53 protein-coding genes, 1 tRNA gene and 1 other RNA gene (1 of these 55 only partly in view) are annotated in these 55,791 nt (G+C 61.1%); 22 read left to right on the forward strand and 33 right to left on the reverse strand.

What is annotated here, in order from left to right; all coding sequences use genetic code 11:
• From H4I99_RS09770 to H4I99_RS09795, 6 genes are all read left to right on the forward strand, one after another.
• On the forward strand, positions 1 to 861 hold an 861-nt coding region (locus H4I99_RS09770; RefSeq protein ID WP_244625020.1), incomplete at its 5' end, for a methyl-accepting chemotaxis protein.
• 209 nt (positions 862 to 1,070) lie between these two features.
• Entirely contained in the window at positions 1,071 to 2,885 is a 1,815-nt protein-coding gene (locus H4I99_RS09775) for a methyl-accepting chemotaxis protein (protein WP_163902566.1), read from the forward strand.
• Positions 2,886 to 2,887: 2 nt separating this feature from the next.
• Positions 2,888 to 3,370 carry a chemotaxis protein CheW gene (locus tag H4I99_RS09780; RefSeq protein WP_163902567.1) on the forward strand — a complete coding sequence of 161 codons (483 nt, stop codon included), beginning with the start codon at positions 2,888 to 2,890 and terminating at the stop codon, positions 3,368 to 3,370.
• A 20-nt stretch (positions 3,371 to 3,390) separates the two neighbouring features.
• Positions 3,391 to 4,245, forward strand: a complete 855-nt coding sequence (locus tag H4I99_RS09785) for a CheR family methyltransferase (protein WP_163902569.1) — start codon at positions 3,391 to 3,393, stop codon at positions 4,243 to 4,245.
• Between the two features lie 6 nt (positions 4,246 to 4,251).
• The gene (locus H4I99_RS09790; protein WP_163902571.1) at positions 4,252 to 5,343 is read left to right on the forward strand and encodes a protein-glutamate methylesterase/protein-glutamine glutaminase; all 1,092 of its coding nucleotides are present in this window, start codon (positions 4,252 to 4,254) and stop codon (positions 5,341 to 5,343) included.
• Positions 5,344 to 5,569: 226 nt separating this feature from the next.
• Positions 5,570 to 6,289 carry an AAA family ATPase gene (locus tag H4I99_RS09795; protein WP_163902573.1) on the forward strand — a complete coding sequence of 240 codons (720 nt, stop codon included), beginning with the start codon at positions 5,570 to 5,572 and terminating at the stop codon, positions 6,287 to 6,289.
• 54 nt (positions 6,290 to 6,343) lie between these two features.
• Here H4I99_RS09795 and H4I99_RS09800 read toward each other — a convergent pair whose 3' ends face one another.
• The 7 genes from H4I99_RS09800 to H4I99_RS09830 all read right to left on the reverse strand — a co-directional run bounded on the left by H4I99_RS09800 (position 6,344) and on the right by H4I99_RS09830 (position 14,067).
• Complete coding sequence (locus H4I99_RS09800) at positions 6,344 to 7,765, reverse strand: phosphomannomutase (RefSeq protein ID WP_163902574.1); 1,422 nt, start codon at positions 7,763 to 7,765, stop codon at positions 6,344 to 6,346.
• 85 nt (positions 7,766 to 7,850) lie between these two features.
• The gene (locus H4I99_RS09805) at positions 7,851 to 9,161 is read right to left on the reverse strand and encodes an FtsX-like permease family protein (protein ID WP_163902576.1); all 1,311 of its coding nucleotides are present in this window, start codon (positions 9,159 to 9,161) and stop codon (positions 7,851 to 7,853) included.
• Positions 9,158 to 9,847, reverse strand: a complete 690-nt coding sequence (locus tag H4I99_RS09810; protein ID WP_163902578.1) for an ABC transporter ATP-binding protein — start codon at positions 9,845 to 9,847, stop codon at positions 9,158 to 9,160. The genes H4I99_RS09805 and H4I99_RS09810 overlap by 4 nt, the downstream gene beginning before the upstream one ends.
• A gap of 4 nt (positions 9,848 to 9,851) precedes the next feature.
• Complete coding sequence (locus tag H4I99_RS09815; RefSeq protein WP_163902580.1) at positions 9,852 to 10,322, reverse strand: hypothetical protein; 471 nt, start codon at positions 10,320 to 10,322, stop codon at positions 9,852 to 9,854.
• A 92-nt stretch (positions 10,323 to 10,414) separates the two neighbouring features.
• A complete protein-coding gene (locus H4I99_RS09820; RefSeq protein WP_163902581.1) occupies positions 10,415 to 12,169 on the reverse strand; it encodes an alkaline phosphatase in 1,755 nt (584 codons plus the stop codon).
• A gap of 154 nt (positions 12,170 to 12,323) precedes the next feature.
• Positions 12,324 to 12,848 carry a GNAT family N-acetyltransferase gene (locus H4I99_RS09825; protein ID WP_163902583.1) on the reverse strand — a complete coding sequence of 175 codons (525 nt, stop codon included), beginning with the start codon at positions 12,846 to 12,848 and terminating at the stop codon, positions 12,324 to 12,326.
• Between the two features lie 469 nt (positions 12,849 to 13,317).
• Entirely contained in the window at positions 13,318 to 14,067 is a 750-nt protein-coding gene (locus H4I99_RS09830) for an SDR family NAD(P)-dependent oxidoreductase (protein ID WP_163902585.1), read from the reverse strand.
• Positions 14,068 to 14,261: 194 nt separating this feature from the next.
• Here H4I99_RS09830 and H4I99_RS09835 point away from each other — a divergent pair, with 194 nt between their 5' ends.
• Positions 14,262 to 15,782, forward strand: coding sequence for an alkaline phosphatase family protein (locus H4I99_RS09835; protein WP_163902587.1), 1,521 nt, complete (start codon positions 14,262 to 14,264; stop codon positions 15,780 to 15,782).
• A gap of 80 nt (positions 15,783 to 15,862) precedes the next feature.
• Positions 15,863 to 16,489 carry a ribonuclease D gene (locus tag H4I99_RS09840; protein WP_163902589.1) on the forward strand — a complete coding sequence of 209 codons (627 nt, stop codon included), beginning with the start codon at positions 15,863 to 15,865 and terminating at the stop codon, positions 16,487 to 16,489.
• A gap of 56 nt (positions 16,490 to 16,545) precedes the next feature.
• Here H4I99_RS09840 and H4I99_RS09845 read toward each other — a convergent pair whose 3' ends face one another.
• On the reverse strand, positions 16,546 to 16,902 hold the full coding sequence (locus H4I99_RS09845) for a DUF6665 family protein (RefSeq protein WP_163902591.1): 357 nt from the start codon (positions 16,900 to 16,902) through the stop codon (positions 16,546 to 16,548).
• 222 nt (positions 16,903 to 17,124) lie between these two features.
• Here H4I99_RS09845 and H4I99_RS09850 point away from each other — a divergent pair, with 222 nt between their 5' ends.
• Positions 17,125 to 17,439 carry a hypothetical protein gene (locus H4I99_RS09850; protein ID WP_186663288.1) on the forward strand — a complete coding sequence of 105 codons (315 nt, stop codon included), beginning with the start codon at positions 17,125 to 17,127 and terminating at the stop codon, positions 17,437 to 17,439.
• 28 nt (positions 17,440 to 17,467) lie between these two features.
• Here the strand turns inward: H4I99_RS09850 and H4I99_RS09855 are convergent, their stop codons facing one another.
• Positions 17,468 to 18,874 (reverse strand): nicotinate phosphoribosyltransferase, encoded by a 1,407-nt coding sequence (locus tag H4I99_RS09855; RefSeq protein ID WP_163902594.1) that lies wholly within the window; start codon positions 18,872 to 18,874, stop codon positions 17,468 to 17,470.
• Positions 18,875 to 19,154: 280 nt separating this feature from the next.
• On the opposite strand from H4I99_RS09855, the gene H4I99_RS09860 reads away from it, so the two are divergent.
• Complete coding sequence (locus H4I99_RS09860) at positions 19,155 to 20,867, forward strand: hypothetical protein (RefSeq protein WP_163902596.1); 1,713 nt, start codon at positions 19,155 to 19,157, stop codon at positions 20,865 to 20,867.
• An 83-nt stretch (positions 20,868 to 20,950) separates the two neighbouring features.
• Here H4I99_RS09860 and rpsA read toward each other — a convergent pair whose 3' ends face one another.
• The 3 genes from rpsA to aroA all read right to left on the reverse strand — a co-directional run bounded on the left by rpsA (position 20,951) and on the right by aroA (position 24,818).
• On the reverse strand, positions 20,951 to 22,654 hold the full coding sequence (rpsA, locus tag H4I99_RS09865) for a 30S ribosomal protein S1 (RefSeq protein WP_163902598.1): 1,704 nt from the start codon (positions 22,652 to 22,654) through the stop codon (positions 20,951 to 20,953).
• A gap of 161 nt (positions 22,655 to 22,815) precedes the next feature.
• Entirely contained in the window at positions 22,816 to 23,454 is a 639-nt protein-coding gene (gene cmk, locus H4I99_RS09870) for a (d)CMP kinase (RefSeq protein WP_163902600.1), read from the reverse strand.
• On the reverse strand, positions 23,451 to 24,818 hold the full coding sequence (aroA, locus tag H4I99_RS09875) for a 3-phosphoshikimate 1-carboxyvinyltransferase (RefSeq protein ID WP_163902602.1): 1,368 nt from the start codon (positions 24,816 to 24,818) through the stop codon (positions 23,451 to 23,453). The genes cmk and aroA overlap by 4 nt, the downstream gene beginning before the upstream one ends.
• A gap of 274 nt (positions 24,819 to 25,092) precedes the next feature.
• Here aroA and H4I99_RS09880 point away from each other — a divergent pair, with 274 nt between their 5' ends.
• The 3 genes from H4I99_RS09880 to H4I99_RS09890 all read left to right on the forward strand — a co-directional run bounded on the left by H4I99_RS09880 (position 25,093) and on the right by H4I99_RS09890 (position 27,042).
• Entirely contained in the window at positions 25,093 to 25,479 is a 387-nt protein-coding gene (locus H4I99_RS09880) for a TIGR02300 family protein (protein WP_163902604.1), read from the forward strand.
• Between the two features lie 153 nt (positions 25,480 to 25,632).
• Positions 25,633 to 25,708: transfer RNA gene (locus tag H4I99_RS09885), tRNA-Ala, on the forward strand.
• Positions 25,709 to 25,878: 170 nt separating this feature from the next.
• Positions 25,879 to 27,042, forward strand: coding sequence for a TMEM43 family protein (locus H4I99_RS09890; RefSeq protein ID WP_163902606.1), 1,164 nt, complete (start codon positions 25,879 to 25,881; stop codon positions 27,040 to 27,042).
• A gap of 24 nt (positions 27,043 to 27,066) precedes the next feature.
• On the opposite strand, the gene H4I99_RS09895 is transcribed toward H4I99_RS09890, so the two are convergent.
• Positions 27,067 to 27,261 carry a hypothetical protein gene (locus tag H4I99_RS09895; protein ID WP_163902608.1) on the reverse strand — a complete coding sequence of 65 codons (195 nt, stop codon included), beginning with the start codon at positions 27,259 to 27,261 and terminating at the stop codon, positions 27,067 to 27,069.
• 155 nt (positions 27,262 to 27,416) lie between these two features.
• Between H4I99_RS09895 and H4I99_RS09900 the strand changes: the two genes are divergently transcribed.
• Positions 27,417 to 28,208 (forward strand): YdcF family protein, encoded by a 792-nt coding sequence (locus H4I99_RS09900; protein ID WP_163902610.1) that lies wholly within the window; start codon positions 27,417 to 27,419, stop codon positions 28,206 to 28,208.
• Between the two features lie 16 nt (positions 28,209 to 28,224).
• Here the strand turns inward: H4I99_RS09900 and H4I99_RS09905 are convergent, their stop codons facing one another.
• On the reverse strand, positions 28,225 to 28,698 hold the full coding sequence (locus H4I99_RS09905; protein ID WP_163902612.1) for a hypothetical protein: 474 nt from the start codon (positions 28,696 to 28,698) through the stop codon (positions 28,225 to 28,227).
• Between the two features lie 110 nt (positions 28,699 to 28,808).
• Between H4I99_RS09905 and H4I99_RS09910 the strand changes: the two genes are divergently transcribed.
• Positions 28,809 to 29,447, forward strand: a complete 639-nt coding sequence (locus H4I99_RS09910) for a trimeric intracellular cation channel family protein (RefSeq protein ID WP_163902614.1) — start codon at positions 28,809 to 28,811, stop codon at positions 29,445 to 29,447.
• An 80-nt stretch (positions 29,448 to 29,527) separates the two neighbouring features.
• Here H4I99_RS09910 and irrA read toward each other — a convergent pair whose 3' ends face one another.
• Positions 29,528 to 29,944, reverse strand: a complete 417-nt coding sequence (irrA, locus tag H4I99_RS09915; protein ID WP_163902616.1) for an iron response transcriptional regulator IrrA — start codon at positions 29,942 to 29,944, stop codon at positions 29,528 to 29,530.
• A 315-nt stretch (positions 29,945 to 30,259) separates the two neighbouring features.
• Here irrA and fabA point away from each other — a divergent pair, with 315 nt between their 5' ends.
• The 3 genes from fabA to fabI are packed head-to-tail and all read left to right on the forward strand — an operon-like array spanning position 30,260 to position 32,852.
• Positions 30,260 to 30,775: a 3-hydroxyacyl-[acyl-carrier-protein] dehydratase FabA gene (fabA, locus tag H4I99_RS09920; protein WP_163902618.1), complete on the forward strand. Its 516-nt coding sequence runs from the start codon at positions 30,260 to 30,262 to the stop codon at positions 30,773 to 30,775.
• Positions 30,776 to 30,817: 42 nt separating this feature from the next.
• Positions 30,818 to 32,041, forward strand: coding sequence for a beta-ketoacyl-ACP synthase I (fabB, locus tag H4I99_RS09925; protein WP_163902620.1), 1,224 nt, complete (start codon positions 30,818 to 30,820; stop codon positions 32,039 to 32,041).
• Positions 32,042 to 32,045: 4 nt separating this feature from the next.
• Positions 32,046 to 32,852, forward strand: a complete 807-nt coding sequence (gene fabI, locus H4I99_RS09930; protein ID WP_163902622.1) for an enoyl-ACP reductase FabI — start codon at positions 32,046 to 32,048, stop codon at positions 32,850 to 32,852.
• 129 nt (positions 32,853 to 32,981) lie between these two features.
• Here the strand turns inward: fabI and H4I99_RS09935 are convergent, their stop codons facing one another.
• The 11 genes from H4I99_RS09935 to rimP form a co-directional block, all read right to left on the reverse strand.
• Entirely contained in the window at positions 32,982 to 33,242 is a 261-nt protein-coding gene (locus H4I99_RS09935) for a LuxR C-terminal-related transcriptional regulator (protein WP_163902624.1), read from the reverse strand.
• A gap of 250 nt (positions 33,243 to 33,492) precedes the next feature.
• On the reverse strand, positions 33,493 to 34,521 hold the full coding sequence (locus tag H4I99_RS09940) for an AraC family transcriptional regulator (protein WP_163902626.1): 1,029 nt from the start codon (positions 34,519 to 34,521) through the stop codon (positions 33,493 to 33,495).
• Positions 34,522 to 34,684: 163 nt separating this feature from the next.
• Positions 34,685 to 35,701 carry a class I SAM-dependent methyltransferase gene (locus tag H4I99_RS09945; protein ID WP_163902628.1) on the reverse strand — a complete coding sequence of 339 codons (1,017 nt, stop codon included), beginning with the start codon at positions 35,699 to 35,701 and terminating at the stop codon, positions 34,685 to 34,687.
• Between the two features lie 73 nt (positions 35,702 to 35,774).
• Complete coding sequence (pnp, locus tag H4I99_RS09950; RefSeq protein WP_163902630.1) at positions 35,775 to 37,922, reverse strand: polyribonucleotide nucleotidyltransferase; 2,148 nt, start codon at positions 37,920 to 37,922, stop codon at positions 35,775 to 35,777.
• A gap of 360 nt (positions 37,923 to 38,282) precedes the next feature.
• Positions 38,283 to 38,552 (reverse strand): 30S ribosomal protein S15, encoded by a 270-nt coding sequence (gene rpsO, locus H4I99_RS09955; protein WP_163902632.1) that lies wholly within the window; start codon positions 38,550 to 38,552, stop codon positions 38,283 to 38,285.
• A 155-nt stretch (positions 38,553 to 38,707) separates the two neighbouring features.
• The gene (gene truB / locus H4I99_RS09960; protein WP_163902634.1) at positions 38,708 to 39,637 is read right to left on the reverse strand and encodes a tRNA pseudouridine(55) synthase TruB; all 930 of its coding nucleotides are present in this window, start codon (positions 39,635 to 39,637) and stop codon (positions 38,708 to 38,710) included.
• Positions 39,638 to 39,644: 7 nt separating this feature from the next.
• A complete protein-coding gene (gene rbfA / locus H4I99_RS09965) occupies positions 39,645 to 40,061 on the reverse strand; it encodes a 30S ribosome-binding factor RbfA (RefSeq protein ID WP_163902635.1) in 417 nt (138 codons plus the stop codon).
• Between the two features lie 72 nt (positions 40,062 to 40,133).
• Entirely contained in the window at positions 40,134 to 42,866 is a 2,733-nt protein-coding gene (infB, locus tag H4I99_RS09970) for a translation initiation factor IF-2 (protein ID WP_163902637.1), read from the reverse strand.
• Positions 42,867 to 42,965: 99 nt separating this feature from the next.
• Positions 42,966 to 43,658 carry an RNA-binding protein gene (locus H4I99_RS09975; protein ID WP_163902639.1) on the reverse strand — a complete coding sequence of 231 codons (693 nt, stop codon included), beginning with the start codon at positions 43,656 to 43,658 and terminating at the stop codon, positions 42,966 to 42,968.
• Entirely contained in the window at positions 43,655 to 45,262 is a 1,608-nt protein-coding gene (gene nusA / locus H4I99_RS09980) for a transcription termination factor NusA (RefSeq protein WP_163902640.1), read from the reverse strand. Before nusA ends, H4I99_RS09975 begins: the two co-directional genes overlap by 4 nt.
• A 59-nt stretch (positions 45,263 to 45,321) precedes the next feature.
• Positions 45,322 to 45,921 (reverse strand): ribosome maturation factor RimP, encoded by a 600-nt coding sequence (gene rimP, locus H4I99_RS09985; RefSeq protein ID WP_163905994.1) that lies wholly within the window; start codon positions 45,919 to 45,921, stop codon positions 45,322 to 45,324.
• A gap of 262 nt (positions 45,922 to 46,183) precedes the next feature.
• Here rimP and H4I99_RS09990 point away from each other — a divergent pair, with 262 nt between their 5' ends.
• Entirely contained in the window at positions 46,184 to 47,812 is a 1,629-nt protein-coding gene (locus H4I99_RS09990; RefSeq protein ID WP_163902642.1) for an MFS transporter, read from the forward strand.
• 10 nt (positions 47,813 to 47,822) lie between these two features.
• On the opposite strand, the gene H4I99_RS09995 is transcribed toward H4I99_RS09990, so the two are convergent.
• Together H4I99_RS09995 and recR are read right to left on the reverse strand one after the other, a co-directional pair.
• Entirely contained in the window at positions 47,823 to 49,043 is a 1,221-nt protein-coding gene (locus tag H4I99_RS09995; protein WP_244625050.1) for a lytic murein transglycosylase, read from the reverse strand.
• A 217-nt stretch (positions 49,044 to 49,260) separates the two neighbouring features.
• Positions 49,261 to 49,866, reverse strand: a complete 606-nt coding sequence (gene recR, locus H4I99_RS10000) for a recombination mediator RecR (RefSeq protein WP_163902646.1) — start codon at positions 49,864 to 49,866, stop codon at positions 49,261 to 49,263.
• Between the two features lie 56 nt (positions 49,867 to 49,922).
• Between recR and H4I99_RS10005 the strand changes: the two genes are divergently transcribed.
• Entirely contained in the window at positions 49,923 to 50,534 is a 612-nt protein-coding gene (locus H4I99_RS10005) for an MOSC domain-containing protein (protein WP_163902648.1), read from the forward strand.
• A 94-nt stretch (positions 50,535 to 50,628) separates the two neighbouring features.
• On the opposite strand, the gene H4I99_RS10010 is transcribed toward H4I99_RS10005, so the two are convergent.
• The 3 genes from H4I99_RS10010 to ffs all read right to left on the reverse strand — a co-directional run bounded on the left by H4I99_RS10010 (position 50,629) and on the right by ffs (position 53,048).
• Positions 50,629 to 50,952, reverse strand: a complete 324-nt coding sequence (locus H4I99_RS10010; RefSeq protein ID WP_099056087.1) for a YbaB/EbfC family nucleoid-associated protein — start codon at positions 50,950 to 50,952, stop codon at positions 50,629 to 50,631.
• A gap of 26 nt (positions 50,953 to 50,978) precedes the next feature.
• Positions 50,979 to 52,859, reverse strand: a complete 1,881-nt coding sequence (locus H4I99_RS10015) for a DNA polymerase III subunit gamma/tau (protein WP_163902650.1) — start codon at positions 52,857 to 52,859, stop codon at positions 50,979 to 50,981.
• Positions 52,860 to 52,951: 92 nt separating this feature from the next.
• Positions 52,952 to 53,048: signal recognition particle sRNA small type (gene ffs / locus H4I99_RS10020), an RNA gene on the reverse strand.
• Between the two features lie 90 nt (positions 53,049 to 53,138).
• Here ffs and H4I99_RS10025 point away from each other — a divergent pair.
• Positions 53,139 to 53,549 (forward strand): HIT domain-containing protein, encoded by a 411-nt coding sequence (locus tag H4I99_RS10025; RefSeq protein ID WP_163902652.1) that lies wholly within the window; start codon positions 53,139 to 53,141, stop codon positions 53,547 to 53,549.
• Entirely contained in the window at positions 53,546 to 54,505 is a 960-nt protein-coding gene (nudC, locus tag H4I99_RS10030; RefSeq protein WP_163902654.1) for an NAD(+) diphosphatase, read from the forward strand. The genes H4I99_RS10025 and nudC overlap by 4 nt, the downstream gene beginning before the upstream one ends.
• Positions 54,506 to 54,514: 9 nt before the next feature.
• Here the strand turns inward: nudC and H4I99_RS10035 are convergent, their stop codons facing one another.
• A complete protein-coding gene (locus H4I99_RS10035; protein ID WP_163902656.1) occupies positions 54,515 to 55,372 on the reverse strand; it encodes a prephenate dehydratase in 858 nt (285 codons plus the stop codon).
• Positions 55,373 to 55,388: 16 nt separating this feature from the next.
• Positions 55,389 to 55,791 carry the 3' portion of a 3-deoxy-manno-octulosonate cytidylyltransferase gene (locus H4I99_RS10040; RefSeq protein WP_163902658.1) on the reverse strand. Its footprint extends 353 nt past the window's final position, so only the last 403 of its 756 coding nucleotides appear in the window; the start codon falls outside the window, past its right edge — the gene reads right to left on this strand; the stop codon is at positions 55,389 to 55,391.

The following is a 55,791-nucleotide window of genomic DNA, read 5'->3' on the forward strand; positions in this document are numbered from 1 at the left end:
TCGGAGCAGCTTTCGCAGGGTGCGACGGAACAGGCGGCTTCTGCTGAAGAGGCCTCTGCTTCGATGGAGCAGATGGCTGCCAATATCAAGCAGAACGCGGACAACGCCGCCCAGACGGAAAAGATCGCCCGCCAGTCTGCCAAGGATGCGGAAGTCAGCGGTGAAGCCGTGAACCGTGCAGTGGCCGCCATGCGCACGATTGCCGAAAAGATCTCGATCGTTCAGGAAATCGCTCGTCAGACGGACCTTCTGGCTCTGAACGCCGCCGTCGAGGCCGCTCGCGCCGGCGAACATGGCAAGGGCTTTGCGGTTGTTGCCTCGGAAGTTCGCAAGCTTGCCGAACGTTCGCAGTCTGCCGCCGCCGAGATCAGCGCGATGTCGGGCGAGACGGTACAGTCTGCCCAGGATGCGGGCGAGATGTTGAACCGTCTGGTTCCGGATATCCGCAAGACTGCGGAACTGGTTGCCGAGATTTCGGCCGCCTGCCGCGAACAGGATATCGGCGCATCGCAGATCAACGAAGCGATCCAGCAGCTCGACAAGGTGACGCAGCAGAACGCGGGAGCGTCGGAAGAAATGTCGGCAACCTCGGAAGAGCTTGCAGCCCAGGCCGAGGAACTGCAGACCTCAATCGCCTTCTTCAAGGTTGAAAATGTGGTTTCGCGCATTGACCAGCGACCGGTAGCCCAGCGTGCGCCGGTTTCGGCTCCTGCAGCCCGCGCTCCCCAGCGCAAGCCGCAGAAGGCAGCTCCCGCAGGCATGAACGTCGCTGCCCAGCAGGCTCGCGCCAAGGGCTTCGCCCTCGATCTGACCATGGGTGGACCGGATGCCGGCGACGCAGATTTCCGGGAAAGCGCATAAGCTTTCCCGCAGTTAGAAAGTCGGACGCTCTCGTTTTGGGAGCGTCCGCACGAGGCCCGCGTGTGAATGCGCTGGTGTCGATGATCGCCGGGAGTCGGCGAATGCAGGCGTGAATGTTTCGCCCTCCTGCCTTCGTTGTCGGCTGTCAACCAACATCACGAAACAGGGCATGCTTTCGGTGTGCCCATTTACGAACACGGGGTAGGGATATGCGATTTACAATTAAACTGAAACTGGCTCTTGCCTTCGGCTTCATGGTGCTGATGCTACTTGTGGCCTCGTCCTACGGCATCATCAGCCTTTCCGCTTCCAAGCAGAATATGGACGATGTAATCGAGGGTACGGTGGTGCGCCTCGACAAGATCCAGCAGCTGAACGCGATCTCGCTGACCATTGTTCGTGCGCAGAAGAACATGATTCTGGCGACGACGCCCGATGAAGTAAAGAAATACGTCAATATGAGCCTGGAAGAACAGGCGACCTTCAATCAGATGTTTGAGGAAATGGCCGCCACGGCAAGCGCTGCTACGCGGGACTATTGGCAGCAATTGCGCATCGCCATCGAAGCCTTCGAAGCCAGCGACAAGCGCATTCACCAGCTCGTAAGCCTCGGCAATACGACGGAAGCTGCACGCATGTCTTCCAATGAAGGTCGCGATGCCGCGAATGCCTTGACCAAGAAGCTCGATGAAGGCGTGCAGATGAACCGCGATCGCCTTGAGGATGCCAAGGCTGAAGCCGATGCCGAATATCAATCGACACGTACGTTGCTGATATCCTTGTCTGTCTTCGCCGTCATCGTGGCCACCATCACGGCATTCTGGATAGCGCTCGGCATCAGCGCCGGCCTGCGCAAGATCACGCATGTGGCCGAGGCCGTTGCCATCGGCGATCTCGACCAGAGCGTGGAGATCAAGACCAACGATGAGATCAAGGATCTGGTTGATACCATCAACCGCATGACCGGCAATCTGAAGGAAATGGCGACTGTCGCCGACCAGATTTCCAATGGCGACCTGACCGTCACGCCGAAGCCGCAGTCTGAAAAGGACACGCTGGGTCTTGCGTTGTTGCGCATGGTCGAGCGTCTTCGCGGTGTCGTGGCCGACGCGCTTTCCGCGTCTGACAACGTATCGTCCGGTAGCCAGGAGCTTTCGGCAAGTTCGGAGCAGCTTTCGCAGGGTGCGACGGAACAGGCGGCTTCTGCTGAAGAGGCCTCTGCTTCGATGGAGCAGATGGCTGCCAATATCAAGCAGAACGCGGACAACGCCGCCCAGACGGAAAAGATCGCCCGCCAGTCTGCCAAGGATGCGGAAGTCAGCGGTGAAGCCGTGAACCGTGCAGTGGCCGCCATGCGCACGATTGCCGAAAAGATCTCGATCGTTCAGGAAATCGCTCGTCAGACGGACCTTCTGGCTCTGAACGCCGCCGTCGAGGCCGCTCGCGCCGGCGAACATGGCAAGGGCTTTGCGGTTGTTGCCTCGGAAGTTCGCAAGCTTGCCGAACGTTCGCAGTCTGCCGCCGCCGAGATCAGCGCGATGTCGGGCGAGACGGTACAGTCTGCCCAGGATGCGGGCGAGATGTTGAACCGTCTGGTTCCGGATATCCGCAAGACTGCGGAACTGGTTGCCGAGATTTCGGCCGCCTGCCGCGAACAGGATATCGGCGCATCGCAGATCAACGAAGCGATCCAGCAGCTCGACAAGGTGACGCAGCAGAACGCCGGAGCGTCGGAAGAAATGTCGGCAACCTCGGAAGAGCTTGCAGCCCAGGCCGAGGAACTGCAGACCTCAATCGCCTTCTTCAAGGTTGATGGCGCTTCGGCTCGCGCTGCTCAAAAATCCACAGCTCCGCGTACCGCTATCCCCGCTGCTCGTCCGGTGGCTCCGCGTGCGCCGCAGAAGCCGACCTTCCATGGCGGAATGAACGTTGCCGCCCAGCAGGCCAAGGCCAAGGGCTTCGCCCTCGACCTGACCATGGGTGGACCGGATGCCGGCGACGCAGATTTCCGGGAAAGTGCTTGAACATGGCGCCGATCCAGTCCGAATCCCAGTTCGTAACTTTTGCGCTCGGCGAGGAAATCTTCGCCGTGCCTGTGGAAGTGGTGCGTGAGATCCTCGACCACGAAGAGGTCTTCAAGATACCGAACGGTCCCGACTACCTGATGGGCCTTCGCGATGTTCGGGGCCAAGGCGTTCCGACCATCGATCTACGGTTGAAACTCGGCCTGCCGAGAACCGTGCCGACACCGAACACCCGTGTACTCGTGCTCGACATTCCCTTCGAGGATCGTTCGCTTACGCTGGGCATGGTCGCCGATCGTGTTTTCGAAGTCACGCCTTTCCGGCGTGACCAGATCGAACATGCGCCGGAAATCGGCATTGCCTGGAATTCCGATTATATCGCCGGCGTTGTCCGTCGTGCCGAAGGCTTCGTCGTCATCATCGACCTGACGCGGCTTCTTTCGAGCAATGACACGGCGCTCCTGTCGTCCAGGCGTGCGGCGTAACGAGATCGGAGGCGTAAGCTTTGGCACTGGCGAGTTATAGCGAACCGTCGAGCGACGATCACATCAGCAAGCGTAATTTCGATCGTCTCGCACGCTTCATCTACGAGTATAGCGGCATCAAGATGCCGGCAACCAAACGCACCATGCTCGAAGGCCGTCTGCGCCGGCGGCTAAGGGCAACGGGCATTTCCAGCTTCGACGAGTACTGCGACTACATCTTCAATCACGACGGTCTTCAGTATGAGAGCGTCTATCTGATCGATGCAGTCACCACCAACAAGACGGATTTCTTTCGGGAGCCCAATCACTTCCAGTACCTACGGGACCGCCTGCTGCCTGCCCTGCATGCGGCAGGGACCAGCCGTCTGCGAGTATGGAGTTCGGCATGTTCGACCGGTGCAGAACCTTACACCCTGGCCATGGTTCTGGAAGACTTCCAGAGCCGTGCCGGATCGCTGGACTACACTATCCTTGCGACCGACCTCAGCACGGACGTTTTGGCGACGGCGATCGCTGGCGTCTATAATGCCGATATGGTCGATCCGGTGCCGACGGCGCTGCGTCAGCGCTTCGTTATGGAGCATGTGCAAAAGGGGCGGCGTGAGGTGCGCATTCACCCGCGTCTGCGTTCGAAGATCGGCTTCGGCCGGCTGAACCTGATGGATCCCAAGTACAGCGTCGGTGATCCGATGCACATCATCTTCTGCCGGAATGTCCTGATCTATTTCGACAAGCCGACGCAGCACAAGGTGGTATCTCGCCTTTGTGACAATCTTATACCGGGTGGACATCTGTTCATCGGCCATTCCGAGACCGTTTCCGGCTTCGACCTGCCACTGAAGCAGGTCGCAAATACTGTATTCCAGCGCGTTTGAGGCAGCATGGGAAAAAAAGTTCGTGTCCTGATCATCGATGATTCCGCCAGCGTCCGGCAGACCCTGACACGAATATTCGAATCCGATCCGGATATCGAGGTGATCGGGGCCGCCTCCGATCCGTTCATGGCTGCCCGCAAGCTTCAGGAGGATGTGCCCGACGTCATCACGCTTGACGTCGAGATGCCGCGCATGGATGGCATAACCTTCCTGCGCAAGCTCATGGCGCAGCATCCGATCCCCGTCGTCATGTGCTCGTCGTTGACGGAGCAGGGGTCGGAAACCCTGCTTCAGGCGCTCGAGGCCGGTGCTGTTGATGTCATTCTGAAGCCCAAGATCGGTGCGGCCGACCATTTGGCGGAAACCGGCATGCGCATCTGCGAAGTGGTAAAGAGCGCCGCCCATGCGCGGGTGCCGGCCACGCGTCGTCGTCTGGGCGCTTCGGCCTCCGCCAGCGGCCCGGCACAGAAGCTGACGGCGGATGCAGTGCTGCCGCCGCCGACCGGCAAGGCAATGGCAAAGACGACCGAAATGGTGGTCTGCATCGGCGCGTCCACCGGGGGAACGGAAGCCTTGCGGGACCTGCTGGAACGCCTGCCGGCCAACGCTCCCGGCATCGTCATCGTACAGCATATGCCGGAAAAGTTCACCGCGGCCTTTGCCCGTCGTCTCGACAGCCTTTGCGAGGTTGCCGTGAAGGAAGCCGTCGACGGCGACCCCGTGCTTCGTGGCCATGTTCTGATCGCGCCCGGCGACAAGCATATGCTGCTGGAACGGCAGGGTGCACGCTACCACGTCTCGGTCAGGACCGGACCGCTGGTGTCTCGTCATCGCCCTTCGGTCGATGTTCTCTTCCGCTCTGCTGCCCGCTCTGCTGGCTCGAACGCCATGGGCGTCATCATGACCGGCATGGGTGACGACGGTGCGCGCGGCATGGAGGAAATGCATCAGGCGGGGGCCTTCAACGTTGCCCAGGACGAGGCGAGCTCCATCGTCTTCGGCATGCCGAAGGAAGCAATTGCTCGAGGCGGTGTAGACCGCGTCGTGCCGCTGGACCAGATCGCCCGCGAGATCCTTGCCGCCGATGGGAGGCGCTAAGATCTGATCCGACCGGAATGAAGCGAGGATCGACAAGATCATGCTTCGAACAGAAACCTTGGAGCGCCGATCTGTTCGTCCGGACCGGCGCGCGCTCCAAAGGCGGGATCTTTGGTGCCTTGTTGTGATTTTGTTAACCATGTTTGGCAAGGATAGGTGAAACGACACCATGCGCCGGTGTCGCCTGCGAGCAATGACCAGCTCATCAGATCTCGGGGTTTCGAGCATGGCTGTGATCACTTTCGCCAATACCAAGGGCGGCGCCGGAAAGACCACGGCGGTTCTCCTGCTGGCCACCGAACTGGAGCGCAAGGGTTACCGCGTCACGATCCTCGATGCCGATCCGCAATACTGGATCCACCGCTGGTTCGAGGCCTCCCGCGGACGCACCACCATCAATGTCATTTCCTATGTCACCATGACCTCGTTGCAGCGTCACGTTGAGGAAGCGCGCTCGCGGTCGGACTTCGTGTTGATCGACCTGCCGGGTGCGCGCAGCCCGCTACTTGCAAAGAGCGTCGGCTTTTCAGACCATGTCATGATCCCTATTCAGGGATGCGCGATGGATGCGCAGGGTGGAGCGCATGTCATCGAACTGCTTCAGTATCTCGAGGAAAAGGGCAATATCTTCATCCCCTTTTCCGTGGTTCTCACCCGTGTGAATTCCATGGTCACCACCCGGGCCATGCAGGTGGTGAAGACACTGCTGGCCGAACGCCGCGTTCACGTTCTCGACACGCCGATCATCGAACGCTCGGCCTTCCGCGATATCTTCGATTGCGGCGGCACGCTCTATTCAGCAGATCCGGGCCGGGTCAGCAATCTGGCCAAGGCCCGCGAAAACGCCAGTGCCTTTGCGAATGAGGTGATCGAATCGCTGGAGACGCGGGTGCGCTTCCAGATCCCCACGCCGGGCGCTGCGGTCTCCATTCGAACCGCAGCTTGAATCAAAAGGATGTCCGGCTAACGATCGCCCAGTGAGCGGCGATCGTCGGGCGGTTCACTGCCAGCCGCCGAGCAGGCCGAGACCCTTTGCGAGAAGGGCTTCCGCCGCATCCTGATCCCTGGCCTCGACATAGCAGCGCATCTCGGGCGCATTGCCCGATGGGCGGAAGTGAATGACGCTGTCGTCGCCGAGCGTCACCCTGAGGCCGTCGATATCGCTGGTCGATTTCACCGTTCCGACGGGGGAGAGGAAGCTCGAGAGATTGTCTTTGCTGCTGCGAAGATGGGCCATCAGCGAGGCGCTGCGTTCGCTTGCATAGTTCTCCAGCCGGTCGGCAACCGCCACGGGCAGGCTGAAGGTCTTGGCGATGGCCGATAGCGTCAGGCCGCTTTCCGCCGCCATGCCGAGGACAGCGAGCGCCGGCAGGAAGCTGTCGCGCGTGGGCAGGGCCTTCAGCACCGTCGATCCGACCAGGAAATCCGAACCCAGCATCAAGCCGCCATTGGCCTCGAAGCCGATGACCTTGCTTTCCCCGGCAGCGAGCGCCTCGTCCATTGCCGCGATCACGAAGGGCGATCCGACGCGCGTGCGCACGACCTTGAAGCCGCCTGCAGCTTCCAGCCCGGAATTGGAGGTTACGGGCGTTGCCACGACACTGGCGCCGAGGAAACGCGCTGCGACGAGACCCAGAAGGTCGCCGCGCAACGGCAGGCCATGTTCGTCGGCAACGAGAGGACGGTCGCCATCGCCATCGGTGGAAATGATCGCATCGAGAGCGAGTCCATCGCTCCATTCGGCCAGCAGACGAATCGTGTCGTCCGAAACCGCTTCCGTGTCGACAGGAATGAACTGCTCGGAACGACCAAGCGGGAAGACGGTCGCGCCGTAATGCTCGAACACCTTGACCATCATGTCGCGGGCAACCGTGCTGTGCTGGTAGATCCCGATGCGCTTGCCCTTCAGCGCGTCGGCCGGGAGGATGGCGATGTTACGCTCGAGGAAGAGACGGGTCGCCTCTGTCTCATGGTCTTCGGCAGTCCCCGCTTCAACGCGATTGGCATCCGCGTCATCGGCAAGAGACGCAGCCGCTTCGGTAATCGCGGTCTCGTCGGTCTTGGCGATCTCGCCGTCCGGCCGATAGAACTTGATGCCGTTACGATCGGCGGGGATATGCGAGCCGGTGATCATGATGCCGGCCGCGCCGATCGACTGGCCGTAGAGCGCCAGCGCCGGTGTCGGGATTGTGCCGCAGTCGATTGGCTTCAGACCGGCACGGATCAGCGCCGCCATGACGGTCGAGGCAATTTCCGGGCTGGATTGGCGAAAGTCCCGCGCGACCACGACCGGGCCGCCGGGAGACGCAAGCCCTCCGGAAAGCAGGAACTGCGCAAAGGCCGTGGAATAGAGGGCGGAAACGCTGCCGACGAGTTCCGAAGAAAGACCGCGCAACCCGCTCGTCCCGAATTTCACTGACATGCCGTATGCTCCCTTGCCTTTGGTTCAGAGCTATATAGAGCGGTCATCGTAACCGCTCAAGCCATGGCGCAAACAGTGTGCCGGCTCAGGACCTGAGAGCCGATGCGGGGGATTGCCGATAGGCGAGCCATGCGGGAAGGGTCGCGAGGAAAGCCCCGAAGGCGAGCATCCAGCCGGCCTGCAAGAGATCGGGTCGCGCGAAGGAGACCGGCAGCACGACGCCGCTCTGGGCGGTAAGAAGATTGGCGATGAAAACGGCGGCGCCGTATCCGATCAGGTAACCGATGCCGATGCCGATCAGAACCAGCAGGAAGAGTTCTGACCAGACAATGCCAAATACCGCGAGGCGTGGGGCACCGAAGGCGCGAAGCGCTCCGATCTGCCGCCGGCGTTGCCCGACGTGCAGGATCGTGACCAGCAGCAAGGCCGCGGCCACCAGCACCTGTGCGCCGACCGAGACGGCCGAGAGCACCAGCTTGGCATCGCCGAGAGTTGCATAAAGACGGGTCAGGACCTCGCCGGGGAAGACGGCGAGCGTCGTTTCCGCTCGGTATTCCTGTCTGAGCTTGTAGGCGTTGCCGATGGTCTTCGGCTTGACCAGAATGGCCGGCAGGCCAGGCATATGCTCATCGAAGGTTTCGGCGAGGGGAGCGTCGGGGTCGATCCCGCCGTGATGATGCTCGTCGCCATCCTCTTCGTCATGATGTTCGGCTTCGGCGCTTGAGGCCCCGCCTACTGCCGGAGTGGCTACGCCTTCAGATACATGCTCGTGGTCATGATCCTCACCCTCGCCGCCGAGACCGTGGATATGCCAGACGGCTTGCACCGGTACGAGGATCGCCCGATCCCAGGGCGTATTCGTTGGCTTCAGCCGCCCGACCACATGATAGGCGAGTTCGGTGTGGGTATGCCCGCCTTCGCCGGCATTGCCGTGCATCGGTTTCACTTCGTCGCCGATGCGCAGCTGGACGGCAGCGCCGATCACGGCCTCGCCTTCCGCGGCGAACATCGCCCCTTCGCTGAACCCCGGAGTGGTGTTGCCGATCAGCGTCGTGGTGGTACCGACGAGCGGATAGCCGTTGAAGCTGTCGCCGAATGCGACAGGCGCTGCCCAGGCGACGCGTGGATCTTCGGAGAGTGCGTGCAATACCTCCCCTGATACGAGCGGAAGCGGGGCTGCCTGCAGGAAGACCGAGGAGAGGACCAGTTGCGTCTCCGAACCGGCCGCACCGACCACGAGGTCGAACTTGTCGGCGGCTCTGGCGCTGCCGAGCCGCAGGGACCGTTCCTGAAGCGTGACAGTGACGCCGAGCGCGGTTGCGAGCGCAACCAGCAGCACCACGACCACGGAGCCCGCCCAAAGACGGCGCAGGTCGGCGAGAATGAACCGGATCATGCGGCGACCTCTGCTACAGCCGTATCGGAGACGACCTTCCCGTTGGCGAGCGCGATCCGTCGGTTCAGACGCTCGACGATCCGCGGATCGTGGGAAACGACGATCAGCGTGCGCCCCTCCGTGGATGCGAGGTCGAGCAGGAGTTCGGCCACCGCATCGCCGCTTTCGGGGTCGAGGCTGGCGGTCGGTTCGTCCGCGACGATCACGCCGGGTTGCCTGAGCAGCGCGCGGGCGACGGCAACGCGCTGCATCTCCCCGCGTGACATGGTTTCCACCGGCTGGTCGGGCCGTGAAAGCCCGACACGGTGGATAAGGTCTGCGGCTCTTGCCGCATGGTCGGTGCCTGCAACTCGCGCCAATCGCGAGGGCAGCAACACGTTGTCGATGGCTGAAAGCCCCGGGAAGAGATGAAAATCCTGCATGACGAGGCCGACATTTTGGGCGCGCCAGCGGTCACGGCCGCCTTCGGAGAGGGCCGCGAGATCGGTGCCGTTCCACTCGATGCGTCCGTTCTGGACTCTCTCGAGCCCGGTGATGAGATTGACCAGCGTACTTTTGCCTGATCCCGAAGCGCCGGTGATGGCAACATGCGAACCGCCGGGGATCGCAAGAGCCTTTATGTCGAGCACGGGAGCGCCGAGGCCAGGATAGGAGACGCTGACGCCTTCGAGGCTGAGGGAGAGCATCGCGTCAGACCGTGCCGTAGGAGGCCTGGCGAATGCGCAGCAGGCTGACGAAGCCCGTTTCGGGATCCGTCCAGGATCCCATTTCCAGACGGCCGGTCACTTCGATCTGGGTGCTCGGCTGCACGAAGGTCTGCTTCTCGTCGAGATAGACGACCACGATATTATCAGGCCAGTCCGCATCGGAGGAGCAGAAGGGGCAAAGCGCCATCGGCACTTCGGTCAAGACGAAGAATGTCGCTTCGGCCTTCAGGGGCGGGGCCATGAAGCCGCGCATGGCGATTTCGCGACCGTTCAGTTCCTTGACCTTGGATGAGAATTCGAGCCCGAGGACACTGACCTTGCCGTAGAGTTCGTCAAAGGTGAGATCGGTGCTTGCCGCAAGGCTTGGCCGGCTTTTGAGGCAGAGCGCGGAAAGCAGCAGACCGCCGATGAAATGGCGGCGGTCGAGAGGAGAGGATAAGAAAGTTTTGGTCATGAAAGGTCTCCCGCGGTTGCGCCTCATGGCGGCCCCCGCATGAAACGGAAATGGCCCGGGCGTTTCGCGCCCGGGCCGGTATTGTCGGAATATTACTGCGTCTGCTTTGCGCCGAGAGCCATGGCATCGGCCAGAACACGGTAGACGTCGCTCTGTTCCATGTATCCACGGAAGCCTTCGGCACCGGGACCGGTCGCCTGCAGCACGACGTCGTCGACGGCGTGAACGCCCGAGTCACCGTCCTTCGGAATATTGCCCTGCACGAAGACGGCGCCGGGAACATCCTTGTAGGCTTCGTTGGCGACATATTCCTTGTTCTCGTTCTGGATGGCCGGAACGAACGGACCGTCAAGCTTCGGACGGAAGGTCTCGTAGTGATCCGGGCCATTGTTGGCGGCGAGGAACAGGCGGCGCGAAACGTCTACGCGGTCCGGATAGCCGTCGCCGTCCTTGTCCTCGTAGTTCGGGAAGCCGGCGTCGTCATAGGTGCCGACCTTCTCGCGCATTTCCGTACCTTCCTTCTCGTCATCGACGGTGCCGATGATCGAGACGCCATGGGTATGGTCGCCGGTGACGATGATCAGGGTATCAGGGTTCTTCTCGGCGAATTCGCGGGCAACGCCCACGGCCTTGTCGAACTCGATGGTGTCGACCACGGCGCGGTCCCAGTCGAGCGGGTGGCTCATCTTGTCGACAGAAGCGCCTTCGACCATCAGGAAGAAGCCGTCCGGGTTCTTGGAAAGTTCGCCAAGCGCTGCCTTGGTCATGTCGACGAGGCCCGGCTGGTTCGGGAACTTTTCGACGGTGCCCTTCTTCAGGAATTCGCGGTCGAGCGTCACGTCCATGTTGCCGGTGTGGAAGAGGCCGAGGATCTTGCCGGTATTGGTTCCGGCAGCGGCGGAAAGCTCGGTCTTGTCGGTCGCGAGCGTATAGCCGGCTTCCTTGAACAGCGCGATATAGTCCTTGTCGTCCTTACGCTTGGAACCCGGGACGTCCTTGGAGAGGAAGTAGGCAGAACCGCCGCCGAGAACGACGTCAGGCTTTAGGCCGTAGAACATGCCGACGATATCGGCCTTGTCGCCGCGGCTGCGGGTATGGGAAACGAGGGCGGCCGGCGTTGCATCTTCGATTTCGGCGGTTGAGACGATGCCGATCGACTTCTTCGTCTGGCGACGAAGGGCTTCTGCCACGGTTTCGACCTTCGGGTCGTCCTGGCTTGCTGGCGTGCGGTCTGCATAGACGCCGAGCGCGTTGACGCGCGACTTGTGGCCGGTCATGTAGGCCGACATCGTGTTGGCGCTGTCGGTTGCGATCGAATGGGTGGAGGAGGTGCCGATGAAGGCGACTGGCGGAACGTCGTCCATGGCGAGACGGCCGTTGGCCTTGCCCTCGGTCATGCCCTTGGACATGATGCGGGCAGCGGTGCGGTGCGCGACGGAAAGACCGTCGGCGATCAGGAAGATCACGTTCTTGGCGACCGGCTTTTCAGCGGTGGCGTAAACATCCCAGTTGACCGACTTCGTCTCGTCGCCGGCAGTGACTTCGACCTTGTAGGCGCCGGCCGGCAGCGAAACGCCACGCAGGATCAGCGCGGAGCCGAGGACCTTGTCTTCCTTGCCCTTTTCTTCGGCCACGAATTCGGCCTCGGCGCCGAGCACCGACTTGTAGTCCTGGCCGTTGACGGTGATCTTGACGTCTTCCGGCTTCACGACGTTCTTCAACTCGACCTTGAAGTCGAACGGTGAACCAGAAAGGATGGTGGCGCGGTCGAGCGGATAGACGGTGGCGGCATTGGCGGCACCGGCGAGCATCGTGGATGCCACGAGGGCTGCAAAGAGCGTGCGCATGGGGTTTCCTCGCAAAAATGTTCAATTGGAAAAGGCAGGCCTGCTATAGTCGCCCCGGATGACACTTGGATGACGTGGCCGGATCCAAGGCTTCGCCTTGCCGTTGCGGTGTCTGCGGGCTGCTGGAATCTTGCCGAACAAACGAGAGGGGCGTTCAGGGCCCGGAATTTCCCATGCGGTTCAAATTCCCCTTGTGAGCAAAGTCGGAAAAGTTCTCGCCCTTGATCATGTGGATCTGTTCATCGCGCGAATGGATGATCCCCAGACGCTCGTAGAATCCTTGAGCCTGCGTGTTGTTGATGTCGACCGAAAGACGCAGGTATCGGGCTCCCTTTTCAAGGCCGCGCGCTGCAGCCGCCTGCAGGAGCCGTTCGCCGATCCCCATGCCGCGAAAGGTCTCCTCGACATAGAGGTCCTGCACATAGATTCCCGGTTCGCCCCGAAAGGTCGAAAAGCTTGCAAAGGTCAGGCACATGCCGGCGAAGCGACCCTCGACCTCCGCAATCAGGCCATCGAAGGCCGGCCGTTCGCCGAAGCCGTGAAGAAGCAGGTCGGCCGGTGTGCTGAGAACCTTGTGCTGGCTGCCGACATGATCGGCAAGTGCCAGAATGCCGGAATGAAGCAGATCGACGTCCTCGCGGTGCGCATCGCGTATGCTGACGGATCCGTGTTCGGGCATGGTCGTTCCTCCGGTGATGATGCGTCGGAACATCCAACAGCCGGGATCATTTTTCAAATGGAAGATTGGAAGGCAGATCCGGAAGAAGCCCAAAATGAAAAGAGCCCGGCGCGGGAGGAGGTGCGCCAGGCTCTTGAACTTGATCGGCAATTGGGAGGAGGAGGAGTATTGCCGATCCTATCTCGCGGCGCTGGGAGGAGGAGTGCGCCGTTTCGATGATTTGAATATAGTCACATCGTTTTGGATGAATAGTCCTGTTGCTGCAATGCACCAATGCGCTTTATGCATAGCTATCTGTTGCAAAGGTGAATCGGAGCGCTTTGGATAGGGTAAGAGAGCCGATTCCTATTCGACGAAAGTCAAAATTGCCGTATCTGGAGGCAATGTTGACTGAAAATGGTCAATCGATTGTCCGAAATGCATGAATTGACCAACGAGCGTTGAGGCAGCCAGAACGGAAAGCGGCGCCTCATTTTTCCCGGTGAACCTGAAAACCCGCCCATGATTGGCTGACGGGCATGATTTCCAGGCTATTGATATTGATATGCGCGGGCTGGGAGGCGATCCAGTGAATGGTGTTGGCGATATCCTCGGGCTGGATCGCCTGCGCGCCGCCATAGAGCGCGTCGTATGCCTCCTGATTTCCACCTGTTCTGACCAGGGTGAACTCGCTTTCGCACAGACCGGGCTCGATCGAGGTGATGCGAACTCCTTTGCCATGCAGGTCGGAACGAAGGCCGAGCGAGAACTGGCGTAGGAAGGCCTTGGTGCCCGCATAGACATTCCCGCCGGAGTAAGGCCAGTGGGCCGCTACCGAAGAAAGGTTGACGATCATGCCGCGACGCTCGATCAGGGTCGGCAGTAGGTGATGGGTGATCGCCAGGAGACCGGTGATGTTGGTATTGATCATCGTCTTCCAGTCGGCGAGCGGAACCTGCGGCGCAGGTGCCGTGCCGAGCGCAAGGCCGGCATTGTTTACGAGCACGTCGATACCCGCGAAGGCCTCTGGCAGGCTGGCCAGCGCGTCGCGCATGCCACCCTCATCGGTGATGTCGAAGGCAAGGCCATGAAATGCACCGTCCAGTTCAGCCGCAAGCTCGTCCAACCGCGCCTGACGTCGACCGGTACCGACGACCTTCCAGCCCTCGGCGACGAAGCGCCGTGCGGTTGCCGCGCCGAAGCCGGCGGTAGCGCCGGTGATCAGGATTGTGCCGCTCATGTCCCGTATCCTCTTGTCGAGATTGCTATCTCTTCAGGTTTTAGGGCGCTGGCCGCCCCAGGCAAGTGGGCGTAGGTTCCTCAAGGGAATGTGACCAGGCTTTTTCATTTGCGTGTTGCCGGATGACGGGAAAATCTGGGTGTCTGGCGCGCCGAATCGAATGCACGCTACTAGAAAATTCCGGAGGGCCGCGCATGAAGCCGAACATACTTTTGATTACGGCCGACCAGTGGCGAGGCGATTGCCTGTCCGCGGTTGGACATCCTGTGGTCAGGACACCGAATATCGATGCGCTGGCGGCCGAAGGCGTGCTTTTCCGTCGCCACTATGCCGGTGCTGCACCCTGTTCGCCGGCCCGCGCCTCGCTCTACACAGGGCTTTACCAGATGAACCATCGGGTCTGTCGCAACGGTTCGCCACTCGATGCCCGTTTCGACAATATTGCGCTTGCCGCCCGGCGGGCAGGGTATGATCCAACGGTCTTCGGCTATACCGATGTTTCGCCAGATCCACGACCGCTCGATCCCAACGACCCGGTGCTGACCTCCTATGAAGGGGTTCTTCCCGGCTTCACCATCGGTCAGATTCTGCTGGAGCACGAGCGCCACTGGCTGGGCTGGCTGCGGACGAAAGGACATATCGATGCCGTCGATCGCAGTGTCCACCGAACCGCTTCGCCGGGTAATAGCCGCGTCGGCAATGATTCGCCCGCATACTCCAAGGATGAGACCCAGACGGCCTTCGTGGCGCAAGCCTTCCTGAACTGGCGTGAGACGCAGGATCGTCCCTGGTTTGCCCATATCTCCTTCCTTCGCCCGCATCCGCCCTTCTGCGTGCCCGAGCCCTACAACAGCATGTTTGCGAGCGGCGACGGGCCGGCCTATGCCCGCGCCGACAGTCGCGCCGAAGAGACGGCGATCCATCCGTTCACGCGCTATGCGATGGGCGGCCTGCAGAAATCGAGTTTCGTCCATGGCGCGACAGGCCCGTTGAGTGAATGGCGGGAGGAGGATTTCGATCGCATCAGGGCGATCTATTTCGGCATGATCGCCGAGGTCGATTCCCAGATCGGGCGCGTTTTCGATGCGCTGCGCGCTCGCGGCGACTGGGAGAATACCATCGTGATCTTCACCTCTGACCACGGCGAGATGATGGGCGATCATTGGGCGCTGGGCAAGGGCGGTTATCACGACGGCAGCTACCATATCCCGCTGGTGATTCGGGACCCTGCCGCAACCGCGTCAGCAGGAAAGCAGATCGAGGCCTTTACCGCCGCAGCTGACATCATGCCGACACTCTGCGAGCGGCTCGGCCTCGTTCCGCGCAATCATCAGGACGGCGCGTCTCTCATGCCGTTCCTGCGTGGTGACCAGCCGGGCCGCTGGCGGGACGCGGCCTTCTTCGAGTTTGATTTCCGCGAGGTGGCAACCGGTGCGGCGGAAAAGCATTTCGATCTGCCGTCGAACCTCTGCAATCTCTCGGTCATCCGTGACCAGTCGTTCAAATATGTGCATTTCGCCGGCCTGCCGCCGCTGCTGTTCGATCTCGAAAGGGATCCGATGGAACTGTACGATGTTGCTGGGGAGCCGGATTATGCCGTAACCCGGCTGCACTATGCGGAGAAGCTGCTGACATTGCGCGCCGCACATCTGGACCAGACGCTTGCCTATACGGAGCTGACGGAGGCCGGCCCCGTCAGCCGGCCGAGACGCTGACGGTTTCGAAAACGGTAGTGCTCCCATCCGCTATGGTTTATAGCCGGACCGACGACATAGCCGTGATCTGGGGAGCATAGATGGCCGCGACGATTCGCTATCACGAGGGTGACATTTCCGCAGCAGACGCCGCCCGTTATACGGGCGCGATCGCGATCGATACCGAGACGCTTGGCCTCGTTCCGAGGCGCGACCGGCTCTGCGTCGTGCAGCTTTCCTCGGGCGACGGCACCGCCGATATCATCCGGATCGCAGCCGGCCAGAAGGAGGCTCCCAACCTCGTCGCGATGCTGGCCGATCCCGCACGTCAGAAGATTTTCCATTATGGCCGCTTCGATATCGCCGTGCTGTTTCACACATTCGGCGTCACCACCACGCCGGTTTTCTGCACCAAGATTGCCTCCCGCCTCAGCCGTACCTACACGGATCGCCATGGCCTGAAGGACAATCTGAAGGAGATGCTGGAAGTCGATATCTCCAAGGCCCAGCAATCCTCGGATTGGGCGGCGGAAACACTCTCCCCGGCGCAGCTCGAATATGCGGCATCCGACGTTCTTTACCTGCATGCCCTGCGCGACAAGCTGACTGCGCGCCTGATACGCGATGGCCGGATGGCCCATGCCGAAGCGTGTTTCGAGTTTCTGCCGACCCGTGCCAAGCTCGATCTGCTCGGCTGGGAAGAAACCGATATCTTTGCGCATAGCTGACGACCTCCTCGGGGCCCTTGCCGGTTCTCTACCTTCACTGAAAGGCGTGTGGCGGATCAGGCGTCGCCGGTTTCGTTCGTCGTGCTTTCCTGCTTCCTGCGCACGCCGACTCGGATAAGAACTTCCCTAGGTATCCCGTAACGACGCACGGCATCCGCCTGACTGCGAAAGCCCGAAATTTCTCTCTGGATGAAGAATGCCCAGACCAGTTCAGCGGCCTCGTCGATGAACTTTTCAAGGGCATCAGCGGGTGCATCCGCCGTCTGCGCTGCCGCAAGAGCCTCGAGTGCCGCCTCGACTTTTCTGCCGATCCGGCCGAGCGCATCGGCCTTTTCAGCCGCAAGCTCATAATCGAGCGCCGACAGGACTCCGGATCCGGTGGATGAGAAAAGAGAGGGCGGACGAAAACTCATGAAAGCCTCAGCGCCATGGTGACCGACCGAAGATGGCGCCTGAAATGTCCGTCGGCAAGAGCGGATTGAAGTTCATCAATCAGGCTTTCTTAATTCCTCGGGCGCATCATGCCTCATACGGGATATCCTCCTGCCGGCCCTCCCGATTGTCGGGTTGGCCGCTGATCAAGCGGTACGAATGCGACCATGATGGAAGCGCCTAAGGTTTCCTCGTCGGGTGTCTTGCGGACCCCGGAAAACCTTGAGAACGAACGATTTTTGCCTGCAACGCCTCCTGTTGCGGCAGACATGCTCAAAAACTGGCTGGAGCAGCCCACGACCGAGACCGCAGTCTTCGCGGAAGGGCGAAGCGCATGGGACGAGCCATTCCCTCCGATACGCGAACAGTCGCAACGGCCGCGCGGAAGCTGGCTTGATGCCGTCGCAGGTTCCTTGTCCGCTTCGCACGAGTCGACCCGGGAAGACATCGTGTCGCTCAACGCCGACGACAACGGCGTCTACACTCTCTTCCGGGATATTATCGTCAAAGAAGCGTAAGGCTCTATCGCGATCTTGCGGACTGCCCCTATCGCCATTGCGCTCCGGCGGTAGCCGCAAGCTTGCGGATCTCGTCGAAGCCGAGTTCGCGTAGCAGCTTCCCGTTTTCCCAGACCGGCTGTAGCAGGTTCTGGCGCGGGCCCAGTTCGCCGAGCGGCACGGCGAACACGTCGCCCTCTTCCAGGACCACGGCCTGCCGGCCGAGTGCGGGCAGCTTTTCCTGCGGATTGCCGGGCCTGCGGCCGATGTCACGCCAAGCGCCGCTTTCGTCCTGCAGCGCGCTTGCGCGCATCGTGAAGGAAAGCGTGTCGCGGCTTACTTTCTGCAGAAGCGACGATCCCATGCCGAAGGAAATGTTTTCGGACGAAAATCCCATGCCCTCGAGGCGGCCGAGGATCATCTGTATATCCTGCAGCGAGACGCCGTCGGACTGGATCACGCGTACGTTGTCGTCCAGAACCTTGAAGCCCTTGCCGTTCAGATGTGTGCCGAAGGCATAGGCAAGCTGCGCAACCACCTGAACCGGCGTATCGATCGGATCGCCGCTGTCGGAGCGAACGACGAGCGTTGCGTTGGCCGCGCGAATCTTCGTCTGCAGCTTCTTGCCGAGCGTGTCGGACACCGCATTATGTAGATCGAAGCTGTCCGCCACGATCGAATAGGCGCCGAACCGGGCGAAGCGGTCGATCATGTTGGAATAGGCGTCCACTTCCCGTTCCTGCCCCCAGGCGGTGACTGTCGTATGCTCGGATGCGGGAACGGAACGGCCGGCCATCAGTGCGCCGTAGTAACGACGTGCATGCAGGACGCCGGCGAGCGAATCGCTGCTGGTGAAGTGCAGAAGATGGGCTGCTCCGCCAAGCCCCGTCTGTTCGAGGCTCGTCGTTCCCCTGGAGCCGAAATCGCTGATGCTGGTCTCGATCAGCTCTTCCGCCCGGTCCGATGTGCGTTCAAGGAAGGGCCAGAGAGCCTGCTTGATCCGCCATGCCATGGTGGCCACGGTGGAGGGATACCAGATGGCCCTCAACAGCGCGGTTTCGATGTAGGAGGAGAGCCACGGCACATTCGGATCCGTGTTGACGACCTGCGCCACGGGCACGTCGCGGCGGACGGCAAAGCCCTCCTGCAACGACTCGATCTTCAGCGGCAGATATCCGCCATGGGTATCGACGATATGCGTCCAGCCGGCACGGTCGAAGGGCTGGCCATGCAGCGTGGCGATCTCTTCCGCTTCATCGATATCGGACCGTGTGATGGCGCGGGAAAGATATTCCTTCAGGAACATCTGCAGCCCGAAGAACATCACGTCGGGTCGGAAGGAGTTTCCGCGGGTGGTTACGTAGGCGCTGATGGCGCGCGTACCGTTGGGATATTGCAGGAAATGCCCGAGCTTGTAGCTGTCGGTGTTCAGGATGGGATTACGGTCATTCGGCATTCGGCACCCATCTTTTGGCCCCAGCATCGCAAACGAGGCGGCCCGGCATTTCGTTTTGCCAAAGATGTACGCGAGCCTTTCGGAGGCGGCAAGACGCGACAATCGCAATTATGGTTATCGAATTGTTTACGTCTCACGGGCATTATCAAACCCAGTAGACTGGCAATCTCCCCTATTCTCGAAGCCCGCCGGCAGGATGGCCTGGCAGGACGGGGCCACCGCATGCGCGGTTTCGAATTGCCGATGTTTCCCGTCAATCTTTGCATGAAGAGGAGTTCCCATGCTGCCTCCGGTTCAGGCAATTTCGAATTCCGGAACGTCCTATCCTGACTCCCGGAAGCCGCAGGAGATATCGGTCGACGTGGCCGCCCGCCCGGCCGCGGTCCAGCAAACCGCGACTCAGGGCCTGGAACAGAACACCGCAATCGCCGGTCGTCTCAACATGCTGCTGCTGTCTGGTCAGGAGCAGGAGCGCACGTCGCAGAACCTTGCGTCTCTGATCGACCTGCTCGGGCGGGCGATGAAGGTCGAGCGTAATGATGGGGAAAGCCTGAGCGGATATGCCACGCGCCTTGTCCAGACGCTTGCCAGCCTGTCACCGGATGATAGGCAGACGGTTCAGCGTCAGCTAGCCCAACTGTTCGGCGGCCTCCAGCTTCGCACGCTGATCGAAGCGTTCCGCAATCCGGCCGGCCCCGAGGCGGCAATGCTGTCGATCTACCTGGAACTCTATCGTAACAAGGATCGCGATCTCGCTGCCCGCCTGGCCGTAACTTCCTATCGCCAGAATTCCGGCGAGCAGAAGCAGGCGACAGGTCCTGTGCCGCCGCAGCCTGTCCCCGCTCCGCCGCAATCGTCGAAACAGTCAGTCCTGCAGGCAGCGAACCAGCCGCTGGCTCCGCCAGAGGAGAGTTTGGCGGAGGATGTCGTGCAGCCGGTAAACAGGGACGCCACGGCGCGACCGCGTCCGGACCGTGATGTTGGCAATGAAGCCGTTCGCAACGGGCTGAAATCCACAGTAGCCGCGGTTGGTACAAACCTCATTCGCAACACTGCCGTCGCCGCACCACAGGGTAATACAGAGACCGACACGGATGATATCCGCACCCTGCAGGATCGTCTTCGCCACAATTTCGATTTCGGAGATGAGCCCGAGACCTTGCCGGCGTCGGCGCGCGCAATTCCGGCACAGGACACGGCTCGCGCAGCAATACCGTCAAGGGAACCGGCGCAGCAGAGCGCCGTTCCACGGACCCCGGACGCAGATCCGGATATCGGGGCCACGCAGAGCGGACTTCAGGATGCCGCCGATGGCGTCGCCGATCAGGCGTTCAACGCTCTGAAGAGCTCGAAGGACGCGGTTATCAGGACGCTGGTCTCGAATTCGGCGGAACTTCTGCCGCAGTCTGTGGAAGAGGGGGACCGCGACGGGCTTTCGACATCCGCGTTGCCGGTCTCGGCCGGCGAGGCGGACGAGGATCGGGCGCCTTTTGATGCGTCGCGTGCCTCAGGCATGGCAAGGGGCGAAGCCGCGCAATCGGCGCTGCATGCGTCCGGTGCCGATGAGCCGGATCAGGCGTCGGCAAGTGCTCCCAATGCTGCGAGAACTACAAACCCGACTGCGACGCCCGCCGAGGTCGATAACGATCATGCGGCCTTGCGCCAGAATATGATGCTTAGGGAGGGTGTGCCTCTGCCTGTCATCAATTACCTGATTGCGCAGGATGATTATGTCGAGGACGAAAAGGAACTCAGGCACCGCTACGAGGATGAAGACGGCGAGCAGGGTGACGACCGCTCCGAGCCGAACGACGAAGGCGGAGAGGATCACGGTGAAGCTGAAGAAGAAACCGCCACGCAGGAAAGCGTTCCGGCCGAGCCTTCGCCCGTGGCGGAAGGCAATCCCGATGGTCCTGTGCCCCTGCTGGCGGCCGATATGGCGGATGGCCTGCCCATCGCCGATCTTTACCATCGTATGGCCAACTGGGCCTGACCAGCAGCCAACATTCCGGCTTGAACAAAAAAGCCCGCCGATCATGCGATCGGCGGGCTTTCTGATGTCTGGGGAACCAGGCCTTATTCGGCGTTGCGGTTCTTCAGGGCTGCGCCCAGGATGTCGCCGAGCGAAGCGCCGGAGTCGGAAGAACCGAACTGTGCGACGGCTTCCTTCTCTTCAGCGATTTCGAGCGCCTTGATCGACAGCATGACCTTGCGGTCCTTCTTGGAGAAGTTCGTCACGCGGGCGTCGAACACCTGACCGACCGAGAAACGCTCCGGACGCTGATCGTCGCGGTCGCGGGCCAGATCGGCGCGGCGGATGAAGGAGGTGATGTCCTCGTGATTGACGAGCTTCACTTCCACGCCGCCGTCGTTAATGGCGATAACTTCGCACGAAACGACAGCATTCTTGCGCAGGTCACCCGAAGCGGCGGCTTCGCCGACCGAGTCACGGCCGAGCTGCTTGATCCCGAGCGAGATGCGTTCCTTCTCGACGTCGACATCGAGAACGACAGCCTTGACCACGTCACCCTTGTTGAACTCTTCGATGACCTGTTCGCCCGGACGGTTCCAGTCGAGGTCGGAGAGGTGGACCATGCCATCGACGTCGCCTTCGAGGCCGATGAACAGGCCGAATTCGGTCTTGTTCTTGACTTCGCCTTCGACTTCGGTGCCGGCCGGGTGGCTATAGGCAAATGCCTGCCACGGGTTTTCGAGGGTCTGCTTGAGACCGAGCGAAATACGACGCTTGGACGGATCGACTTCGAGAACGACAACGTCGACTTCCTGGCTCGTGGACAGGATCTTGCCGGGGTGTACGTTCTTCTTGGTCCAGGACATTTCCGAGATGTGGATCAGGCCTTCGATGCCCGGCTCCAGCTCGACGAACGCACCGTAGTCGGTGATGTTCGTAACGGTACCGGAGATCTTCTTGCCGACCGGGTACTTGGCAGCAATGCCATCCCACGGATCCGACTCGAGCTGCTTCATACCGAGCGAAATACGGTGGGTTTCCTGGTTGATGCGGATGATCTGAACCTTGACCTGCTGGCCGATGGACAGGATTTCCGACGGATGGTTGACGCGGCGCCATGCCATGTCGGTAACGTGCAGCAGGCCGTCGATGCCACCGAGGTCAACGAACGCACCGTAATCGGTGATGTTCTTGACGACGCCGTCAACAACCTGGCCTTCTTCGAGGTTCTGAACGATTTCAGAACGCTGCTCGGCGCGGGACTCTTCGAGAACCGTACGGCGCGAAACGACGATGTTGCCGCGACGCTTGTCCATCTTGAGGATTTCGAAGGGCTGCGGGTTGTGCATCAGCGGGGTGACGTCGCGGATCGGACGGATGTCGACCTGCGAACGCGGCAGGAAGGCAACAGCGCCGTCGAGATCGACGGTGAAGCCACCCTTGACCTGGTTGAAGATGACGCCTTCAACACGCTCGCCGGCTTCGAACTTGGCTTCGAGCTTGATCCAGCTTTCTTCGCGGCGAGCCTTCTCGCGCGACAGAACGGCTTCGCCGAGAGCGTTTTCGATGCGCTCGACATAGACCTCGACTTCGTCGCCGACCTTCAGCGAACCGTCCTTGGCCCGTGCGCCGAATTCCTTGAGCGCGATGCGGCCTTCGACCTTGAGACCGACATCAACAATGGCGACGTCCTTCTCGATGGCCGTGATAATGCCCTTGGTTACATAGCCTTCTGCCAGATCGGTCTTGGCAAACGACTCTTCGAGCATTGCTGCGAAATCATCGCGCGTAGGGGTAGAAACAGACATGAAATCTCCTAAACGCATCCAATCTTGGACGCGGTATGCGCCGGGGGTTCGAGTTGTACATGGCCAGAAAGATCGTCCGCCCTTCTTGAAGGGCTGTCCGGCGCGGGGACGTTCGTTTCGGCTGGTCTTTGCGGAAACCGGCGGGCCGGGCTCCGTATCGATTATTTCTTCAGGGCTGCGTCGATAAAGGCTCGGGCCGCCTGAAACGCCGCCTCTATACTCATTTCCGACGTATCAAGCAAGTGCGCATCGTCGGCGGGCTTCAGCGGGCTGTCGGCGCGGCCCATGTCGCGCTCGTCACGCCTCTTCACATCCGCAAAGACATCGTTGAAATCGGCACTGCCGCCGCCTGAGATTATCTCGTCGTAACGGCGTCTGGCGCGAACCTCCGGCGATGCGGTGACATAGAGCTTCACCGGCGCTTCCGGGCAGACGACGGTGCCGATGTCGCGGCCGTCGAGCACTGTGCCGGGCGTCTTCGCCGCAAATTTGCGCTGCGCCTCGACGAGGGCCCTTCTGACCTTCGGCATCACGGCGATCTTCGAGGCGGCCTCGCCGATCTGGTGTTGCGACAGCACGGAACGGTCGAGACCGGCAAGGTCGATCGCAAGTGCTGTCGCTTCGGCGATCGCCTCGTTATCGAGTGGCTGGCCGGCATCGAGCAGAGCCTTGGCGACGGCGCGGTATGTGAGTCCGGTATCCAGATGATGAAAACCGTAATGCGAAGCGATCTGCCGGGACAGTGTTCCCTTGCCAGCCGCCGCCGGTCCATCGATGGCGACCGTGAAGGAGGTACTCATGCGGCCTTGCCTTCGTGGGTTTCGATCTTTGCGCCGAGCCCGCTCATCAGGTCCATGAACTCGGGAAAGCTGGTCGCGATCATCGTGGCGTCGTCGACGGTCACCGGATGCTCGGAAACCAGACCCATGATGAGGAAGCTCATGGCGATGCGGTGGTCGAGATGGGTGGCGACGGCTTCGCCCGAGGCGTTGCCGAGGCCTTTGCCATCAGGCCGGCCGCGAACGACGAGCGTGGCTTCGCCTTCGTCGCAATCGACGCCGTTGAGTTTCAGTCCGACGGCGACGGCGGAGAGGCGGTCCGATTCTTTTACCCGCAATTCCTCTAGGCCGAGCATGGTGGTCGTTCCCTCGGCAAAGGCGGCGGCGACGGCAAGTACCGGATATTCGTCGATCATCGACGGCGCGCGATCTTCCGGCACGGTGACGCCCTTCAGGCTGGACGAGCGCACGCGCAGGTCCGCGACATCCTCACCACCGGCAAGCCGTGGATTGAGGATTTCGATGTCTGCGCCCATTTCCTGCAGCGTCAGGATGAGGCCAGTGCGCGTCGGGTTCATCAGGACGTTCAGGATGGTGACGTCAGAACCGGGAACGAGCAGGGCGGCAACCAGCGGAAACGCTGTGGACGACGGATCGCCCGGCACGTCGATCACCTGGCCGGTCAGCTTGCCGCGTCCCTCGATGCGGATCGTGCGCACGCCTTCGGCATCCGTTTCGACCGTCAGGTTCGCGCCGAAGCCCTGCAGCATCTTCTCCGTATGGTCACGGGTCATGATCGGTTCTATCACGGTGGTGATGCCGGGCGTATTGAGGCCCGCGAGCAGCACGGCGGACTTTACCTGCGCCGAGGCCATCGGCACGCGATAGGTGATCGGGGCCGGTGTCCTCGGCCCGTGCAGCGTTACCGGCAGGCGGTCGCCGTCTGCCGATTTCACCTGCACGCCCATTTCACGTAGCGGATTGAGCACGCGGCCCATCGGGCGCTTCGTCAAAGAGGCGTCGCCGATGAAGGTGCTGTCGAAATCATAGACGCCGACCAGCCCCATGGTGAGGCGGCAGCCTGTGCCGGCATTGCCGAAATCGAGTGGCGCTTCCGGTGCCAGCAGGCAGCCATTGCCGACACCGTCGATAATCCAGGTGTCGCCGACCTTGACGATCCGGGCGCCCATCGCCTGCATGGCCTTGCCGGTATTGATGACATCCTCACCTTCGAGCAGACCGGTGATGCGGGTCTGGCCGGAGGCGAGGCCGCCGAACATGAAGGAACGATGGGAGATGGACTTGTCGCCGGGAATGCGGATAGTCCCGGACAGGGCGGGCGATTTCCGTGAGGTGGCCGGTTTGGACAGGGCTCCATGCGACATGAACGTGTTTCCTCCGATCAGGCACTCTTGTGCGCGTACCATGCTTCGCCCGGATGTGCCGGTTGTCATGGGCGCCGATTTCCGCGCTCGTTAGCATAAACCGATTTGATGGTCATCCCTCGCCTGCCAAAAAGCCCTGGCGACGTGGCGTGAAGATTGCCTTTGACAGAACGGGTTGCAACGATTAAGGGACCCCGCTAGCAATTTGACCGGTCATGGACCGGATTAACGGCACTTGCCGGCACATTCCTCAAGACATCAAGAGGCTTCGACAGTGGCGAAAGCAGAACTTGGCACCAAGCGGACCGACCCGGATACGGGCAAGAAATTCTACGATCTGAACAAGGATCCGATCGTATCGCCCTATACGGGCAAGAGCTGGCCGCTCTCTTATTTCGAAGAAACCTCCGCAGCCTCCGTCATGGAGAAGGCTGAAGAAGAGGAAGTGGCAGAAGTCGATGCCGAAAACACGGAAGTCGAACTCGTGTCGCTGGAAGATGCTGACGACAATGGCGGCGGCGACGATCTTCCGGATATGGGCGATGACGATGTCGAACTCGACGACGACGATGATGATACCTTCCTCGAAGCCGATGAAGACGACGACGATGACGACATGAGCGACATCATCGGTGTTACCGGCGATGAGGACGAAGTCTGATTTTTCAGACACCTGGACCCGGAAATGCAAAAACTTTCCGGGTCCGCGATTTTTCGGCTTGCCATCTCCGGAAACCGGAAGTAATAAGCCGCCACCCCGCCGGACAGAACGCCCGGCAGGTTCCCGGAACCGGCACTGCCGGACCCATGGTTTGGGGCTATAGCTCAGCTGGGAGAGCGCTTGCATGGCATGCAAGAGGTCAGCGGTTCGATCCCGCTTAGCTCCACCAAATCTTCCTTAGACAGCCAGATATTTATTGTCGCGCAAACGATGCGGTCGTTGTCGAAAACGATTTGCTTAACCCTGTTTCCCGTCCTGATCGCGCCTTAAGGGTTCCCACACCCAATTGCGCTAATCAATCCGTCCAAGGGGCATTGCATCCAGGGGCGGGACGGGAAAATGAGCTTTACGGAAACGACACGGACATCCTGGTTTGCGCGGCTGAAGAACGCGCTGATCGGTTTTCTTATCGGTATCGTCCTCGTGATCGGGTCGATCTGGGCGCTGGTCTGGAATGAGGGCAGGTCGATCAAGACCTATCGCGCGCTCGGCGAGGGCGCGAGCATCGTCGTTTCGGTGGGAGCCGACGAAGTCTCGCCCTCGAACGAAGGCAAACTTGTTCATGTCTCGGGCAAGGTGAAGGCCGGCGGTGTCCCCTCGGACGAAGAGTTTGGCGTTGCTGCTGACGGAGCGCTGGCGATTCGTCGCGAAGTCGAGATGTATCAATGGGTCGAATCAAGCGAATCGACCACGGAGAAGAAGCTCGGCGGCAGCGAGGAAACCGTCACCACCTACAAATATGCCAGGGAATGGCAGCAGGGGCGCGAGAACTCGTCGGATTTCCGTCAGCCCGAAGGGCATGAAAACCCGCAATTGATCGTTGAAAGCCAGAATTTCACCGTCGATACCGCGACCGTGGGCGCCTTCACGGTGTCGGGCGAGGATATCGCCTATCTCGGTATGCAGACCGATCTAAAGGTAACCGAGGAAGAAGCGCGCGGCGCAGCCGATGCTCTCTCCCGGCCGGTGCATGTCGATCGCGGTGGCCTTTATGCGGGAGCAAATGTTTCGACGCCTGCGATCGGCGATATCCGGATCAGCTACACCCGCGCGGATCTCGGCGAGGCGAGCCTTGTTGCAGTGCAGGAGGGCGGTTCGCTGAAGCCTTACACGACGACCAACGGCCGCGAGATCTTCCTGACGGCTTCGGGCAACGTCGACGCGACGCAGATGTTTGCCGATGCCGAGGCGGAAAACTCTCTCATCACCTGGCTGGTGCGTGCCGGTGGCATGATCGGTCTGTTCATCGGATTTTCGTTGATCTTTTCGATCCTCGGCGTCATTGCCGATGTCGTCCCGTTCTTCGGCTCGCTGGTGGGTTTCGGCACCGGGCTAGTGGCTCTGGTGCTGACGGCGCTGATCGGTCCGCTGGTGATCGCAATCGGCTGGTTCGCTTACCGTCCGCTTCTGTCGCTAGGATTGCTGGCGGGTGGCGCCGTTGTTGCCTTCGGCATTATCTGGCGCAGGCGTGGCAAGCCCTCGGCAACTGCATTCGGTCGGTGAAGCTTTCCACAATTGGCGGCATTTTCAGCAGAACAACTCTCCGCGTCCCTTGCCCTCGATCTGGTCGATCTGAAACCAGTCTGCGATACGCTCCACATCGAACATCGCTTCGCCGTCCCGAAGCTGGACCCGCAGTTTGTCACCTGCGAGTCCAAGGGGCTCGCCGATATAGATCCGGTTATTTCCTGCCTCGTCGATAATGTCGATTGCGAAGCGCATGTGGCCTCCAGATTCAGTCTTTCATGTCCGTATCTATGTATATTAGAGCCCTAGGATCATTGCCTTGAGCGAAGCTGTCTTCGTGTGAGGAAGGATGTGGAGCATTGTCGGGAAGGGCGATCGCTTGTATGTCGGGACATTCCTCAGGAGGCCCGATGTTCGTTATTTCCAAGCTGTTCTGGATGCTCGCCCAACCGCTGTCTCTCGCCTTCTTCGCCATTCTCGCAGCCGCTCTTGCCCAATTTTGTCGCCTTCGTCGGGTGGGTCTGGCGCTCAGTCTCGCGGCGGGAATGATTCTTTTCGTGGTGCTCTTCACCACCGCCGGTTCCTACGCACTCCAAGGGCTGGAAGCACGCTTTCCCCGGCCACAGAAGGATCCGGACACGCTTTCCTGCATGATCGTTCTGGGCGGCGCCTTCGAGACGGAGGTGACGACGAGCAGGGGCGGTATCGACCTCAACCAGGCTGCCGATCGGTTCGTGGAGGCCTTGCGGCTTGCCATGGCCTATCCGCAGGCGAAAATCCTCGTTTCGGGTGGAGACGGTTCGCTGAGTGGTGCCTATGAAGGCGATGCCGCTGCATCCCTGCGCTTCTTTTCGGCTTTCGGCATCCCGGCATCCCGGTTGATTGCCGAACGAGATTCGCGCACTACATTCGAGAACGCGGCTTTCAGCCGTAACGTGCTTGAGGCCAATGGGTTGAGCGATTGCCTGCTCATAACCTCGGCCTTCCACATGCCGCGATCGGTCGGCCTGTTTCGCAGGGCGGGGATAGCTGTAATGCCATGGCCAGTTGACTACCGTACCAGCGGTAAGCTCGACCTGACGCTGGATTTTACCCAGCCGACCCTCAACGCACAGCAGACATCGACCGCCGTACGCGAATGGATCGGCCTTGCCGCTTATTACATGACCGGCCGGATCGATACGCTCTATCCCGCGCCTTGATTGAGGGTGGCTGGGGCTATTTCTTGGAAATTGTCAGGAACTTGGTGCCGCGCACCCGCACCGTCATTTGGCAGGGCTCGCTGTCGGTGCGGTCGCAGAAGCGCGGATGCATCTTCAGGATGAAGACCTTGTTGCCGAAGCGCTGGATGAAGTCGTAGCCGTAGATCTGGGCGGTGGCGATCATGAAGTAGCCCCCTTCCTTGACCTGCAGATAGAAATTGTGAGGGCAGCCATCGGCCGTGCAGTCCGGGCCGCGCGTGCCGTCGCAGGTGATATCGCCTTCGTTGACCACGGCATCGATCAGCGTGTCGTTGTTGATGTCGATCCGATCGATGAGATTGGGGCCGTATTCGACTGTTCCGCAGCGCTTCTTGAAGTGCTCCTTCTCGTATATTTCGGGATCGCTGATAAGCTGCTGCTGACTGAAAGAGGCCGAGGGTGCGGCAAGCAGGAGGGCGATTTGCATTGTGGCGAACAACAGGTACTTCACGTCGTTTATCCCGGCGAGATGGAAATGTCGCAGCCACCCTTGCAGAGACTGCTTGTGCGACACTGACGCCTGCGGCGGATTTTTGATCACATCGGATTGGAAGGTTTTTCATGTCGTTGCTAGGATTTCTCGATTACGCGGGCGTTGCAGTCTTTGCGGCGACGGGCGCGCTCTCCGCTTCACGCAAGGAGCTCGATCTAATCGGCTTTCTCTTCCTGGCGCTGGTAACGGGCATTGGCGGTGGCACGATGCGCGATGTTGTACTAGGCAGCCTCCCAGTCTTCTGGGTGATCAACCCGGACTACGTCCTGGTCTGCGCCTCGGTTGGCGTGCTGGTGTTCTTTACCGCCCACATGCTCGAATCGCGCTATCGCCTGCTGGTCTGGCTGGATGCCATCGGCCTTTCAGCCTATTGCGTCATGGGGGCGGCGAAGGGCTACGTGGCGACAGGATCGCCGACGGTCGCGGTCGTCACCGGGACATTGACGGCTGCCTGCGGCGGCATCCTGCGCGATATCATCGCAGGTGAACCGTCGGTTCTCCTGCGGCCGGAAATCTACGTCACGGCGGCACTTGCAGGTGCCACGGTCTTCACTGCCGCGACCGAGTTCGACCTTGGGACGCACACCGCATCGGTCTTCGGTGCGCTAACGGCTTTCGCCATTCGCGGCGGAGCTCTTCGGTTCGGTTGGTCACTGCCCCGTCCCAATTCACGTCCGGGTCGCCCGCCCGATGACGTGATGAAATAGGCGGCTGTTCAGGAGACAAATAAAGTAACGGCTCTGACCTCGGACGGCCAATAGACGTCTTCCATCGGAGAGGGGAAGAATTACCGGCTCTTCGGCCGCAAGCGGATCACCACGTCGACATGAGCGATCTCCATGCCTTCGGGCGGCTCGGGGAGGTTGTCGATCGAGATGTTGTTGACCGGGATGTCGAGAACCTCGTTCTCGCCTTCCACGAAGAAGTGATGATGGTCCGACGTGTTGGTGTCGAAATACGTCTTGGCGCTTTCCACTGCCAGAACACGAATGAGTCCGGCCTCGGTAAACTGGTGAAGCGTGTTGTAGACGGTTGCAAGCGACACCGGTACATTGGCGGCGATCGCTTCTTCATGTAGTTCCTCGACGGTCAGGTGACGGTCGCCCTTGGCGAAAAGAAGACTGGCCAACGCGATACGTTGACGCGTCGGGCGCAAGCCCGAGCGACGCAGTTTCAGTTCCGTACTCACACCGTATTCAGCCATCGTTACCGACGAACTCCGAGTTCTCCGCCTGTCAATCCACTGACGTTGATCAAGGATATAACTTTTAAGGCTCGTCCTTTCAATAGCATCTGCGGCATCGCGGCGTGAGAAACTGCCGCAAAACCAGCCTTTTGCGGCTTTTCTCTCTGGTCGTTGCCGAGGTCATGCTGTATGCGACGGCGGACGGGGCCGGCGGCGTAGGAGAGTTCGACAATTCCGGACGATTGCACCGCGGCTATTGTGGGACTTCAATTTGTCCCTATCTTGCTCTAAGGGTCCGCCATCGTGAAGCTCAGGGAGGAAGAAGAAGAAGAGATGAAACCGAGACAGTCCAGCTATAACTACGAAGAAATCCTTTCCTGCGGCCGTGGCGAACTTTTCGGCCCCGGCAATGCCCAGCTTCCCCTGCCGCCCATGCTGATGGTTCATCGCATCACCGAGATTTCCGAGACGGGCGGTGCCTTCGACAAGGGCTTTATCCGTGCCGAGTACGATGTGCATCCGGACGACTGGTATTTCCCCTGCCATTTCCAGGGCAATCCGATCATGCCCGGCTGCCTCGGTCTTGACGGCATGTGGCAGCTGACCGGTTTCTTCCTTGGCTGGCTTGGTGAAGAAGGTCGCGGAATGGCGCTTTCAACCGGCGAAGTGAAGTTCAAGGGCATGGTTCGCCCGCACACCAAGCTTCTCGAATACGGCATCGACTTCAAGCGGGTTATGCGCGGCCGTCTTGTGCTCGGGACGGCTGATGGCTGGCTGAAAGCCGATGGCGAAACCATTTACCAGGCAACGGACCTTCGCGTGGGTCTGTCGAAGGATAAGACGGCCTGAAAGCAGGCTCTGTCCAATCATGATAACAAGAAGGTCTGAGAGATGAGACGGGTAGTTGTAACGGGTCTTGGCATCGTGTCCTCCATTGGAAGTGATGCTGCTGAAGTCACGGAATCGCTGCGCAACGCGAAATCCGGCATTACCTTTTCGCCGGACTTTGCCGAACACGGCTTCAAGTGCAACGTATGGGGCAAGCCCACTCTCGATCCGACTGAACTTGTCGACCGTCGCGCAATGCGCTTCCTGTCGCAGGGCGGTGCCTGGAACCATGTCGCCATGAAGCAGGCGATTGCCGATGCCGGTCTAGAAGAGGCCGATTATGCGCAGAAGGAGCGCGTCGGCATCATCATGGGTTCGGGCGGTCCGTCCACCCGCACCATCGTTGAGGCAGCCGACATTACACGGCAGAACAAGAGCCCGAAGCGCATCGGCCCGTTCGCCGTGCCGAAGGCCATGTCCTCCACTGCATCGGCAACGCTCGCCACCTGGTTCAAGCTCCACGGCGTGAATTACTCGATCTCGTCGGCTTGCTCTACTTCGGCGCATTGCATCGGCAACGCCGCCGAGATGATCCAGTGGGGCAAACAGGACATGGTATTTGCAGGCGGTCACGAAGATCTCGACTGGTCGATGTCTGACCTCTTCGATGCCATGGGAGCCATGTCCTCGAAGTACAATGATACGCCGGCTTCTGCCTCGCGTGCCTATGACGCGACGCGTGACGGTTTCGTCATTGCCGGCGGCGCAGGCGTTCTCGTTCTGGAAGAGCTGGAGCACGCCAAGGCCCGCGGCGCCAAGATCTACGCCGAAATCACCGGTTACGGCGCGACCTCTGATGGCTACGACATGGTTGCCCCGTCGGGCGAAGGCGCGATCCGCTGCATGCGGCAGGCGCTCGCCACGGTGAAGGGCGAGGTCGACTACATCAATACCCACGGCACCTCGACTCCGGTTGGCGACAGCAAGGAAATTGGCGCCATCCGCGAAGTGTTCGGCGACAAGATCCCGCATATCCAGTCGACCAAGTCTCTGACCGGACACTCCCTGGGTGCTGCCGGCGTGCAGGAATCGATCTATGGCCTGCTGATGATGCAGGAACGCTTCATCGGCGAAAGCGCCCACATCACTGAACTCGATCCGGAATTCGATGGCGTTCCGATCGTCCGCAAGCGTATCGACAATGCAAAGATCGATACCGTTCTTTCGAACTCCTTCGGTTTTGGCGGTACCAACGCCACCCTGGTGTTCCAGCGCTACAATGGATGACAAAATGAGCGGTATCATGCAGGGTAAGCGCGGCCTTATCATGGGGGTCGCGAACAACCATTCGATTGCCTGGGGCATCGCACAGGCGCTCGCCGGCGCTGGCGCCGAACTGGCATTCACCTACCAGGGCGAGGCCCTCGGCAAGCGCGTCAAGCCGCTGGCAGCCGAACTTGGCTCGGATTTCATCCTGCCTTGCGATGTAGAGGATCTGGCTTCCGTCGATGCCGCCATGGCGCAGCTTAAGGAGCGATGGGGCAAGATCGATTTCATCGTTCACGCCATCGGCTTCTCCGACAAGAACGAACTGAAGGGCCTCTACGCCGACACCACGCGCGACAACTTCACGCGCACCATGGTGATCTCGTGCTTCTCCTTCACCGAGATTGCCAAGCGGGCGGCAGATCTGATGGTGGACGGCGGCAGCATGCTGACGCTCACCTATGGCGGCTCGATGCGGGTCATTCCCAACTACAATGTCATGGGTGTGGCCAAGGCGGCTCTCGAGGCTTCCGTCCGCTATCTGGCTGGTGATTACGGTCCGCGTGGCATTCGCGTCAATGCCATCTCGGCAGGCCCTGTTCGCACGTTGGCCGGTGCGGGCATTTCCGATGCGCGCGCCATTCTCTCGTGGAACCAGAAGAATGCGCCCCTGCGTCGTACGCCGACCATCGAGGATATCGGCGGTTCAGCTCTCTACCTGCTTTCGGGCATGTCGAACGGCGTTACGGGTGAAATCCACTACGTAGATGGCGGTTACAACATCACGTCGCTGCCGACGCTTGAAGTGCTTCGCGGCGCTGACAGCGAATAAGGCTATTCCAGCAAAAGCGTGAAGCGCTTTTGCGTCCGGAAATACTCTAGCGGACAAAAGAAAGGCCTGACGCGAGATCTCGCGTCAGGCCTTGAAAACGGAGGGTCCGCCAACCGGGGAGTTCCCGGCCTACTCCGGTTTCGAATGGCTTTCATGCCTGATTGCGCCTGCCAGCATCGCAAGGCTGACCGCATGCATCCGGTTACGGGCACCGAGCTTCTGCTGTGCCGACTGAAGCAGGTCCTCGACCTGAATTTCCGCCAGAACCAGAAGATTGCAGATATCCAGCGGCCGCTTTCCTTCTGCTACCAGCGTCAGACATTGTATTTCGGGTTTGCTGAGGACGGCCCCATCACGGGGCTCGCTCCCGGAGGCAATGAGCTTTGTCATGATGTTTTGAAAACCAGAATGGAATTTTCGACCTGGGCATATGGCAATACTGCTCCGTGCCCGCTCTATTTGCGGGTCATATACTGACAGAATTGGCAAAAGTAATTCGCACTGGCCGCCAAATATTTTACCGGCCAGACAATTTCGAATCGAAGATCTATTCTTGGAATTCGCCTCTTGGGAGTATTTCTTCCGAGTATGCGGATTTTGTCAAGAGGTTGTGTCGAGGGGTCGCGGAAGCCTCTGAGGTTCAAGCGCTCTTTTGTTCCCGCAGGTCCCTTGGGGTGATGCCGAACCAGCGGGTTACCGAACGGGTAAAGGCGCTGGGTGCCGAATAACCCAGACGATAGCAGATTTCCGAAATGGGTAGGTCGCTTGTCGTCAGAAGGTTATGGCTAATGTCGCGGCGAACGTCGTCGCGCAATTCGTTGAGGCTGGTATTGTGGTCTGCCAGCCGACGCTGGAAGGTCCGCTCGGAGAGACCGAAATAAGGGGCGATCTCGCCAAGTGCGAAGGTCTGCTCGGAAATATGCAGGTACAGATATTTGCGCACCTGATCGATGAAATCGTTGTCGAGCAGCGTCGGCTCTGGCCGCATTGCGCGGCATTGCAGGTCCATCAGCTCATGCAGGCGCCTGTCACCCTTGGGATTGCGGGCTTCCAGGAAAGCGTTGCTGAAACGAATGGAATTGAACCGGCACTCGAAACTCACCTTCCGGGCGAGCAACTCCCTGAAAAGATGCGGGTGTTTCGCCCTGGGACGTTCGAGTTCGATTTCGATGATCTCATTCGCCTGTCCCGTGAGATCACGCGCCCGCTGCATCAACAGGCCAAGGGCCATATCGACATACTGGTCGCGTTTCACAATAATGGGAGCGAATGTCCAGGTCAGTCGCGCGCCGCGATCGTCGAACTCAAGCTGGCAGCAACTCGTATGCGTGACATACTGGGTATGTTCCTTGACGAAGTGAACGAAGTCGCGGCCGGTCGGCGCCGACATCACGCCGTAACCGAAGGGGCCGCTCGCGCCGGCGACGAAGTTGCGAACGCAGGTAAGCCCAAAGGCATCGTCATTGGCGAGTAGCGCACAGGCCTCCAGTAGCCTGCACAGGCGATCGATGCTGATCCGGCTGGTCAATGACTGGAAGCTTTCCGGATCGATCTCCAGTGCCCTGCAAATGGGTGCGATATCGATACCGTAGGTCAACGCATGCTTCGCGACCGCAGACGCGACGCCCGCTACCGTAGTCAGTTCGTCGGTTAGACTTTTACTCGACATCGACGGATTGGCGCCTGACGCTAATAGAATGTCGTGTCAGGTTAAGTGACGTCGGTTCGTTTGTCGAGTGAGTGTCATCACGGCGCGTAACGACAACGACCCGGCCTGCAAAATGCTGGCCGGGTCGTTGGAATCGTTCGAGGTCTGAAAGGTCAGGCGCCCGTCAGCGCTTGGCCCAGAGAACCTTGAAACGCGCGTTGCGGCAGGTTTCGCCATGTTCGCGGAAGTTGGCCGCAAGGGTCTGCTCATAGGGCAGGCCGCGATTGGCGACCATCAGCAGCGTACCGCCGCTGCGCAGCGCCTGTGCGGCGGTGGCGATCATTGTCTGACCGAGGCTCGGCTCCGCTGCATGACCCTGATGGAAGGGCGGGTTCATGATGACGAGGTCGTATTTTTCCTTCGGCGGCTCGCGGGTGAGATCCTGCCAGAAGAAGCGGGCTGTGAGATTCGGACGAATGGCAGCGAGGTTCGCCTTGGCGCATTCCAGTGCCGCGTGGTCGGCCTCGAAAAGGTCGATACGTGCGGTCCGGGATGAGCGCTCGGACAGCATCACCGAGAGATAGCCCCAGCCGGCGCCGAAATCGGCTGCGTTTCCGTCAAAGTCGGTGGGCAGGCGCGATGCCAGAAGCTCCGAGCCGTCGTCCACGTGGTCATGGGAGAAGATGCCGGCCACGGTCCTGAAGCGGCCTTCGACCACGACTTCCGCAGGCTTCAGCGAGGCGATGAGTGCGCTCGCGTCGGCGGGAACGTTGAACCACAAAGCCACGCCGTGATATTTCGGCATGTGCTCGACTTCCAGGCCCAGCCCGAAGAGGCGCTTGCGCATCGGCTGCACGCCATCTTCCTTGCCGCCGCCGATGACGATCTGGCCGCCGGGTTTCACGCGGGAAAGTGCTTCAGCGACACGGGCTTCATTCTCGCCGCGATGCTTGCCGAACAGGATGAGCGCACCGTCGAAATCCTCGCCCTCAGCCTGTGGCTTGGGATCGAGGTGAGCTGCCTGCAGTTTCAGGAATTCACCGCGAAAGCCCTGGACGCAACTCAGCGCGGCGGGAAATTCGGCCGGCCTGGCAAAGCCTGCCTCGGCACCCAGAAAAAGGTAGCGAGCGCCTTCCTCCGGCTGTTCGAGGACGCCGGACGCGAAGGGGTGGAAAAGGGTCTTGAGCGATTCCTGGCTCATGGCAATGGTCCTTCAAGCATATAAAAAAGGCGCGGACAGGTATCCGCGCCTTGTTCGGGAGGTGAGGGGCCGCTTATTCTGCGGCTTCGCCCTCGTCCTTCTTCTTCTCGGCGACGATTTCCTTGCCGGTCGCCTGATCGACGGCCTTCATGGAGAGGCGAACCTTACCGCGCTCGTCAAAGCCCATCAGCTTGACCCAGACCTTGTCGCCTTCCTTGACGACGTCCTGCGTCTTGGCCACGCGCTCGGAAGCGAGCTGCGAGATGTGAACCAGACCGTCACGCGAACCGAAGAAGTTGACGAATGCGCCGAAGTCGGCGGTCTTGACGACCGTGCCTTCGTAGATGGCGCCGACTTCCGGCTCGGCCACGATCGAATGGATCCACTTGCGGGCGGCTTCGATTTCCTTACCCGAGGAAGAGGCGATCTTGACGGTGCCGTCGTCCTCGATGTTGATCTTTGCGCCGGTCTTTTCGACGATTTCGCGGATGACCTTGCCGCCGGAGCCGATGACTTCGCGGATCTTGTCGACCGGAATGTTCATCACTTCGATGCGCGGAGCGAATTCGCCGAGCTGGCCGCGGCTCTCGGAAAGGGCATTGGCCATTTCGCCGAGGATGTGCTTGCGACCGCCCTGTGCCTGGCTGAGCGCGACCTTCATTATCTCTTCGGTGATGCCGGCGATCTTGATGTCCATCTGCAGTGAGGTGATGCCGTCGGCAGTACCTGCAACCTTGAAGTCCATGTCGCCGAGGTGGTCTTCGTCGCCGAGGATGTCGGAGAGAACCGCAAAGCGGTCACCTTCGAGGATCAGGCCCATGGCGATACCGGCAACCGGCTTGGCGAGCGGAACGCCTGCATCCATGAGAGCGAGCGAGGTGCCGCAGACAGTTGCCATCGAGGACGAGCCGTTCGACTCTGTGATCTCGGAAACGACACGCAACGTGTAGGGGAACTGCTCGGCCGAAGGCAGCATCGGACGGATAGCGCGCCATGCGAGCTTGCCGTGACCGATTTCGCGGCGGCCCGGAGAGCCCATGCGGCCGGTTTCACCAACCGAGTAGGGCGGGAAGTTGTAATGCAGAAGGAAGCGTTCCTTGTACATGCCGGTCAGGCTGTCGACGTACTGTTCGTCTTCACCGGTGCCGAGCGTCGCAACAACGATCGCCTGGGTTTCGCCGCGGGTGAACAGGGCCGAACCATGGGTGCGCGGCAGAATGCCGACTTCCGATACGATAGCGCGAACGGTTTCCAGATCGCGACCGTCGATACGGCTCTTGGTGTCGAGGATGTTCCAGCGAACGATCTTGGCCTGCAGGTGCTTGAAGACCGAGCCGATTTCTTCTGCCGTGTACTTGGCTTCTTCGCCTTCTGCCGGCGTGAAGTGTGCCTTGACCTTGGCCTTTACGGCATCGACGGCTGCGTAGCGGTCGGCCTTCTGGGTGATCTTGTAGGCGTCGCGCAGTTCGGCTTCGGCGATCTTGAGCATTTCGGCTTCAAGTTCGGAATAATCTTCCGGTTCGAATTCGCGCGGTTCCTTGGCGGCGACTTCGGCGAGCTTTATGATCGCGTCGATGACGGGCTGGAAGCCGCGATGACCGAACATGACGGCGCCGAGCATGACGTCTTCCGGAAGCTCCTTGGCTTCGGATTCAACCATAAGAACGGCGTCCTGCGTACCGGCAACGACAAGGTCGAGCGAGCTCTCATCCATCTCGTCGAGATGCGGGTTCAGCACGTATTCGCCGTTGATGTAGCCGACGCGCGCGCCGCCAACCGGACCCATGAAAGGAACGCCGGAAAGCGTCAGCGCAGCCGAAGTGGCGACCATCGACAGGATGTCCGGGTTGTTTTCGAGGTCATGCTGGATGACCGTGACGACGACCTGCGTGTCGTTCTTGTAGCCTTCCGGGAAGAGCGGGCGGATCGGACGGTCGATCAGGCGGGAAACGAGGGTTTCGTTTTCCGAGGGGCGTCCTTCGCGCTTGAAATAACCGCCCGGGATCTTGCCGGCGGCATAGGTCTTTTCCTGGTAGTTGACGGTCAGCGGAAAGAAATCCTGGCCCGGCTTCGGCGCCTTGGCGGAAACGACGGTGGCGAGAACCACGGTCTCACCGTAGGTGGCGATGACCGCGCCGTCGGCCTGACGGGCGATCTTGCCGGTTTCGAGCTTGAGCGGGCGACCGGCCCACTCGATTTCGACGCTATGAATATCAAACATGTCTTGTCCTTCTTCGACGGACCGCGGGCTTTAATGCTCTGCCCGAAGGGCATGCGCGGCCGTGAGAATGTGACTTATCACGGGCAAGACAGCAGGAAGCTTTCTTATCGGCCGTCTCTCGGAGGAGGGCCATTGCGGGACGTAAAACCTTCCGGCTTCTGGTCCCGGTGCCAGAGTAGACTGGCGAAAGCGTCCGGCAATCCTGCCCCATGACAGGTCATCGGTTGGTTCTGGCAGCGCCGGCCCATCCGGCCCGCCATGCGTTCGGTCCTGCCGGGCGCTTCGCCCTTTGCGGAACCATCGGGAACTCTCCCGAAAAGAAACCGGCGGACCATCCCGAGGAAGGTCCGCCGGAAGCTGTTAGCGGCGAATACCCAGGCTGGAGATCAGCTTGGAGTAACGGCCTTCGTCCTTCTTCTTGAGATAGTCAAGAAGCGAGCGGCGGCTCGACACGAGCGTCAGGAGGCCACGACGGGAGTGGTTGTCCTTCTTGTGGTCCTTGAAATGCCCGGTGAGATTGTTGATGCGCTCGGTCAGGATGGCAACCTGAACTTCCGGCGAACCGGTGTCGCCTTCCTTGGTTGCGTATTCCTTGATGAGGGCAGCCTTGCGCTCTGCGGTAATCGACATCGTATGTCCTTTCTATGGATAGGAGAAAACAGGTCGCCTGATGCCGGGATGTCGTCCAGCATCGGCCGTTAGGAGCAGGCGGCACGCCGCCGTGCTGGGCGTGCCTATAGCTCATTCGGCCCGCAATTGAAAGCGTTCTTTGATTCGCGCCCGATTCACGTGAAAACGCGGCGCGGGCGGAATTCGCCTTCACCGATCTCACCGATCGCCACCAGCTTGCCGCCGGCGGTGGCAAAGGCATCTGCCTCGCTCACCGGCGCGTTGCGGCCCCGCAGCAGGATCGGATTGCCCATGCGCAGCCGGTGCGCCTGGTCTTCTGTGATGGCGATATGGGGAAGTCCCGACAGTGCCTCGCCGGTATCGATCAGGAAGGCATCGAGGGCTGCCAGCCGTTCGTCACGGTCCTCGATCTTCTCGAGCGCCGCAAGTTCGGCAAGCGGAACCATGGTGTCCTCGGCAAAGGGGGCAACGAAGCTGCGACGTAACTCAGAGATATGGCCGTAGCAGCCGAGTTCCCGGCCAAAATCGCGGGCAAGCGAGCGCACATAGGTGCCCTTGCCGCATTCGACCTCAAACCACGCGCGGTCCGCTTCGCACTTGAGCAGCGTCAGGCGGAAGATTTCCACTTCGCGCGAGGGGATTTCGACCGTCTCGCCGTCACGGGCAAGGTCATAGGCCCGCTCGCCGGCGATCTTGATTGCGGAGAACTGTGGCGGAACCTGCGAAATCACGCCGGTATAGCTGGGAAGTAGCGCGCGGATCGCCTCTTCCGTGGGACGGGCGTCGGAGGACTGGGTCACCTCGCCCTCAAGGTCGTCGGTCGAGCGTTCTTCACCCCAGGTGACAGTGAATTCGTAGATCTTGCGGCCGTCCATCACATAAGGAACGGTCTTGGTCGCATCGCCGAGCGCGATCGGCAGCATGCCGGAAGCGAGCGGATCAAGTGTGCCGGCATGTCCGGCCTTTTGGGCATTGAACAGCCATTTGATCTTGGAAACGGCTTCGGTAGAGCCGAAATCCACGGGCTTATCGAGGATCAGCCAGCCGGAGACCGGGCGGCCCTTGGGTTTGCGGGGTTTGGACATTCGAGCCTTATTCTTGTTCGTCGTCGCTGTCGGTGTGGCCGAGGTCACGGCTCACTTCGGGAGAGCGCAAAAGCTCGTCGATCTTCTGGTAGTTGTCGAAGCTCGTATCGTCGCGGAAGCGCACTTCCGGCATGTATTTCATCTGCCGGAGCTGGGGGCCGAGACGGCCCCGGATGTATTTCGCATTATGGTTCAATGCGTCGATGACGGCCTGATGATCGGCAACGCCGAGCGGCGTCACATAGGCGGTCGCGATCTTCAGGTCGGGCGACATGCGCACCTCCGAAATCGAAATCACCGTCTTTTCGATCACCGCATCGCGCACTTCGCCGCGCTGCAGGACCTGGGTAATTGCGGCGCGCACCTGTTCGCCCACGCGCAGCATGCGCTGTGAAGGTGCTGATGATGTGGATCTTGTTGCCATTGTTCTCGCCCCAAACAGATGCGGGCGCCGGACCTTCTATCCGGCGCCCGTCCATCGATCAAGTTTATCCGATCAGAGGGTCCGCGTCACATGCTCGACGCGGAAGCACTCGATCGTATCGCCCGCGCGGATATCTTCGTAATTCTCGAAGGCCATACCGCATTCCTGGCCGACCGGCACTTCGGAAACTTCGTCCTTGAAGCGCTTGAGTGTCTTGAGCTTGCCCTCGTGGATGACGACGTTGTCGCGCACCAGGCGAACGCCGGCGCCACGCTCGACCTTGCCTTCGACGACGCGGCAACCTGCGACCTTGCCGACCTTGGTAATGTTGAACACCTCGAGGATTTCGGCGTTGCCGAGGAAGGTCTCGCGACGTTCCGGCGACAGAAGGCCCGACATTGCGGCCTTAACGTCATCTACCAGATCGTAGATGATGTTGTAGTAGCGGATTTCGATGCCCTGACGCTCTGCAAGCGTACGAGCCTGCGAGTTGGCGCGAACGTTGAAGCCGATGATCGCAGCATTCGAAGCTTCGGCCAACGAGATATCCGATTCCGTAACGCCACCCACGGCGGAGTGAACGATACGGGCGCGAACTTCGTCGGTGCCGAGCTTTTCGAGCGCCCCGGCAATGGCTTCGATGGAGCCCTGCACGTCGCCCTTGATGACCAGCGGAAATTCCTTCACGCCGGACGTCTGCAGCTGGTTCATCATCTGCTCGAGCGAGCCGCGCGAACCCGACTGGCGGGCAGCCGCCTTATCGCGTGCGAGACGCTGGCGGTATTCGGAAATTTCGCGGGCACGGGCTTCGTTCTCGACGACAGCGAACTTATCGCCGGCCGCCGGAGTGCCGGAAAGACCGAGAACCTCGACCGGGGTCGCCGGACCGGCTTCCTTGACGTGGTCGCCCTTGTCGTTGACGAGGGCGCGAACACGGCCCCACTGGTCGCCGGCGACGATGATCTGGCCCGGACGAAGCGTACCCTTCTGCACGAGAACGGTTGCAACGGCGCCGCGACCGCGATCGAGCTCGGCTTCGATGACCGTACCTTCCGCCGTGCGGTTCGGATTGGCCTTGAGATCGAGGATTTCGGCCTGCAGCAGGATGGCCTCGAGCAGTTTGTCGAGGTTGGTCTTGTTCTTCGCCGAAACTTCGACGTCGAGAACTTCACCACCCATGGATTCGACGAAGACTTCATGCTGCAGCAGTTGGGTGCGAACCTTCTGCACGTCAGCGGTCGGCTTGTCGACCTTGTTGATCGCCACGATGATCGGAACCCCGGCCGCCTTGGCGTGATTGATCGACTCGATCGTCTGCGGCATGACACTGTCGTCCGCCGCAACCACGAGGATGGCGATGTCGGTTGCCTGCGCACCGCGGGCACGCATTGCGGTAAATGCAGCGTGGCCGGGCGTGTCGATGAAGGTGATCTTCTGACCGTTATGCTCGACCTGATAGGCGCCGATATGCTGCGTGATGCCGCCGGCTTCACCGGCGACGACGTTGGCGTGGCGGATCGCATCGAGCAGCGAGGTCTTGCCGTGGTCGACGTGACCCATGATGGTCACAACCGGCGGACGCGGCAGCATTTCGCCTTCCTCGTCGGCAACGTTGAAGATGCCTTCCTCGACGTCGGATTCAGAGACGCGCTTCACGGTGTGGCCGAATTCGCCGGCGATGAGCTCTGCAAGGTCGGCGTCAATGACGTCGCCCGGCTTCATCATCTGGCCTTCCTTCATCAGGAACTTAATGACGTCAACGGCGCGTTCGGACATGCGCTGGGACAGTTCCTGAATGGTGATGGTCTCAGGCAGAACGACTTCGCGGGAAATCTTTTCGCGCGGCTCCTGCATCTGGCTACGGCGGAACTTTTCCTGGCGACGGCGCATGGCGGCCATCGAGCGCCCGCGTGCGCCGCCTTCATCATCTTCGCTGACAGTGGTAACGGTCAGCTTGCCGCGGCGACGATCTTCCTCGCCCTTCGGGCGGGCCGGTACCTTTGCAGGAGCCGGAACGGCGATCTTGCCACGGCCGGGCACGCTGCGAGCGCCGCCACGATCGTCTTCCTCGTCTTCACTCTTGCGACCACGGACAAACGACGGCTGAGCCGGAGTCGCCGACGGTGCAGGACGTGCCGGTGCAGCGGCCGCCGGAGTGGCAGGTGCAGCAGCGACCGGCTGCTGGGCAGCAGCGGCCAGCGGTTCTGCAGCCGGTGCCGGAGCCGGTTCGACCGGCTTCGGCTCGGCAGCGCGGCGGGCTGCTTCTTCGGCCTCGGCCTTGAGGCGGGCTTCTTCTTCCAGCTTTCGGCGGGCTTCGTCCGCTGCACGCTGCTTGGCTTCCTCGACTTCGCGCGCCTGCGCTTCCATCAGCGCACGACGGCGGGCTTCCATCTCGCCGGCGGAGAGGTCGTGAAGCACGTTGCCACGCGGACGTTCGGAGGCGCCGCGCGAAGGCTGCTGCGGCCTGGATGACTGTTGCGGGCGCGGCGGCTGATGATGGCTCGGCGTCGGTTGGTGAACGCGCGTCTGCTGCTGGGCTGCCGGTGCGGGTGCCGGACGCGGTGCCTGGGCAACAGGTGCCGGAGCAGGTTCGGGTGCGCGAACCGGAGCGGGCGCGACGGGTGTCACGATCTTCTCGTCCTCAGGACGGGTAGGGCGGCGCTTGCGCGTTTCCACTACCACGGCCTTGGTTCGACCGCGACCCATATCCTGGCGCACGGTCCCCTGAGTCACGCCTGAGGGTTTCAGGGTGAGGGTCTTCTTACCCGATACGCTGAGTGTCTTGTCGTCTTTGTTGTCGGTCATTCCGTTCCGTTCCTTGCACAAGGACGGATGCGGTGCATCAGACCTCGTCGTTCAATTCGTATATTCCGATAAAGCGTCCGGCTGAAGCCGGTGACCGCGTCATTGCTTCGGCATGTCAACGACATCCTTTTTCTGGGACAGGCCGCCATTGCGGTACTGTTCAAGCAGGTTTGCGCGCTTCACTACACCCTCACCCGCCTGCCCTGCAAGCGCTGCGGCATGGATAAACGCATTCTGGCCCATCAGTTCTTCCAATTCCGCCCCGGAAAGCAGGTGGAAGGCGGGAATCTCCGCTTCCGTCCCCATTCCGAGATGCCAGGCCTTACGGGCCTGGTCGATTTTTCTCACTCCATCGGCTGCGGCATTCCCTGAATGGAACACCGCCAGCGCCTCGCCGCTGCGTACCGCAAGCTCCACTTTGGCGGAGCCGGTGATGAACTGCCCGGCCTTTCGCGCCAGGTTCATCATTCCAGCAAGCTGGGACACCAGCAGCCGGTCGACCGTCTCGCCGAGCGTGGCGTCCGCCTTGACGTCCGCTTTCAGGGCGCGGGCGAAAAGCTTCTTCGCCACCGCCTTGTCGATTGCTGCGCGACTGGCCGTCACCCAGCAGCCGCGTCCCGGCAGCTGCCGTTTCAGGTCCGGGACGATCGTGCCGTCCGGAGCCCTCACGAAACGGATGAGCGTGTCGGGGGACCCGCTCTGCCGCGTCACAATGCACATGCGGCCGTTCACATCGAAGCCTTCGAAATCGTCTTCCTCAAGCAGATCGTCCGGCCCGCCGGCATTCGTCATTCGCCCTGTTCCGCGTCTTCGACGGCTTCCTCTTCAACAGCTTCAGCGGCGAGATCTTCTTCGGTGATCCAGCCGGCAGCAAGGCGGGCCTGGACGACCATGTTTTCGGCTTCGGCGCGCGAAACGTCGAACTTGGAGAACAGGCCTTCGAACTTTTTCGTCTCGCCGTCCTTGCGTTCGGTCCAGCCGACGAGATCGTCAGCGGCGCAGCCGGCGAAGTCCTCGATCGTCTTTATGCCGTCTTCGCCGAGCGCTACCATCATCTGCGAGGTCATGCCGTCGATCTGACGCAGTTCGTCGGAAACGCCGAGTTCCTTGCGCTTGGCGTCCATTTCCGCCTCGATCTTGTCGAGGTACTCACGGGCACGCGTCTGGATTTCGCGGGCGGTGTCCTCGTCGAAACCGTCGATCGAAGCGATTTCATCGAGATCGACATAAGCGACTTCCTCGACCTGGGCGAAACCTTCCGAAGCGAGAACCTGGCCGACCATTTCATCGACGTCGAGAGCGTCCATGAACAGGTTGGTACGTTCGTTGAACTCCTTCTGACGACGCTCGGATTCTTCCTGCTCCGTCATGATGTCGATATCCCAGCCGGTCAGCTGCGAGGCGAGGCGGACGTTCTGGCCGCGGCGGCCGATGGCGAGCGAAAGCTGCTCGTCGGGAACCACGACTTCGATGCGTTCTGCGTCCTCGTCGAGAACGACCTTGGCAACTTCTGCCGGCTGCAGGGCGTTAACGATGAAGGAGGCCGGATCCTGGCTCCACGGAATGATGTCGATCTTCTCGCCCTGCAGCTCGCCGACGACGGCCTGAACGCGGGAGCCGCGCATACCGACGCAGGCACCGACCGGATCGATCGAGCTATCGTTCGAGATGACGGCGATCTTGGCGCGCGAACCGGGATCGCGGGCGACCGACTTGATCTGGATAATGCCGTCGTAGATTTCCGGAACTTCCATCGTGAAGAGCTTCACCATGAATTGCGGATGGGTACGTGACAGGAAGATCTGCGGGCCGCGCTGTTCGCGGCGCACATCGTAGACATAGGCGCGGACGCGGTCGCCGTAGCGGAAGGCTTCGCGCGGGATCATCTCGTCGCGACGGATGATGCCTTCGCCGCGGCCGAGATCGACGATCACGTTGCCGTATTCGACGCGCTTGACGGTGCCGTTGACGATTTCGCCGACGCGATCCTTGAATTCGTCGTACTGACGGTCACGTTCGGCTTCGCGCACCTTCTGCACGATGACCTGCTTGGCAGACTGTGCTGCGATGCGGCCGAAGTCCATCGGCGGCAGCGGATCGGCAATGAAGTCGCCGAGCTTGGCGTCGACATTGCGGTCGCGGGCGAGTTCGAGTGCGATCTGGGTCGAATAGTCCTCGACCTTCTCGACCACTTCGAGGAGACGCTGGAGACGGATTTCGCCGGTCTTCGAATTGATGTCGGCGCGGATATTGGTCTCCGTGCCGTAACGCGAGCGGGCAGCCTTCTGGATCGCATCGGCCATTGCGGCGAGAACGATTTCGCGGTCGATGACCTTCTCGCGGGCGACCGCATCCGCGATCTGCAAGAGCTCGAGCCGGTTTGCACTGACTGCCATTGTCTTAGGTCTCCGTCTTCCTGCCGGGGCGCCTGCCCTCGCGGCGGTTGGTCAAGCGTTTAAGCGTCGTTGTCTTCTTCGTTTTCGTTCTGGTTCGCGGCTTCGGCCTTGGCCAGCTTGTCGGCTCTCAGCGCATCGCGGATCAGATCGTCCGTCAGGATCAGCTTGGCTTCCGCCAACGCATTGAACGGCACGGTTACCAGCGGCTGCTCGCCATAGGCGACCTGATCGCGTTCGATTGTGAAGCCTTCTGCGCTGACTTCCGTGATCTTGCCGCGGAACCGCTTGCGGTTGTCGATCAGGATCGAGGTTTCGCACTTCAGCAGATGGCCGATCCAGCGCTCGAAGTCCGACTTGCGCACCATCGGGCGGTCGATACCCGGAGAGGACACCTCAAGATGATAGGCCTTGTCAACCGGATCTTCGACGTCGAGGGCCGGCGAAATCGCCATGGAAACCTCTTCGCAATCCTCGACGGTCATCGTTCCGTCGTTCTTCTCGGCCATGACCTGAAGGGTCAACCCGTTCTGGTTCATCAGCCTGACGCGCACGAGCTTGAAACCCATGGCGACGAGCACCGGCTCGATGATCTCGGCAATACGCCGGTCAAGCCCGGTTTCGGTGATGATACGCGCTTCGCCGGCCTGCGGCATCGGCATGCTTTCGGACAATCGTCTCACTCCTGGATGGTACCGATCGCCAACAAAAAAGAGCGGGTCCTTGCGGTCCCACTCTTCATCTGTCGATCAAGAACTTGAGCGCTATATACGCCTGCTCCGGTGGGATTGCAAGCTTTTGCCGTCAAAGGCTACAAACCGTTACCTGCTTCGTCCGCATACTGATCGGTACGGCCCGGCAGTTTTCCGGAAATGACATCCCCCTGGGCGACCGTACGTTGCCCGCCCAAAAGAGGTTCCCTTCGTGCCCGAGCGCAGATCTTTCCTGTCCCCGCTGTCGCACTCGATCTACCGCAATGTCTGGTTCGCCAGCATAGCCTCCAATCTCGGTGGCCTGATCCAGGGTGTCGGCGCTGCATGGATGATGGCGTCGATCTCAAGTTCGGAAAACATGGTGGCGCTCGTACAGGCATCGACGACGCTGCCGATCATGCTGTTCTCGCTCGTCTCAGGGGCCATTGCCGATAATTACGATCGCCGCCGGGTTATGCTGACGGCCCAGATATTCATGTTCGTCGTTTCGGCAGGGCTTGCGGCCTTCGCCTATATGGGCCTCATCACCCCCTGGCTCCTGCTTGCCTTCACCTTCCTGATCGGCGCCGGCACGGCGCTGAACAACCCGTCCTGGCAGGCTTCCGTCGGCGATATGGTGCCGCGGGACGATCTGCCGGGGGCGGTCGCGCTGAACAGCATGGGCTTCAATATCACCCGTAGCGTCGGCCCCGCCATCGGCGGCATCATTGTGGCCGCCGCCGGTGCGGCGGCGGCTTTCGCCGCCAATACGATGAGTTACTTTGCCCTGATCTTCGTGCTCTTCCGCTGGCGCCCTGACATTCCGAAGTCCACGCTTCCGCGCGAGGAACTCGGCCGCGCGATCGCAGCGGGCCTTCGCTACGTAGCAATGTCGCCCAATCTCGGCAAGGTGCTGTTTCGCGGCTTCATCTTCGGCTTCACGGCGGTCGCAATCCTGGCTCTGCTGCCGATCGTTGCCCGCGATCTCGTGGCTGGCGGTCCTTTGACCTACGGCCTGTTGCTCGGAGCTTTCGGGGCGGGGGCCATCGGCGGGGCATTTTCCAGCGCCCGGCTGCGCGAGATACTGTCGAGCGAGGATATCGTTCGCTGCGCCTTCGCCGGGTTCGCACTAAGTGCCGCTATCATCGGCGCCAGCGGTTCCGCGCTGCTAACGGGACTTGCGCTGCTGCTTGCCGGCGCATGTTGGGTTCTGGCGCTCTCGCTCTTCAACACCGTCGTGCAGCTTTCGACGCCGCGCTGGGTGGTCGGCCGGGCCCTGTCGCTTTACCAGACCGCGACCTTCGGGGGCATGGCGACGGGCAGCTGGATCTGGGGTCTGATGGCGGAAGGGCAGGGCATCTCCACCGCCCTCTTCGCCTCCAGCCTCGTAATGATAGCCGGCGTCGCGATCGGCCTATGGTTGCCGATGCCCGCTTTCGCCTCGCTCGATCTCGATCCCCTGAACCGCTTCAACGAGCCGCCGCTCAGCCTCGACATCCGTCCCCGCAGCGGTCCGATTGTCATCAACATCGATTATGAGATCCACGATGCCGATCTGCGCGAGTTTCTGACGCTGATGGTGGAACGGCGGCGCATCCGCATTCGCGACGGCGCCCGCAACTGGGCGCTGATGCGCGACCTCGAAAATCCCGATATCTGGACGGAAACCTACCACACTCCGACCTGGGTGGATTACGTGCGTCACAACCAGCGGCGCACGAATGCGGACGCGGAAAACAGTGATCGGCTACTGGCGCTCCATCGGGGAGAAGCCAAACCCAGGGTTCACCGGATGATCGAACGGCAGGCGATCCCGCCGGCTGACGACGTCTTTCATCAGGCCCATATCGAACCGCATTGAGGGCGTTCGCTCAGCGCAGTTTCGACTTCAGCGAGGCGTCTGGGAAGCAGGTCGGCGCCATTCCAACCTTGGCCTGCCATTCGCCGAGAGAACGCCGGGTCTTGAAGCCCGGAAGGCCATCGACCGTGCCGACGTCGTAGCCCTTGGCGACGAGCGCTTGCTGCATGGCCAGTACATCGGATCGCAGCATCTTGCCGACATCCCCGAACGGAGCCTTGAAGGCGCCTCCGCCATAAGCGATCCGGTCGGCGAGATTACCGATGAAAAGCGCGTAGAGGTCGGAATTGTTGTATTCCTTGAGCACGTAGAAGTTCGGGCTCACCAGAAATTCAGGCCCGTGGGTTCCTGCCGGCACCAGCATCATGGTCGGGGCGGAAAGCTCTGCTTTCGGAAAGCCCTTGCCGGAGATGCGCTGTATGCCTTGCGAGGACCAGGCGGAAAGCGGCTTTGCCCGGTCCGGCCCCTCCTGCGCGCAGGTGACGCCGTCGGGTATCGAGACCTCGTAGCCCCAACTGCGCCCCGCCTGCCATCCGCTCTTCTTCAGATAGTTGGCAATCGACGCCAGACTGTCCGGCACGGAATTCCAGATGTCGCGATGACCGTCGCCGTCGAAGTCCACCGCATATTTGAGATAGCTCGTCGGCATGAACTGTGGCTGGCCGAGCGCGCCTGCCCATGATCCCATCATCTTCGAAGCTGCGATATCGCCGCCCTCGACGATATGCAGTGCGGAGATCAGTTCGCGACGGAAAAGATCCTTGCGGGTCGACATGAAGGCCTTGGTCGCCAGCACGTCGATGGCCGAATAGGGAAGCTTTGCGCTGCCGAAGCCCGATTCCCGGCCCCAGATCGCGACGATGATCGAACCGGGCACGCCATAGGCTACCTCCACCTTGCGAAGCGTCGCGGCATGGCGTTCCGCAAGGCCGCGGCCGGTGCCGGCCAGCCCCTGCAGGCGCTTTTCGGAGAAATAGGCGCCCGGCGAGGAAAATTCCGCCTGGCTCTGTTTCTGCTCCTTCGGCGGCGCTGTCCCCGGCGGTACGAGATCGGGAAGATCCCACTTGAGCGAAATCCCGCCGGTTGCCTGATCGAACAGCTGGCGGGATATGCCCGTCTTCTGCGCTTCGGGCCAGAGGTCGTTGGTGAGCCACGTGCGGAAGAGCTTTTCCACCTCGGCCTTCGATGGCGCGGCATGAGCGGCCGGCGCGGCGAAGGCAAGAGCAAGCGTCATGATGGTCAGGCGGGCGAGGCGGGAAATGACCTTCTTTGGCCTGTCGGGAATCTTCCCTTCCGTTGGGTAGATCGGCTGAAGGCCGACCTTTCCAGCTTTTTCCAACGCCGCGTATCGTCGGGGGTGCTCCGCTTGTCGATCTCCCCCCTTGAGGGGGAGATGCCCGGCAGGGCAGAGGGGGGTGCTTTCGCCCATCTACGGTTCTCCCTTGAAAGTCTCAGATCGCCGTTCTGGCGCGCAGCGCGGCCGAAAGCGTGCCCTCGTCGAGATAGTCGAGTTCGCCGCCGACCGGAACACCATGGGCGAGCCGGGTGATCCTCACGTCGAGCCCCGACAGGTGGTCGGTGATGTAATGGGCCGTGGTCTGCCCTTCGACGGTGGCGTTGACCGCGATGATGACCTCGCGGACGCCGCCTTTCGCCACGCGGTCGATCAGCCCCTTGATGTTGAGGTCATCGGGGCCGACGCCGTCGAGCGGAGAGAGCGTTCCGCCGAGAACGTGATAGGCCGCGTTCATCGCGCCCGCCCGTTCCAGCGCCCAGAGATCGGAAACGTCCTCGACGACGATGACGACCGATTGGTCGCGCCGGTCGTCGGTGCAGACCGTGCAGGGATCGCTGGTATCGACATTCCCGCAATGGGAGCAGATCTTCACCTTGTCGTAGGCGTCGCCGAGCGCATGCGCCAGCGGGCCCATCAACTGATCCTTCTTCTTGATGAGATGCAGGGCCGCTCGTCTGGCCGAACGGGGCCCTAGCCCCGGCACTTTCGCCAGAAGTTGGATGAGTTTTTCGATTTCGGGACCTGTGACTCGCTTTGCCATGCTGCGTTTCTATCTCATAACCTCTGCCAACGGAATCGTCGAAAGGACCCATGTGCATGAAAGTCCTCGCCGTCTGCCGCGGCGCCGCAGAAACCCTTGCCGGACTGAGATACAAGAGCGGCATCAACAAGACGTCGGTGGGTGGCCCTGTGATGGTCGATGCGCAAGGCATCGTCGGTGATCGCATCTGCAATCGCCGGCATCACGGAGGCATCGACCAGGCCATCTATATCGAGGGATCGCTGACGCTCGACTGGTGGGGGGAGGAACTGGGACGACCCTTGCCGGCGGGAACCTTCGGCGAAAATCTGGTGATCGATGGTCTCGACAATCGCGATGTCGCCGTAGGCGACCGCTTGTACGTCGGCGACATCGCGCTGGAGGTAACCGCACCACGCATTCCCTGTGCCACCTTTGCGGCAAAGATGGGTGACCCGAAATTCGTCCGCCGTTATGCCGCAGCCTTGCGGCCCGGCATCTATTGCCGTGTGATCGCCGGCGGCATGCTGGAGGCAGGAGAACCGGTGACTTACCAGTCTTATGATGGCCCGCACGTGCTCCTGCCCGCGTTGATGGTCGCCATTGCCAATCGCCCGGATGACACGACACGGGAACGGCTGCTCGAAGCGCCGCTAGCCCACCGGTTCAGAGCCATGCTGGAGAGTTGAAGGCGATCCGGGTGAACGAAAGAGGATTTACCCTCTCTATGCACCCGGTTTCAGTTTGTCTGTTCAGGCGATCCCGACGCGGCTTCGGTCGGCCTCAGAACGGCAGCTTCATGCCGGGCGGGATCGGCAGGCCGGCGGTCATTTCCTTGGTCTTTTCCGCCATCACGGCTTCGGCCTTGTCCTTGGCGTCCTTATGGGCGGCAACGATGAGGTCTTCGAGGATCTCGACGTCGTCTTCCTTGAACAGCGACGGATCGATCTTGAGGCCGCGCAGGTCGCCCTTGCCGGTCATCGTGACGGTGACCAGCCCACCGCCGGACTTGCCCTCGACTTCGAGTGCGGCGATATCCGCCTGCATCTTCTCCATCTTGGCCTGCATTTCCTTGACCTTGCCCATCATGCCCATGATGTCGCGCATGTCGAAAACTCCCTTCTCGGAATATGTCAGAATTCGATATCGTCGCCGGGCAGGATATCGCCCTCGGCGGATTCTGCCGCTGCCGGCAAGCTTGGCGTTTCATCCTCGGCAGAGGCTGCTCGGATGCGTACATCGGTGATCTTTGCGCCGGGGAAACGGGCGAGAATGGCTGCAACGTCAGGATCCTGGCGAGCGTCGAGAAATTGCGCCGCGCGGGTCGATGCCTCGCTTTCCGTCAGCGTCGGCTGGCCGGGCTCGCGGCTCAGGATGACCATCCAGCGGATTTCGGTCCATTCCTCAAGCCGGCGCTGCAGGTCACCGACCAGCGACTTCGGAGCCTCGTCCGGCAGATTGATTTCCAGACGACCGGGCTCGAGCCGCACCAGTCGGACATAGGCTCGGATCAGTGCCTTGAGCTTCGGGTCACGATTTTTCGAGCAGAGATCGGCAAGTTCTTCCAGCGAGTTGACCGGCACCTTCGGCACGGGAGCCGCCTCGACCGGCCGTGTCTCGACGCGGGCCATGGTCTGGGGTGCGTTTTCCGGTGCGGGCACGCTCTGCAGGCGGGCCGTCGGCTGCGGGGATATGGCGCGTACCGTCGCGTCGATGCTCTGCTGGCCGACGGCTGCCGTGCGGTAAGCCATGGAGGTGCCGCCTCCGCCATTTCCGCCGCGGGATGCGGCTCCGCCCGGCGCGGCGCCTTCTCCGCCTTCGGAAAGCTCCAGCAGGCGGCGGGCGGCATCTTCGGGCGAGGGCAGGTGTGCCGCATGGGCAAGCCGGATGATGACCATCTCGGCGGCACCCGCCGGCCGTGAGGAATTCTCGGCCTCCGGAATGCCCTTGAGCAGCATCTGCCACATGCGTGACAGCGTGGTGACCGAGATACTGTCGGCAAGGCTTGCACCGCGCACCCGTTCCACTTCGCTGAGCGAAGGGTCTTCGACGGCGGAGGGAATGTATTTCAGGCGGGTCACAAGATGCGTGAAATCGGCAAGGTCCGTCAGCACCACGGTCGGGTTCGCGCCCGCCTCGTACTGGCTGCCGAATTCGGCAAGGGCGGCCGCCACATCGCCACGCACGATCTGGTCGAAGAGGTCAACGACGCGGGCACGGTCCGCAAGGCCCAACATGGCGCGCACGGCATCGGCCCGAACCACGCCGCCGCCATGGGCAATCGCCTGGTCGAGCAGGGACAGGCCGTCGCGGGCCGAGCCTTCGGCCGCGCGTGCGATCATCGCAAGCGCGTCTTCCTCGGCGCTGATGCCTTCCTTCGCCGCGATGGTCGAGAACAGTCCGACGAGATCGCCGGCGCCGATCCGGCGCAGATCGAAGCGCTGGCAGCGGGAAAGCACCGTGATCGGCACCTTGCGGATTTCGGTGGTGGCGAAGATGAACTTCACATGCTCGGGCGGCTCTTCCAGCGTCTTCAACAGGCCGTTGAAGGCCGCGGTCGAAAGCATGTGCACTTCGTCGATGATGTAGACCTTGTAGCGCGCCGAAACGGGGCGGTAGCGCACCTGCTCGATGATCTCACGGATGTCGTCGATACCGGTATGCGAGGCGGCGTCCATCTCGATCACGTCGACATGGCGGCCTTCCATGATCGCCTGGCAATGTTCGCCGGGTATCCTCAGGTCGATCGTCGGCTTGTCGATTTCGGCGGTCTTGTAGTTGAGACCGCGTGCAAGAATGCGGGCCGTCGTCGTCTTGCCCACCCCGCGAACGCCGGTCAGCATGTAGGCCTGTGCAATGCGGCCGGTCTCGAAGGCGTTGGTGAGTGTGCGGACCATCGGCTCTTGGCCGACCATCAGGTCCGTGAAATCCTTGGGGCGATACTTGCGGGCAAGAACGCGGTACCCCGTTGTGGTACCGTCGGCATTCGATGCTTTAGGCTCGAAATCGCTCATTGCCCCTGCCAGCGTCTCTCGAAAACCCGATAGCCGGGCATGAATTGACCGCTTGTTTGCCGGCCAAACGAAGCGGCCAAATGAAACGGAAGGTGGGAGGCTGGCACGATGACCCGTGCCGCGCTCGTTAGGGCTGCTTCCTTCCGGACCTGACCCGGTTGGCGAGTGGCTCGTCCACCACCAACCTCCCGGCTGCACATATCGGCAATTACGCAAGCAAATGCAAGCCAAGCCTGCAAAAAACTGTTATGAATAGCAAAAACGACGGGAGAGACGCCTTTGGAAACATTCGCACTCGATGAAAGGCTGGCGCGCGACAGTTCGCTGGTCATCAAGCTTGGCCTATGTGAACTGCGCCTGATCGAGGACAGGCGCTGGCCTTGGCTGGTTCTGGTCCCTCAGCGACCGGGGATCTCCGAGGTATTCGAGCTCACCCCGCTCGATCAGGCCGTGCTGACATTCGAGCAGAATCTGGTGGCTTCGGGCTTGAAGACGCTGACCCACGCCACCAAGATCAATGTGGCTGCGATCGGCAATGTCGTTCGCCAGCTTCATGTGCATGTCATAGCCCGTTTCGAGGGCGATCCCAACTGGCCAGGCCCGGTCTGGGGCCATGGCGCAGCCGAGGCCTATACCGACGACGAACGCCGCGAGATCAAGAAGAAGCTGCTAGAAGCCATTCACTCATGAAGAATTCGATTTTCCTCAGCCGTGCCCCCCATCTCGAACCGAGCGAACTCACCGCATTTTCCAAGAATGCGCTGGATCGCCGTGCCGAACACCGGGATGAGACCTCGCTTTCCGTGGCGCTCGCCGTGGAAGGTGCCCATATTCTCGCTTTCTCTGATGCCCAGCTGGTGTTGAAGCATGACGGGCAGGTGCTCGATCCGTTGTTTGCGCCTTACGAGCTGTCGGAACTCGATCCCGATTTCGAGCGCGCCATCCTGCTCGGCTTTCAGCCGAACGGTGAGCCGCGTCTTGCGGTGCCGGTGGCCCGCAGCGCCGATGAGCTGGCGACCCGCTACAAGCCGGCCGACGCCCGTGCGCTGTTTCGCGAACAGCTCATTCGTGAGGAACTGCTGGGAGAAGCGGCGCAGGCCTTGAGCCTTATCCGCTGGAACACGGACAACCGCTTCTGCGGACGTTGCGGCGCGGAGATGGAAAGCCGCATCGGCGGTTACAAGCGGGTTTGTCCGGCCTGCGGTCACGAGATCTTTCCCCGCACCGATCCGGTGGCGATCATGCTTGCGGTGGATGAAAAGCGCGACCGCTGCCTGCTCGGTCGCAATCATCGCTTCCCTGAGGGCATGTATTCCTGTCTTGCCGGCTTTGTTGAGCCGGGCGAGACGGTCGAGAACGCGGTTCGCCGGGAAACTAGGGAGGAATCCGGCATTGCGATCGGTCGCGTCCGCTACCACGCATCACAGCCCTGGCCGATGCCGCATCAACTGATGATCGGCTGCTACGCCGAAGCCGCGACCTTCGACATCGAGCGCGACGAAGGCGAGCTGGCGGATTGTCGCTGGTTCTCCCGTGAAGAGATCGTCGCCATCGTCGAGAACGGCAGTTTCAATGGCGTCTCCCTGCCGGTCGAAGGCACCATTGCCCGCCGGCTGATCGTCGACTGGCTGGAATGGAAGCACTGAACGGGAAGCTCAGAGCTTCCCGCGCATCGCGTGCGCCTTATAGACGCCGAGGATGCGGACCTTTTCCGAAAAGAACGAAAGCTCTTCCAGCGCCCGCTTGACTGGCGCGTCCTCGGGATGTCCCTCGATATCGGCGTAGAACTGGGTGGCGATGAACTTGCCCCCGATCTGGTAGCTCTCGAGCTTCGTCATGTTGACGCCGTTGGTGGCAAAGCCGCCGAGCGCCTTGTAGAGTGCGGCGGGAATGTTGCGGACATTGAAGACGAAGGTAGTGATGAAGGTCTCGTCATCGCTCACGCGCTTCGGCTGGTCCTCGTCGCGGGAGAGAACAACGAAGCGAGTGACGTTGTTTTCGGAATCCTCGACGTTCTCGGCGACGATATCGAGGCCGTAGAGCGGGGCTGCAAGTCGCGGCGCAAGGGCCGCCATGGTGCGGTCGCCCTTTTCCGAGACGAGCTTTGCCGCGCCCGCCGTATCGCCGGCGACAACGGCCTTCCAACCGTTGCTGCGGATGATCTTGCGGCATTGACCAAGCGCGTGGATGTGGCTGTGGACGGTGCGGATCTCGTCCATTCCGACGCCCGGAAGCACCATCAGCTGAAAGCGGATCGGCATGAAATACTCGCCGACGATGTGCAGGCGCGACAGCGGCAGCAGGTAATGGATGTCGGCGACGCGGCCGGCCAGCGTATTCTCGATGGGGATCATCGCCAGATCGACCTCGCCTGTCTCGAGCGCCACGAAGGCGTCCTCGAAGGTCGGACAGGGCAGCGGCTCCATGTCCGGGAACATGTCCCGGCAGGCCATATCGGAATTGGCGCCGAAGTCGCCCTGGAAGGAAATCTTGTTGGTCTTGTGAGTGGTCATCGGTGTACCCGTAAGATCAGTTTGCGCGGGCGGCAAGGAGACGCCGCGCCTTTTCGAGATCGGCCGGTGTGTCGACCCCGAGCGGAATGGAGCGGACGACCTCGACATCGATGCGCATGCCGGCTTCAAGCGCGCGTAACTGCTCGAGGGATTCCCGCTTTTCGAGCGGCGACTGCGACAGGCTTACGAAGCGCTCTAGTGCTGCACGGCGATAGGCGTAGAGCCCGATGTGATGATAGAGCGGACCTTTGCCGTAAGGCGCGGTGGCGCGTGTGAAGTAGAGTGCCCTGAGCCGTGTGTCGGAGGTCGCGGAGCCGACAACTTTGACGACGTTGGGATTGGTCTTTTCTTCCTCGTCGGAAATCTCGACGGTCAGCGTCGCGATATCGACCTGCGGATTGTCGAGGGGCTTCAGTGCT

Source organism: Paenirhizobium daejeonense (assembly GCF_014280875.1).
Taxonomy (GTDB): Bacteria; Pseudomonadota; Alphaproteobacteria; order Rhizobiales; family Rhizobiaceae; genus Allorhizobium; species Allorhizobium daejeonense.

What these genes read in the sequence shown, in the direction of transcription:
- H4I99_RS09775 (WP_163902566.1), top strand. Translation starts at nt 1,071, where the DNA reads ATGCGATTTACAATTAAACTGAAACTGGCTCTTGCCTTCGGCTTCATG.
- H4I99_RS09780 (WP_163902567.1), top strand. Translation starts at nt 2,888, where the DNA reads ATGGCGCCGATCCAGTCCGAATCCCAGTTCGTAACTTTTGCGCTCGGC.
- H4I99_RS09790 (WP_163902571.1), top strand. Translation starts at nt 4,252, where the DNA reads ATGGGAAAAAAAGTTCGTGTCCTGATCATCGATGATTCCGCCAGCGTC.
- H4I99_RS09795 (WP_163902573.1), top strand. Translation starts at nt 5,570, where the DNA reads ATGGCTGTGATCACTTTCGCCAATACCAAGGGCGGCGCCGGAAAGACC.
- H4I99_RS09800 (WP_163902574.1), bottom strand. Translation starts at nt 7,765, where the DNA reads ATGTCAGTGAAATTCGGGACGAGCGGGTTGCGCGGTCTTTCTTCGGAA.
- H4I99_RS09805 (WP_163902576.1), bottom strand. Translation starts at nt 9,161, where the DNA reads ATGATCCGGTTCATTCTCGCCGACCTGCGCCGTCTTTGGGCGGGCTCC.
- H4I99_RS09810 (WP_163902578.1), bottom strand. Translation starts at nt 9,847, where the DNA reads ATGCTCTCCCTCAGCCTCGAAGGCGTCAGCGTCTCCTATCCTGGCCTC.
- H4I99_RS09815 (WP_163902580.1), bottom strand. Translation starts at nt 10,322, where the DNA reads ATGACCAAAACTTTCTTATCCTCTCCTCTCGACCGCCGCCATTTCATC.
- H4I99_RS09820 (WP_163902581.1), bottom strand. Translation starts at nt 12,169, where the DNA reads ATGCGCACGCTCTTTGCAGCCCTCGTGGCATCCACGATGCTCGCCGGT.
- H4I99_RS09825 (WP_163902583.1), bottom strand. Translation starts at nt 12,848, where the DNA reads ATGCCCGAACACGGATCCGTCAGCATACGCGATGCGCACCGCGAGGAC.
- H4I99_RS09830 (WP_163902585.1), bottom strand. Translation starts at nt 14,067, where the DNA reads ATGAGCGGCACAATCCTGATCACCGGCGCTACCGCCGGCTTCGGCGCG.
- H4I99_RS09835 (WP_163902587.1), top strand. Translation starts at nt 14,262, where the DNA reads ATGAAGCCGAACATACTTTTGATTACGGCCGACCAGTGGCGAGGCGAT.
- H4I99_RS09840 (WP_163902589.1), top strand. Translation starts at nt 15,863, where the DNA reads ATGGCCGCGACGATTCGCTATCACGAGGGTGACATTTCCGCAGCAGAC.
- H4I99_RS09845 (WP_163902591.1), bottom strand. Translation starts at nt 16,902, where the DNA reads ATGAGTTTTCGTCCGCCCTCTCTTTTCTCATCCACCGGATCCGGAGTC.
- H4I99_RS09855 (WP_163902594.1), bottom strand. Translation starts at nt 18,874, where the DNA reads ATGCCGAATGACCGTAATCCCATCCTGAACACCGACAGCTACAAGCTC.
- H4I99_RS09860 (WP_163902596.1), top strand. Translation starts at nt 19,155, where the DNA reads ATGCTGCCTCCGGTTCAGGCAATTTCGAATTCCGGAACGTCCTATCCT.
- rpsA (WP_163902598.1), bottom strand. Translation starts at nt 22,654, where the DNA reads ATGTCTGTTTCTACCCCTACGCGCGATGATTTCGCAGCAATGCTCGAA.
- cmk (WP_163902600.1), bottom strand. Translation starts at nt 23,454, where the DNA reads ATGAGTACCTCCTTCACGGTCGCCATCGATGGACCGGCGGCGGCTGGC.
- aroA (WP_163902602.1), bottom strand. Translation starts at nt 24,818, where the DNA reads ATGTCGCATGGAGCCCTGTCCAAACCGGCCACCTCACGGAAATCGCCC.
- H4I99_RS09890 (WP_163902606.1), top strand. Translation starts at nt 25,879, where the DNA reads ATGAGCTTTACGGAAACGACACGGACATCCTGGTTTGCGCGGCTGAAG.
- H4I99_RS09895 (WP_163902608.1), bottom strand. Translation starts at nt 27,261, where the DNA reads ATGCGCTTCGCAATCGACATTATCGACGAGGCAGGAAATAACCGGATC.
- H4I99_RS09900 (WP_163902610.1), top strand. Translation starts at nt 27,417, where the DNA reads ATGTTCGTTATTTCCAAGCTGTTCTGGATGCTCGCCCAACCGCTGTCT.
- H4I99_RS09910 (WP_163902614.1), top strand. Translation starts at nt 28,809, where the DNA reads ATGTCGTTGCTAGGATTTCTCGATTACGCGGGCGTTGCAGTCTTTGCG.
- irrA (WP_163902616.1), bottom strand. Translation starts at nt 29,944, where the DNA reads ATGGCTGAATACGGTGTGAGTACGGAACTGAAACTGCGTCGCTCGGGC.
- fabA (WP_163902618.1), top strand. Translation starts at nt 30,260, where the DNA reads ATGAAACCGAGACAGTCCAGCTATAACTACGAAGAAATCCTTTCCTGC.
- fabB (WP_163902620.1), top strand. Translation starts at nt 30,818, where the DNA reads ATGAGACGGGTAGTTGTAACGGGTCTTGGCATCGTGTCCTCCATTGGA.
- fabI (WP_163902622.1), top strand. Translation starts at nt 32,046, where the DNA reads ATGAGCGGTATCATGCAGGGTAAGCGCGGCCTTATCATGGGGGTCGCG.
- H4I99_RS09935 (WP_163902624.1), bottom strand. Translation starts at nt 33,242, where the DNA reads ATGACAAAGCTCATTGCCTCCGGGAGCGAGCCCCGTGATGGGGCCGTC.
- H4I99_RS09940 (WP_163902626.1), bottom strand. Translation starts at nt 34,521, where the DNA reads ATGTCGAGTAAAAGTCTAACCGACGAACTGACTACGGTAGCGGGCGTC.
- H4I99_RS09945 (WP_163902628.1), bottom strand. Translation starts at nt 35,701, where the DNA reads ATGAGCCAGGAATCGCTCAAGACCCTTTTCCACCCCTTCGCGTCCGGC.
- pnp (WP_163902630.1), bottom strand. Translation starts at nt 37,922, where the DNA reads ATGTTTGATATTCATAGCGTCGAAATCGAGTGGGCCGGTCGCCCGCTC.
- rpsO (WP_163902632.1), bottom strand. Translation starts at nt 38,552, where the DNA reads ATGTCGATTACCGCAGAGCGCAAGGCTGCCCTCATCAAGGAATACGCA.
- truB (WP_163902634.1), bottom strand. Translation starts at nt 39,637, where the DNA reads ATGTCCAAACCCCGCAAACCCAAGGGCCGCCCGGTCTCCGGCTGGCTG.
- rbfA (WP_163902635.1), bottom strand. Translation starts at nt 40,061, where the DNA reads ATGGCAACAAGATCCACATCATCAGCACCTTCACAGCGCATGCTGCGC.
- infB (WP_163902637.1), bottom strand. Translation starts at nt 42,866, where the DNA reads ATGACCGACAACAAAGACGACAAGACACTCAGCGTATCGGGTAAGAAG.
- H4I99_RS09975 (WP_163902639.1), bottom strand. Translation starts at nt 43,658, where the DNA reads ATGACGAATGCCGGCGGGCCGGACGATCTGCTTGAGGAAGACGATTTC.
- nusA (WP_163902640.1), bottom strand. Translation starts at nt 45,262, where the DNA reads ATGGCAGTCAGTGCAAACCGGCTCGAGCTCTTGCAGATCGCGGATGCG.
- rimP (WP_163905994.1), bottom strand. Translation starts at nt 45,921, where the DNA reads ATGCCGATGCCGCAGGCCGGCGAAGCGCGTATCATCACCGAAACCGGG.
- H4I99_RS09995 (WP_244625050.1), bottom strand. Translation starts at nt 49,043, where the DNA reads ATGACGCTTGCTCTTGCCTTCGCCGCGCCGGCCGCTCATGCCGCGCCA.
- recR (WP_163902646.1), bottom strand. Translation starts at nt 49,866, where the DNA reads ATGGCAAAGCGAGTCACAGGTCCCGAAATCGAAAAACTCATCCAACTT.
- H4I99_RS10005 (WP_163902648.1), top strand. Translation starts at nt 49,923, where the DNA reads ATGAAAGTCCTCGCCGTCTGCCGCGGCGCCGCAGAAACCCTTGCCGGA.
- H4I99_RS10010 (WP_099056087.1), bottom strand. Translation starts at nt 50,952, where the DNA reads ATGCGCGACATCATGGGCATGATGGGCAAGGTCAAGGAAATGCAGGCC.
- H4I99_RS10015 (WP_163902650.1), bottom strand. Translation starts at nt 52,859, where the DNA reads ATGAGCGATTTCGAGCCTAAAGCATCGAATGCCGACGGTACCACAACG.
- nudC (WP_163902654.1), top strand. Translation starts at nt 53,546, where the DNA reads ATGAAGAATTCGATTTTCCTCAGCCGTGCCCCCCATCTCGAACCGAGC.
- H4I99_RS10035 (WP_163902656.1), bottom strand. Translation starts at nt 55,372, where the DNA reads ATGACCACTCACAAGACCAACAAGATTTCCTTCCAGGGCGACTTCGGC.